Here is a 57,671-nt window from a genome sequence, read left to right as displayed (position 1 = left end):
TGGCGGCACTAATGGCGGACTGTTTTCCGCTCGGGGGCCTATGCGGCACGTTCTGACATTCCTGCTGATTGCCATGTTGGCCTGGCTCGGACCTGTTTCCGGGACGGAGGCGCATGCGCATGAAGTGGGGGCGGAACATCATCATGTGGAAGCGGCGGCCGACCATCATCATGAGGACGCGCACCATCATCGGGGCACGGATCGCGAGATTGATCTGGCCAAGATGCGCGAGGCGGCGGATGTCGATGCGGACGAGAGCGGCGATGTGATCCTGCATGCCCATGTCCACATGGATGGTGCGCCGATGGCTGCGTTAATGAGCCTGCAAACCGTAGAAACGGCTGGACCGGTGCGGTCCCTGAGTCATGTCGTGCCGGAGCCTGATCCTGGATTGGACGGGCTGAGACGGCCTCCCAAATCGATCCTGTAACGACCTGAACCGGCAGTCGGCCCGACCGGCTGCGTGTTGCTTTTCGTTTACAGGACAAGATTCCATGCGAACCTCATCATGTTTGCTCGCGTTGGCCGCGATGCAAATCCTCGTGGCCCCCGTCTGTGCGGTGGCCCAGAGCGCTCAGCCGTCCACGCTGAGCCTGAACGAGGCGTTGGCGCGAGCCCTCGCCGAAGCCCCCGAACTCACCGCTGCCGATGCCCGTATCGATGCCAGCGCCCAGCGTATTGACGGTGCGGCCCGGCGGCCCAATCCGACCCTCGACTTCACCTCCGAAAGTGTCGCGGGAACCGGCGACCGTAATCTCTTCAACGAGGCTGAGGCCGCCGTCGGGGTCATGCAGCCCTGGGAGCGCGGTGGCGACCGGGAAGCCCGCTCGACGCTGGCGGAGCGGGAACGCGACCTTCGGGTCGTGGAAGCCGAGATCGCCCGGCGCGATCTGATGCAACAGGTCGAGCTGGCCTATCTCGACGTCCAGGCGGAGCGGATGCGTCACGCCATCGCGGAAGACCGCATCGCCTCGCTGGAGGCCCTGGCGGCCATCGTCGACCGCCGGGTGCGGGCCGCGCGTGACCCTCGGATGGCACGCGACCGGATCGAGGCACGCCTGGCCGAAGCCCGGATCGAGGCCGGTCTGGCCCGGCGCCGTGTCGCGACGAGCGCCACCATCCTGGCTTCCTACTGGGGTGGTCTGCCGGATTTCACCGTGGACACGCAAAGCTTCCTAGCGCCGGGTGAGCTGGAGGCCAGTCCTGCCGACCGGGACACGCCCGAGATTGCCCTCCTACGCGCCCAGAGAGCCCGCAGCGATGCCGAGATCGGTCTGGAAACGGCCCGCGCCGTGCCGGATGCCAATGTCGGCCTGGAGCTGCGCCACTTCCAGTCCTCCAATGACGTGGCGCTGGGGGTTCGGTTCTCCATCCCGCTGCAGATCTGGAATGCCAATCAGGCCAATATCGCCTCGGCCCGGTCCGAAGCGGCAGCGATTGATGCCGATCTGGCTGCCCGTGAGCGGTTCGTCCAGCGGCAGGTCCAGGCCCTGATCCTGCGCCGTCAGGCAGCGGCTGGCGAACTGGCAGCCTTGGAAGAGACGGTGATCCCGCCCCTGCAGACCGCCCTGGAGCAGGCCCAGACCGGCTTTGCCCGTGGCAGTTTCTCCTTCCTGGAAATCTATGATGTGCAGCAGGCCCTGATCGATGCGCGGCTGCGCTCGGTCGATGCCTTGTTCGCCATCCATCAGTCCGACATCCAGCTGCGACGCCTGACCGGCGGCAGCCCGAACATGCCGCAGGGCATGGGAGACCAGTAATGACCATCCGAAACATGTTCACGGCCGCCCTGTGCGGCTCCACGGCACTTGTGCTGATCGCCTGTTCCCCCAGCGCCCCGGAAACCTCCGACGGGGGTGGCCATGGTGACGCCGCAGCCGAAGAGTATGAGCGTGGCCCGCATCGCGGCCGCATGCTGCGTCAGGGCGATTTCGCTCTGGAACTCACCATTTTCGAAGACGGGGTCGATCCCGAATTCCGACTCTTCCCCTATCTCAACGGCGAGCCGGTTGATCCGTCTCGGGTCGATGCGACCATCGAGCTGACGCGTCTGGGCGGCCAGGTCGACCGATTTGCCTTTGCCCCCCAGGAAGACTTCCTGAGCGGCGATGGCGTGGTGACCGAACCCCACTCTTTCGACGTGGCGGTCACGGCTTCCATGTCGGGCGTGAACGGGCGCTGGCAGTATGAGTCCTATGAGGGCCGCACCACGATCTCTCCCGAGCAGGCCGAGGCGGGCGGTATTGCCGTATCCGTCACCGGTCCGGCCACGCTGGACGAGACGGTCGAAGTCTATGGCGAGATCGAACTGATGCCTGAAGGTCGCGCCGAACTGCGCGGCTGGCTGCCGGGACGGGTCGTCGCCCTCAATGCCAGCATCGGGGATCGCGTCGAAGCCGGTCAGACGCTCGCCCGCATTACGGCTACCGAAAGCCTGCAGACCTATTCCGTCACCTCGCCGATCAGCGGTGTTGTGGTGGAACGCGGGGCGACGCTGAACGGCCCGACCGGCAGCGAACCGCTCTTCGTGGTCGTCGATCCCAGCCAGCTTCACGCTGAGCTGTTCATCTATCCCGGTGATCTTGGCAGCGTGGCGGGCGGTCAGCCGGTTCATGTCAGCAGCTTTGATGGCGGACGCAGCGTGGAGAGCGAGATCGAATTCCTCTCCCCGATGATCGATCCGGCCAGCCAGCGTGCCATCGCCCATGTGGAAATCCCCAATGAGGATGGCCAATGGCGTCCCGGCGAACGCATCCGCGCCCGCATTGAAGTGGGTGAGTTCGATGTGCCGCTGGCCGTGCGTACGGATGCCTTGCAGCGCTTCCGCGATTTCACCGTCGTTTATGCGCAGGTCGAGGACACTTACGAGGTCCGCATGCTGGACCTGGGCCGCCAGACGCCGGAATGGACGGAAATCCTGGGCGGTATTGATCCGGGCGTGACCTATGTCAGCGAGAACGCCTTCCTGATCACGGCAGACGTCATGAAGTCCGGCGCGAGCCACGATCACTAGGAGCGGATCATGCTGAAATCGATTATCTACCAGTCGATCCGCTATCGCTGGCTGGTTCTCTTCCTCGTGCTGGCCCTCGGGGCCCTCGGGGTGTGGAACTTCCAGCGACTGCCGATTGACGCCACGCCGGACATCACGAACGTCCAGGTGCAGATCAATTCGGAAGCCGAAGGGTTTTCGCCGCTCGAAGCCGAGCAACGGATCACCTTTCCCATCGAAACCGCCATCTCCGGCATTCCGGGGCTGGATTACACCCGCTCGGTCTCCCGCTACGGCCTGTCGCAGGTGACGGTCGTCTTCGAGGACGGGACCGACATCTATTTCGCAAGACAATTGGTGAATGAGCGGCTGCAGGCCGTCCGCGACCAGCTGCCCGAAGGTGTCACCCCGGAAATGGGTCCCATCGCCACGGGTCTGGGCGAGATCTTCATGTACACGCTGGAGATCGAGCCGGGGGCCACGCGCGATGACGGGTCGGACTGGACAGCCGAAGACTTGCGCACCCTGCAGGACTGGGTCATCCGTCCGCAGCTCCTGCGCACACCCGGCGTGGTCGAGGTGAACACGATTGGTGGCTATGTCCGCCAGTATCATGTCACCCCGCACCCGGATCAGCTGGCCGCCTACGGGCTGACGCTGGACGATGTGGTCGAGGCCCTGTCCCGCAACAATGCCAATACCGGCGCGGGTTATGTCGAGCACAACGGCGAACAGCTTCTGATCCGCTCGACAGGTCAGGCCGGCTCCATCGCCGATCTGGAAGCCGCCGTCATCACCAATCGCAACGGCCAGCCGATCCTGATCCGGGATGTGGCGGATGTGATTCTCGGTGAGGAGCTTCGCACAGGGGCCGCTACCGAGAATGGACGCGAGGTCGTGCTGGGTACGGTCTTCATGCTGATGGGCGAGAACAGCCGTCAGGTGGCACACGATGTAGCCATTCGTCTGGAAGAGGCCGCTGAAGCCCTCCCTGAGGGCATCCGAGCCGATGCGATCTACAACCGCACCGAGCTGGTCGACCGCACCATCGAGACCGTCGAGAAGAACCTCGTCGAGGGGGCCCTTCTGGTCATCGTCGTCCTCTTCATCCTGCTCGGCAATGTCCGGGCAGCCATCCTGACAGCGCTGGTCATTCCGCTCTCCATGCTGATGACCATCACCGGCATGGTGGAGAACCGGGTCTCCGGCAATCTGATGAGCCTGGGGGCGCTGGACTTCGGTCTGATCGTCGACGGGGCCGTGATCATCATCGAAAACTGCCTGCGAAGGCTCGGGTTGAGACAGCATGAGTATGGCCGCCTTCTGACCCGTGAGGAGCGTTTCAAGGAAACTGCCGAGGCCGCGGCCGAGGTGATCCGTCCCTCGCTCTTCGGCGTGCTGATCATCACCCTGGTCTATGTCCCGATCTTCGCTCTGACCGGCGTGGAAGGGAAAATGTTCCACCCGATGGCCTTCACCGTGGTCTTCGCCCTCACCTCGGCGATGATCCTCTCGCTGACTTTCGTCCCGGCTGCTGTCGCGATGATCGTCTCGGGCAAGGTGGAGGAGAAGCCGAACATCCTTATGCGCGGCGCCGCAAGGCTCTATGCCCCGGTTCTGGGCGTAGCGCTGAAACTGCGCTGGCTCGTGGTGGCCGGGGCCGTGGCCCTGGTCGTCATCGCCGGTATGGCCGCATCTCGTATGGGCTCGGAGTTCATTCCGCAGCTTGAGGAAGGCGACATCGCCCTGCACGCCTTGCGCATTCCCGGTACCAGTCTGAGCCAGGCGCTGGAGATGCAGACCAATCTGGAGGAACAGCTGCGGGGTTTCCCGCAGATCGAGCGGATCGTGTCAAAGATCGGCACCGCCGATGTGGCCACCGACCCGATGCCTCCCAGCGTGGCGGATACCTTCATCCTCCTGCATCCGCGCGAGGAATGGCCGAACCCCCGACTGCCCCGGGAAGACCTGGTCGCCCAGCTCAACGAGGCCGTCCAGCAGGTGCCGGGCAATCGCTACGAATTCACTCAGCCCATCGAGATGCGGTTCAACGAACTTCTCTCCGGTGTGCGGGCGGATGTCGCGGTGAAAGTGTTCGGCGATGATCTCGACGAGTTGCTAGCCATCGGTCAGCGGATCGAGGGTCTTATGGGACAGGTGGATGGTGCCCGGGATATTTCCCTGGAACAGGCCACCGGTCTTCCCATGATGCAGATCGAGCCCCGCCGCGAGGCGCTGGCCCGATACGGTCTGTCCGTCGACGATGTGCAGTCCGTGATCCGCACTTCCCTGGCCGGGACACGGGCCGGACAAATCTTCGAAGGCGACCGGCGGTTCGATGTCATCGTCCGCCTGCCGGAGGATTTGCGGACCAATGTGGCGCTTCTGGAACGGCTCAACGTGCCCCTTCCGGCGATGGAAGAGGGACGCGTGGAGACCATCCCGCTGCGCGAACTGGCCGACATCTCGCTGATCATTGGCCCCAACCAGATCAGCCGCGAGAATGGCAAGCGGCGCATCGTCGTGACCGCCAATGTTCGGGGCCGCGATCTGGGTTCCTTTGTGACGGAGGTCCAGGACCTGGTCCGCAATGAGGCCGAAGTGCCTGCTGGCTATTGGGTGGAGTATGGCGGCACGTTCGAGCAGCTGATCTCCGCCGCCAACCGGCTCAGCCTCGTCGTGCCGGTGGCTCTGGCCATGATCTTCCTGCTTTTGCTTGCCCTGTTCCGCTCGGTGGCCGATGCCGCTGTGGTCTTCTCCGGCGTGCCGCTGGCGCTGACCGGTGGGGTCGCAGCGCTGCTCCTGCGGGACTTGCCCCTGTCGATATCGGCCGGGGTGGGCTTTATCGCCCTGTCAGGGGTGGCGGTGCTCAACGGGGTGGTTCTGGTGACCTTCATCCGCTCGCTGATGGATGAAGGCAAACCGCTGGAGACCGCGATCCGGGAAGGGGCACTGACCCGTCTCCGCCCGGTCCTGATGACGGCACTGGTGGCCAGTCTCGGCTTCGTGCCGATGGCCTTCAATGTCGGTGCCGGTGCGGAGGTCCAGCGTCCGCTGGCCACCGTGGTCATCGGGGGGATCACCTCATCAACCTTGCTGACCCTGCTGGTGCTTCCGGCCCTGCTTCGTATCGTCCGGGGTTTCCTGGGCGGCGAGGCAGGCAATGAAGCCAATCCTGCACGCGAGGAACTCGCCTGATCCCGTGTGACCCGGTCCGACTTCATGTCCGGGCCGGGTCGCTCAGTCTGACTTCATTTCGGAGTATCACATGTTCTCATTCCTGCCCGTTTCGGGCTCCAACCGGTCGCTCTGGGCGATCTTTGCAGCCCTCGCTGCGTGTCTTCTCGTGGGCGGCGATGCGCTGGCCCACGGGGTCACGGAAGGCGACAAGGGCTATATCCAGGAGATCACGGGCATCAATCTGATCCCCTTCCTCTATCTGGGCGCCAAGCACATGGTGACGGGGTATGACCACCTCCTCTTCCTGTTCGGCGTGGTCTTCTTCCTCTACCGGCTCAAGCATGTCGGCATCTATGTCAGCCTGTTCGCCATCGGTCATTCCACCACGATGCTGGCCGGTGTGTTCTTCAATATCGGGCTGAATGCCTATCTGATCGACGCCATCATCGGTCTGTCGGTCGTCTACAAGGCGCTCGACAATCTGGGGGCATTCCAGCGCTGGTTCGGCGTGCAGCCCTCCACCAAGGCCGCCACGCTGGTCTTCGGCCTGTTCCACGGTTTCGGCCTGTCGACCAAGCTGATCGACTATGACATCGCGCCGGACGGGCTCCTGCCCAATCTCCTGGCCTTCAATGTCGGGGTCGAGATCGGCCAGCTCCTGGCCCTGGCGGCCATCCTGATCGCGATGGGCTTCTGGCGGCGCACGGCGAGCTTTGCCCGTCACGCCTACCTCGCCAACACAATTCTCATGTGCGCCGGCTTCATCCTGATGGGCTACCAGCTCACCGGCTATTTCGTCGCATAGACGCAGACTTTCGGAGACTTCCCATGTTCAATTCCCAACTCCCGTCCCGCGACGATCTTCCGTCCAGCGAGAGCCTTCTGAAATCCGCCCTGGTGGCGCTGGTGGCGGCCATCGTCATCCTGGTGACCATCGTCCTGCCCGCCGAATACGGCATCGACCCCACCCGGATCGGCCGTGTCCTGGGACTGACCCAGATGGGCGAGATCAAGGTGCAATTGGCCGAAGAGGCTGCCGCGGATCGCGAGGCCACGACTGCTCAGGCCGCGACACCGGCTCCGCGGGAGACAGCCGCCGCGGCCACCCCTCAGGACACGCCCGTCGAAGCGGCCGCGCCGGCAGAGGCTGTACCGGCGACTGAAGCCCCCGCGGAACCGGCTGCTCCCGAATGGAAAGACACGATCTCCATTACCCTTCAGCCGGGCGAAGCCACCGAAGTCAAACTGACCATGCTGGCCGGAGATGTCGCCGTCTACGAGTGGACCACGGATCAGGCCGGGCTCAATTCGGACCTGCATGGCGACAATCCGCAGGATGCCTTCATCTCCTACCGCCAGGGCCGCAACGAACCCGGTGACAGCGGTGAGTTTGCCGCCGAGTTCGATGGCGCTCATGGATGGTTCTGGCGCAACCGGTCCGAGGTCGCTGTGACGGTCACCCTGCGCACGCGGGGCGAGTACAGCGAATTCAACCGGCTGTTCTAAAAAGGGAAAGGGTGGTCCGGCTCGACACGGGCCACCCGCTTTTCCAGGAGGCCGATCATGCTCTGGCTGGTCATCAAATCCCTCATCTCCGGTGCCCTCGTGGGCATCGTCTCGGAAACCGCCAAGCGCAGCGCGGCCATGGGCGCACTCGTCGCCTCCCTGCCCATCGTCTCCGTGCTGGGCATGATCTGGCTCTGGCAGGAAACAAAGGACACCAATCGCCTCGCCGACCACGCCGAAGCCACTTTCTGGTTCGTCCTGCCCTCTCTGCCCATGTTCCTGCTGATCCCGGCCCTCCTGCGCCGAGGAGTCTGCTTCTGGCCGTCCCTTATGCTGGGCTGTGTAGTTACCGTGGGCCTGTATCTCGCGATGACCTGGCTGGGGCCACGAGTGGGGCTGCGGTTGCCGTTTTGAGACGACGTAAAGCGAGTGGAATGCCACGTTCGAAGCGCGTCAAAACGCGGAACAAAAATCTGAGAGGCTCAGATTCTTACCGACACTCGCCTTCTCCCCCCCTTACCCCCTGGAGAATTGCTCCAGGATAGAGGGGAGCGATTCTTTAGACCAAGGCCTAGTGAAGCTTTTGGCGACTGCCCCTAGAGAGCGTCACACACATGCACCTTGACTTTTGACGCTCATATGCCTCATAGGATTTAGATCCTAATGAAGCTGGAGTGTCATGATGCTGATCGGATATGCCCGAACCTCGACCGCTGACCAGGAAGCCGGTCTGGACGCACAGAGGCGTGAATTGCTGGCCGCTGGGGCGGAGAAGGTATTCAGTGAGCAAGTCTCCTCCGTGGGCAGCCGTTACACCCTTGATGAGGCCCTGAGCTTCATTCGCGAGGGTGATGTTCTGATGGTCACGAAACTCGACCGCCTTGCCCGCTCGATCCGCGACTTGATGGAGATCGTCGATACGCTCCAGGAGAAGGGCGCAGAGCTTCGTATTCTCACTATGGACCTGGACACCTCCTCCGCCACCGGGAAGCTGATGCTGGGTATCCTGGGGTCAGTCGCGGAGTTCGAACGCGAGATCATGCTGGAGAGGCAGCGTGAGGGGATCGCCAAGGCCAAGGCGGCAGGGAAGTACAAAGGCCGTGCGCCGACCGCTCGGAGGAAGGCGGATCAGGTTTTGGCCCTTCTGAACGATGGGATGGCCGAAACGGCGGTGGCCGAGAAGCTTGGAATAAGCCGGTCCAGCGTCCAACGGATCAAACGGTCCGCCCGGAGTGCTGCGTGACGCAAAACCCTGAGTACGAGGAGGAAGCCTAGGACCCAACCCTGCGCACCGAAAGTAGGTTGTTACTATAGATTTCCCCTAAGGGTTCTTCCAAAGCTTTCTGAAGGTCTTTCGGAGAGTGGTGATCACCACCCCGATCATCTCCTCCAGAGACCATGACCTCAAATCCCTATCCCGAATAACAAGCTTGAGCCCAAGCAAGAGGCTCTGGAAGTCCTGCGGCAAGCAATGCCGTGGGCAAAACCACCATGCTCATGAACACCGACATCAACGCAGAACTCGTTCCTCGCTCAGAGGACCGGGCGTTTAACCCTGCCCGAAGGTCAGCATCACCAAGGATGAGGGCGATTATCGACCAAGCCATCGATCACTTCGTGCAATACGAGCAAAGCCATGCCCCTCTTAGGCGCGCCAGAAGTGAGGCAGAAACTGAGAAACTTCATCTCTGCGTCGAAGCCCTGATCACAGACCTTGTCCATCGCGCGCTTACGATGGGCATTACGGCAAGAGTCCACATCAGCCTAGATGACCACGACCTGGGCGGACCTCGTCGATACCGGCAACGGGCCGTAGGCAAGATCACGAAGAAGGTGATCGAATACCTCTCCCAGGCTGAAACCGGTCCGTGGATCAACTTTTTCCGCCCCCGCGAGGGTGCACGTGAACGGTCCAGCTTGTCCGCCGCTCCCAAGCTTCTCGCACTTATCGATAGCGCGGGCATTACGACAAACGACCTTGGGGTCGATCAGGAGCCCCCCGAAGTTATCGCGTTGAAGCGCTGCAAAAAGGAGGACGCGCTTTGGTACGGACGGCCAAAGGGGACGTTGCTAGATTTCGAGGATACGAGCGAAACTCGGCGAATGCGCGAAGAGATGGAGATTATAAACGCCTATCTCGGAGACCTAGACCTTCGAATGGAACCGGGTGGCCCAACCGTCGATCTCAGTGCGAGGCGTCTCCGCCGCATTTTCACCAAAGGCTCGTTCCGCTTCGGAGGTCGCCTATGGGGGCTCCACGCTTACCCATTCTGGTATGGCCTCAAAGGCGGACACAATGGCGAGGTGAATGAACGCCAAGCCTACCTCTTGATCAACGAGGAGCCGGTGGAAGAAGTCGACATCAAAGCATGCTCACTGACCATCCTCTACGCGTTGAACGACCTTCCACTACCGCGTTCCGAAAATCCGTACGTACCACCGGAATACGCCGCCCGGATCCCAGGCGCGAAGGAACCTCCCAAGGCGGCGTTCAAGCCCCTCTTTCAGGCTGCGCTCTGTCGATCTCATCGATATCCGGCATGGGCCAAAGCCGAGCATGCAAACTACGTGTCGTGTTCCGCTAAAGAAGGCTTGGAAGCGCTGGAACGCCTTCATGCTCCGGTGGCTGCATACCTCCATCGTGATTTCGGACATGTAGTTCAACGGATCGAAAGCGACATCCTCGTCGATTGCCTGGCGCATCACGGGGCGGAGCTATCGGCCCTGCCCCTCCACGACTGCCTGATCGTGCCTGCAAGTAAGGCAGAAGAAGCGGAGAGAAGGTTTAAAGAGGCCTTCGTCCGACGCCTCGGGCAGGAACCGATCATCTCCTTCAACTAACGCCACCAATTCACCCATTGAGACGCCCTGAGAGCCCCTCTCGGGGCGCTTCTCTATGCCTGAACCTCAGAGACTATGACCCAATCCTATCACCATCTTGCCCATATCAACCGAGACCACGTCCTCAAGGCCGATGAGCTTCAGTGGGTCGTGATGAGAGTGCGCTCACCTCACCCCGACAAGCCTCTCATCTACACGCTGGGAGGTCGCGAACAGCTCCAGCGGCTTCTACGCCGAGAACGGATCGAACCGGACATCGTCGGCCTGGCCGAGATCGCAGCTTTGCCGACAGACGAAGAACGACGCCTGGAACAGAGACGTGAATTGCAGGAGCTGATAAGCAAAGCCACCGATGAGACGTAGCTAACTAGATAGCCGCGCAATTACAGGAGATATGGGGCGCTGACGGGCGAAATAATCCCTCAGTGCCCCTGCCTCTTGGCGTCTGTCTCGTTTCGCCCGTCAGGAGGCGTCCTTCACTTGCCGAAGCGCCATCGAGAACAGCAGGTCGAAAACCTTTGCCCTTGCCTCCGCATCGGTGAGGATGATGTTCGACATCTCCCTGTCCCTCTGGAAGGCCTGAATGATCTCCGGATAGACAGCCCTCTCGAAGGTCCCCCGCGAAACATCGGGAGGGTTATTCCTCAAGGTTGCCTGCATGCCTGGATCTTCCATGACCTTTTCCGAGGCCGCGAAGAACCGAAGATAGTCCGCTTCGGAAAAGCTCGTCCCATGCCGCTCGTTGAAAGCGTCGATGATCTCCTGGAGGGTCTTGGCTTCCTTCTCGGTGAAGGGCTTGGCGGCGAACTCGCTGATCGGTTTCAGCTCTGTGGTTTCGCCAGCCTGCAGCGACGCTGAACCGTCCTGCTTCTGCTCGACTTTGAAGGCCGCAAGCCGAAGCATGTCGTCGGTGATGTCCGGGTCGTCGGGCTGCTCCCGGTCGGGCAGCTTGCGGTCGAGCCAGGTGGCATAGACGTAGAGCTTCTCCAGCCAGGTGTCCCCCAGCGTCATGATCTGGGCCAGGAAGACGTAGAAACGCTGATAACTCTTGAGCAGCTGTCGGAATTCCTCGCGCCGCCCTTCCTCGTCCTCCGCTTGCCAACGATCCACGGCATTGCGGACGATGGCTTCCAGAGCTGGACGGTCTGCTGTCGTCACACCCTCAGGCTTGAAATAGATCTCCGAGAACCGGTCGATCTCGGGCCGGTCGATGATGCCATAACTGATGATCTTCTGTTCCAGCTCGTAGATCTGGTTGGGATCGGAACGCTCCTCCAGCGTGGTCGCTTCGAAGAAAGGCTTGAAGGCTTCCTGAATGTCCTCGATGGAGTTCTGGAAGTCGAGGATGAAGGTCTTCTTGTCATCCCCTTTCCGCCTGTTCAGGCGCGAAAGAGTCTGCACGGCCTGGAGACCCGCGAGCTTTCTGTCGACATACATCGCGCAGAGCTTGGGTTGGTCGAAACCGGTCTGATATTTCTCGGCCACGATGAGGAGGTGATAGTCGCCCTTGTCGAACTTTTCGGGCAGTTCCGTCTCGGCGAAGCCATTGAGTTCCGGCTCCGTGATCTCGCCACCTGCGCCGTCCGGAAGCGCTCCGGAGAACGCCACCAGCACACCCATTTCGCTGTAGCTCTTCGACGCCAGATAGCGCTCCACCCCCCGATAATACTTCAGAGCGGCTTCCCGGCTGGCTGTGACCACCATCGCCTTCGCTTCACCGCCCAGTTCATGCATCACATGGCGGCGGAAGTGCTCGACGATCACCTCGACTTTCTGATCGATGGCCTCATCGTGAAGATGGGCGAACTTGGCGACCTTGCGCTGAGCCTTGGAGCCTTCGAAGCGCGGGTCGTCCTCGATGGTCTTCTCCAGCTCATAATAGGCTTGGTAGGTCGAGTAGTTCTTCAGCACATCAACGATGAACTTTTCCTCGATGGCCTGACGCATCGAATACAGATGGAAGGGGTGAGGCTCCCCGTCCTCACCTGGATGACCGAAGCGCTCCAGGGTCACATTCCTCGGGGTCGCCGTGAAAGCGAAGTAAGAGATGTTGGGCTGTGGCCCTCGCTCGTTCTGATAGGCGAGGATGATGTCCTCGGCAGAACGGCCCTCCTCTTCCGCTTCCTGGGCTGTCAAAGCCTTGGAGACGGCCTCGGCTGCCTTGCCGGACTGCGAACTGTGCGCTTCGTCCATGATCACGGCGAAGCGTTTGTGAGACTGCGCGGAAATGGCGGTCAGGTGCTCGGTCCCGAATTTCTGGATGGTCGAGACGATGATCTTGGCTCCGGCCTCCAGAGCCTCCTTGAGCTGGCGTGAAGTGCCGTCAATGGCCCTGACCACGCCCGGCGTCTGTTCCAGGTCGGTGAGCGTCTTCTGGAGCTGCCTGTCGAGGACCCTCCGGTCGGTCAGGATGATCGCCGTGTCGAAGACCGACTCGTCGTCTTCCGTATGGAGCTTTATGGCCTGGTGCGCCGTCCATCCGATGGTGTTGGACTTTCCTGAGCCGGCCGAGTGCTGGATGAGATAGTTCTGCCCGCAGCCGTGTTCGCGAGCATCGGCCATGAGCTTGCGCACCGCGTCGAGCTGCTGGAAGCGCGGGAAGATCATCACACCGTCTTCATTGAGGTGGATGAAGCGCCCGATGATGTCGAGCAGGACCTCTCGCGAGAAGATCGCCTTGCCCTCCGGCAGGTCCCGATAGAGATAGGCGATGCGGAACTCCTCGGTCCCGTCCTCCAGCGTCACATCCGGATTGCCGCCCCCACCGTCCCGTCCTCTGTTGAAAGGCAGGAAGAAGGTGCTGCCATTGGCGAGGCGGGTCGCCATGGAAACGTAGTCCTGGTCCAGCGCGAAATGGACGAGAGCACCGCGTTTGAAAGTCAGCAAAGGCTCCCCGGCGGGCGAGCGGTCTTTACGGTACTGCTTCTCAGCCGTCTTGTAGTTCGAGCCGGTCAGCGTGTTCTTGAACTCGAAGGTCGCGACCGGAATGCCGTTCACGTAGAGAACCGTATCGATCCGGTTGCCGTTCTTGGTCGAGTATTCGACTTCCTGGATCACGGAAAGGATGTTGGCCTCGTAGAGCCGAACCAGGTCGGGGTTTATCGATGAGGCAGGCTTGAAGGCACACAGCTGGAACTTGATGTTCGGCACCAGCTTGATGCCCTTGCGAAGGACTTCCAGCGTCCCGAAGGTCTTCAAGTCCTTGGCGAGCTTGTCGATCACCGTGCGCTGCTCGGAACCGGGATAGTTCGTGGCGAGTGTCGCCCAGGCATCCGGCTGGGAGGTCTTCAGGAACTCGCAGACCAGTTCGGCGTCGAGCGCGAACGGCTTGTCGTGGTCGTCAGGCTGCCGTTCGCGATAGTCTTGGTGTGCGACCAGCTGTTGGACGAAATGTTCCTGGACAGCGATTTCGCGGTGGAGGGAGGAGGCTGTGAGGCTCATAGTCCTGCCACTATCTGCTGAAGCACCGCCAGCGGCGTCGTATTGTCGAACTGAAACCGGCTAGGCCCTCGCAGCGTTCGATCTCTCAGGTCGATTTTCTTCGCATCGTAATTGTAGGTAAAAACGTATCTGGCGCCGTTCAGCGTCACCCAGGTTGCGCGCGCGACCTGACCATTACGCTCGTAGACTTCAACGGTGTCACGAGCCAGGTTGAGGCGCTGCAGGACAGCTTTCTTTAGCGGCTCCAACACCTTCTCGACCTCGGATGCGTGATGAGCGGCTTGCTGCCTGACACCGATCACGAAGTCGTCGACCTCTTGCGTCGTAGTCAGTGGCTTGGCCATTACTCTTCCCCGTACAGTTCGTTCTGGTCGAAGCGGTCGTACTGATCGAGACGCTCCAGCATTTGCTCCTCCCAATCTGCGTACGTCATCCCTGTCGAAGTATGCCGCCACTCTGTGCGACCGTTAGCGGGGCGCCCATTGACTACAGCTGCCGCAGCGCTGGGGCTGCTGAAGGCGTAGTTCTCGGAAAACTCGGCCAACTCGCCTTTCGGTATGAGAACTCCTCGATCAACAAGGTCCCGGTACAGCGACTTGTAGCTCGCGTTCTTCGTGGCGGTGGACGCCCATGTGCCACGAGCGGCAGACCCCCGCTGCACGACAAATTCACCGTTCTCCAGTTTCGCGAAAGCCTTGATCTCGTGCTTCGGGGTCGTCAGCTCGAATCTGACCTCGTGACCAGATTTCGGTTGGTCCGCAGATGCCTTCGGACGGGTCTTTGAAAGGAAGCAGTCGACCCGGACAGCCGGGAGGACGACTAGCAGGTTCTCAAGAAAGACCTCCATGTCAGCAATCGCTGCTTCTGCGAGATACGGAATGGGAGGCTTCGTGCCGTTGTCCAGATCCACCCGTGTCTCCTGGATCAAACGAGCTTCGAGATAACGGATGTGAGCCTTGTTGAGCGTATTGGCGGCAGTCGTGATCAGCACCGCCGTATTCCACCAGTCCTTCGACGTGTCGTGAGATCGAATTCGATGGCTGATGTCGTCACCCTCGCCTACATAGATGATGGCTCGGCCATCCTTTTCGCCAACCAGAAGGTAGACGCCAGTGTACCGTGACACTTTTCGCTTCAACGCCTCCGCGATCTGAGTACGCGGCGCGACCAAAATGTGGCCGGTCCAATTGAGCATCTGCGCTGTGCGCATTCCATCGGGCCGTCCATCGATGAAGTAGAGTTCCAGTGAGCGTCCGCTCGGGGTCGAGCTTGTCATCCCGCCATCTCCTCCTGAATCTGATCGAGGCGCTTGTCGCCTTCGCCGGTCTGGCCCCAGCGGGTCAGGTCGATCTGGCCTGTAACAGCGGCTGTGATGAGGGCCGAGCGGTATTCCTTGAGGCGGTCGATGGAGGTCTGGGTGAGCGCTGCCATCCGGTCAACGTCGCCTGATGCCGCACGAATTTCCTCAAGCAACGCATCTTGCTTATCGAGCGGGGGCAACAGGCAGGGGAAATCGTAGACTTCGCCGACCCGCAGATGCCCCACTGTGCTGCCCTTAGATTTGCTTTGGATGTAGTCACGCCCGATGGAGCTGTAGATCGTTGCGATGATGAACTCTGGCTTCACTTTCGACCTATCTGGGCGATAGATCATCGTGCGCTGACCCAAGCAAAACTGGCGGTCTGTAGGCGCAAGGCAAGCTTCTCCTACCGGAGCCTCTCGGGTGAAAATTACATCACCCTCAATCGGCTTACCCCGCTGAGTCCACTCAAGGTAGGAGGCTCGGTCGGTCCAATAGCCACCCGAAGGATTGAACCCTCCATTTCGTACGCACGTTGTGCGAACGACGAAGTAGTCACTATGGTCGATGGTCGGCGGCGTCCGATTCTTACAGTCGATCACCCGAGAGCAAATGTCCTTCATTCTCACCCAGCGCCAATCGGCTGGAACTAAAGGCATCCACTCTGGACCAGCCTTTCGACGCTCGTCAGCAAAGGTCGTCAACCCTGTAAGGACCTGGGTTGTCTTGGCGGACCTCCGCTCCCCCAACAGCTCCACCAGGCGCTGCTTCTTCTCGACCAGCTGGTCGATCCGGGCGGTTTCCTTGTCGAGGAAGTCCGCGATGGCCTTCTGGGTGTCGAGGTCGAACAGGGGAACCGGCAGACGACCGAGCATGGACTGGTTGAGTCCATCGCGTGTCTCTTGGCTGGAGAGCGCCCGAATGTCACGGTACAGCCCTGAAAGCCACCACCGCAGGAACCGCTCATCCCCTGGATAGCCCGCAATACACGCGAGTGATTGATTCCCATATACAGCGATGGCGAGACGGGCGACCATTCCCTTGGTCTTGCCCTGACCGGCCAATGCCATAATCAGGCTCCCCTTGGGCATCAGCTTGGTGCTGCTGGATCGAACTGCCTCAGCTGTAATCAGAGCCGTGGGTTTCTCCACATCCCATTGGTTGACCTCGCCCGAGCCGATCCAAGGGACCGAGCCGCCTTCCCAGAAATCCAAGCGACTCTTGTCAGGGGTGCCTCCGCTGTAGATGCGAGCAACTCGACCGAGTCGAGCGGTCCTCACCGGCAACATCTCGACCAATCCGAAATGGTCCGCGAATTCACTCACGCCGCGACCTCCTTCAGAAGCCCGGCGATCTCCGCTTCCAGTGCCTTCAGTTCCGCATCGATCTCCTCCAGCGGTCTCGGGGGGACATACTCGTAGAAATACCGGTTGAAGTTGATCTCATAGCCGACCCGGCCTACCGCGCCGTCGCTGGCATCCTTGTGGCTCTCGTCCACCCAGGCATCCGGCACGAAGGGTTTCACCTCGCGCTCGACATAGGCTTCCCAGGTCTCGTCCAGGGGCACGAGTTCGGTGTCCCTCAGATCGCTGTCCGCTTCCAGCTGGCCTTTCCTGTCGCGGCAGACTTCCGCCTCTTCATCGCGTTCGCCGAAGACCGAGAGGATGGCCTTCTTCACAGGCGCTCCGATCTTCATGCCAGAGGCCTTGAGGGCCTTCTGCAAGTCGGCCTCGAAGCCATCCCGAGACACCCAGCGATGGTCCCTGGGCAGTCCTTCCAGAGCTGCCAACAACGCATCGGCCTCGTCATCCTTGAGTTTCTGGATAGCCTTCTCGGCTTTCAGCGCCTCGACCTTCTCGTCCGTCACCTCGAAGGCGAGCTTCAAGGGCCGCTCCACCCGGATTTCCCGATAGCCGAAAGCCTCACGCGGGAAGACCTTGGAGATCTTGTCGTCTGCGGCTTCATAGAGGGTGTAATTGCGCACGATCTCGGCGCGGGCCTCATCAGGGATCTCCCGACGCTTGGACCCCAGCGATTTACGCATGGATTTCCAGAAGGCTTCGCCTGAGGCGTCGATGAGTTGGACTTTGCCCCGACGCTCGACCGACTTGCGATTGGACAGCAGCCAGACATAGGTCTGGATGCCGGTGTTGTAGAAGAGATCGGTGGGCAGGGCGATGATCGCCTCGACCCAGTCATTCTCCAGCATCCAACGCCGGATCTCGCTCTCTCCGGAGCCAGCCCCGCCCGTGAAGAGTGGCGAGCCGTTCATGACGATCCCGATCCGCGACCCGGCTTCGTCCGCACGCATCTTGGAGATCATGTGCTGCAGGAAGAGAAGCTGGCCATCGGAGACACGCGGGGTCCCCGCACCGAAGCGGCCTTCCTTGCCCAGATTTTCCGCCTCGGAGACGATGGGCTCCTTGTACTTCTTCCAGTCCACGCCATAGGGCGGATTGGAGATCATGTAGTGGAACTTGCGGGAGGGATGGGCGTCCTGGGTGAGCGTGTTGCCATAGGCGATCTGCTCCGGGTCGTGCCCCGTCACCAGCATGTCCGACCGGCAGATGGCAAAGGACTCGCCATTGAGTTCCTGCCCGAAGAGTTCCACGCGCATGTCCGCGTTGATCTCCTTGAGGGCCTCCTCGGTGAGGGCCAGCATGCCACCCGTGCCACACGCCGGATCGTAGACCTGACGGATAACGCCGTCCTTCTGGAGACTGTCGCGGTCCGGCTCGACAAGAAGATCGACGATCAGGCGGACGACTTCGCGCGGGGTGAAGTGTTCACCGGCCGTCTCGTTGGAAATCTCCGAGAAGCGGCGAATGAGTTCCTCGAAGAGATAGCCCATCTCCAGGTTGGAGACCTTGGAGGGGTGAAGGTCGATCTCGGTGAAGCGTTCGAAGACCTTCCAGAGGAGCCCGGCATCCTTGAGACGCTTGAGCTGGTCGGTGATCAGGAACTTCTCCAGGAAGACATCCTGCACATCCGGCGGGAAGCCCTGCAGATAGTCGATCAGGTTCTCATGGAGCTGACCGGCATCCTGCTGCTTGAGCTTGGCGAAGGTGAAACGCGAGGTGTTGTAGACCTTGATGTCGCTACCCACCGCCCCGAGCAGGATCATGCGGCGGGTCTCGTCGTCGATGTCCTCGGGCAGGTTCGCGGCTGCCGAGAGGACAGCCTCCTTGGTGGGCTCCAGGATCGTATCGAGACGGCGCATCACCACGAAGGGCAGCACCACCTTGCCGTACTCGGACTGTCTGAAGTCCCCCCGAAGAAGCTCCGCGATGGACCAGGCAAAGTTCGCCAGGCCCTGCACGTTCGCAGGCGTTCCGCTCATATAACCCCTCCCTCTAGGTTGAGCAAAGCCCAAGCGCTCGCCGAAGGCAAGCATGAGCCCATGCAACCTGCTGAAATTTCATGAGATAGCCGAACAGCCGATCTCTGGGTGTGATCCTAGTCACGCTGGGGCGTCAGAAGGAGTCCTGGACTTCAGTTCACCCAGCCAGTCGACGCTGTTCATGATGGGCCGGAGCGTCTCCGGGGCGATCTTGTTGCCGTACAGGCCGTATGTGAGGTTCGGATGCTGGTGGCCCAGGATTGCAGCGACCTTTGCCTCGGGCACATCCATCTCGTTCAGACGGCTCGCAAGCGTGTGCCTGAAACTGTGGAAGACTTTCTCCGGCCCGTGACCGAGAGAGCGCTTGAGTTCGCCGAAGCGATTGGTGATGGAGTTGGCAGCCATCGGGTTGGAACACCAGGCTTTGACCACATCGCGAATGGCGTCTGGACAGGGGATCACTCGCGCACCCGCATCGGTCTTGGTCGCTTCTCGCGGGATCACCAACCAGTCTTTCTCGGCATCGTACTGGAGCCCCGCTATCTCGCTGACACGCGCACCTATGTGCAGCGCAATGAGGATCGCCGAATGCAATGGGGTTCCAGTAGAGGCCTCGAGGAGCGCCTTAACCTCCTCCAACGACCAGACCTCACGATTAACTTGAGGCGCAGCGACAGCCAACTCGTGTTGCTGCCAGACACTTCCATCCAGGTGGAAGAAACGCCAGAGCTTGGCCATCGCGATCTGGATGTTCTCGATGGTCTTCTTCTTGAGCGGCTTGCCCTCGTCACCCCTCGCCAGGGACTGCAGATAAAGCGCCACCTCCCTACGGTCGACACGCGTGACGAAGGGGAACCGTTGAGAACACCGCTTGTAAGCCCTGCGATACTCCCGCTTGGTCCCTTCGGAGAGCTGGGTGTTTTCGAACAGGCGCTCACCCGCTTCAACAAGAGGCAGCTCACCCCTCGTTGCCCGAAGAGCTGCTTCCAATCCCTGCCCGTCCAAAGTCTCAGCGATGAAGCGCCGACGCACGTCATCCAACTCCTCGGAAGAATTCGTGTCACCCAGCAGGCCTTCCTGTTGTCCCCAGGCGACAGCCTGGCTCTGCAGCCGGTCAATCAGGCTTTCTCGGAAGGTGTAGTCTTCGTCCGAAACAGATCGTCTCTCAGACTGCTGGTAGTCTTCGTAGGCAAGGTCGATGAGCGACTTGTCGATACCCCTGCGCAGGGCTTCCCACTCTTCTTCCAGCTGCTTGAGGCGAGCGTCACGCCTGCGGCGCGCTTCTTTCACATCACGGGTCCTGAGGGTCTCCTCCACGAAGTCACTGCCGAAGGCCTCTCTCACATCCAAAGGGACCCGCTTGCGGAGCCACCACACCTTCCCACGCTGTTTCAGATTTGTGTTCACGACGCGCACTCTCGGCATGACTTTCCCCTGTCTTGTGGGACAGTTTGTGGGACAATCTCAAGGCCGAAAATTCAGTTATTGCGTTAGTTCAGAGACTTAACGGGAAAGTGGTGGCGAGGGAGAGACTTGAACTCTCGACCTCACGATTATGAGTCGTGCGCTCTAACCAGCTGAGCTACCTCGCCACACGGGTTCCTCCGCAAGGAGGAGGGACGCCATATACGCGGAGCGCCCGCGGCTGGCAAGCCGCGGGCGCCCGCTGATTTCAGTTCTCTGACAGCTAGGCTGCGCGAACTTCCTGCAGGAATTGTTCGACGGCCGTTTTCAGCTCGTCGGACTGGCGCGAAACGGCCAGCGAGGCTTCGAGCACTTCGCCTGCGCTCTCGCCCGTTTCCGAGGTCGCCTGGTCGACTTCCTGGATGTTCGAGAACACGTCGCGCGTGCCGTCTGCGGCTTCCTGTGCCGAGCGGGTGATCTCGCCGGCGGCCGCGCGCTGCTCTTCCATGGCAGCCGCGATCGCGGTGGCGATCTCGCTCATCTCGTGGATGGTACCGCCGATCGAGGACATGGCATCGACAGCCTTGGCAGTCGCCCCCTGGATACCGGAAATGTGCTCGGAAATGTTCTGCGTCGCCGCACCGGTCTGGCTGGCCAGCGCCTTGACCTCGGAGGCCACGACCGCGAAGCCCTTGCCGGCTTCGCCGGCGCGGGCCGCCTCGATGGTGGCGTTCAGGGCCAGCAGATTGGTCTGCTCGGCGATGTCGTTGATGAGGCTGACGATATTGTCGATCGACTTGGCCGCATCGTCGAGACGCTGGACGTCGCCATTGGTCTGCTCGACCTGGTCGACGGCGCTGCCGGCGATCTCGGTGGAACGCGAGATCTGCTGGCTGATCTCGCCGATCGAGGAGACCATTTCCTCGGCGGCGGCGGCCACAGTCTGAACGTTCTGGGACGCGCCTTCGGAGGCCTGTGCCACAGCGGCGGATTTGCCGGTCGTGGCGGCGGCTGTCGAGCTCATGGCGCGAGCCGCGGTCTCCATGCGGGTCGCGGCCTCGCCGACCTGGCCCAGCGCATCGGTGGACGCAGCTTCGAAAGCCTGGATCAGGCTCTCGACGGCGGCCGAACGCTTTTCCTTCATGCGGCGTTCCGCTTCGGTCTCCTGCTCGAGGCGAGCGCGTTCGATCGCGTTCTGGCGGAAGACGTCGACCGAGCGCGCCATGTCGCCGATCTCGTCCTTGCCCGGAGAGAAGCCGAGATTGACGTCGCTATTGCCCTCGGCCAGCGCGCTCATGGTACGTGCCATGGCGCTCAGGCGCTTGAGCAGGATGTTGTTGACGTAGAGCCAGCCGATACCGGCCGCGACGACCATGCCGGCTGCGGCGATCACCATGAGCAGGATACGGCCCGTCATGACGGCGGAGTTGGCGGCGCTCGTGGCACCGTCGACGCGGTTGGCGACCTGGCCCTTGAAGTCATGGACCGCACTCAGCAGCGCCTCGGCGGAATAGCGGGCCTCTTCAGCCACGACCTCGGCTGCGGCAACGGCGGCGAGCTCTGACTTGCGCAGTTCGAAAATACCGGTATCGCCTTCGCCGAAATTGATCAGCGTGTCGGCCTGGGTACGCATCACATCGGTGACGATCGGGCCGAGAATGGCGAGATTGACGTCCAGCTCGCCGACCGCCTCGTCCCAGCGGTCGAAAATGGCGTCGACGTCCGGGCTCGTGCCGGCGATGTCGACCTCATTGTACTGGATCATGATCTGGTTGGCCGCCAGCAGCGCGCGCAGCAGGCTTTCGATGTCCGCTTCGTCACTGGCATCGAGCGCACCCTCAACGCTGCCGGCCAGTGCGGTGCGCGCGACCCGTGCCTCATTGGTCACGTCGCGGCGCGTGTCGCGGATCTGCAGGCGGCGATCCACCACCGCATTCATCTCCTCGACCATTTCGGAAAGCTCGCTGACCGCGGCCGCAAGTTCGGCCGTCTCGGCCGTGCCCGACAGCGACTGAAGGCGTTCCAGCTCGCTTTGCAGGCCGTCGCGGAATTCCACCACGCGCTCATAATTCATTTCCCGGGCGATTACGGTCTGGGATCCGCCGAAAGCGGCCAGCGACTCGCTGAGCGCGACGCTCTGCTCGCTGAGCGCGTCCACAGCCATCGTTTCCGGGATGGACTGCTCGGCGATCTGCTGAACGGCGTTATTGGCGGAGTTGAATCCAGTCACGCCCACGATGGTCGCAACGAGCGTCATGAAGGCCGTCAGCGCGAATGCAGACAGCAGGCGGACGCGAATGCTGGACGTCTTGTCGAGGACTTTGGCGAGCACAGAGTTCATTTTTTCGGCCCCTAGGGTTAATGGCCCGGTTCAAAAAAGTACGGCGACGCTAACGCGCCGCCGTAAATGAATTCTTATTGACGCCGCCCCGCTTCTTTTATTTGGGTGGGACGTATCATTTATTCGCGTCAGCCGCCGAGGTTGAAGTCGAAGCGCTGCTGCATACCCTCGGTCGCGGCCGAAGCCGGGGCATAGGCCCAACCTTCGATGGCGCGGATAACGGCGCGATCGAACACGCCTTCCGGATTGGCTTCGACCACAGTCGGGTTCTGGATAGTCCCGTCCGGCGCCACGGTATATTCAACGACCGCATAACCTTCGATGCCGCGACGCTCAGCACCGCGCGGATACTCCGGAGCCTCGACAGTCGTGCGCTCGCGATCCTGGGCCAGGGCCGGCGTGGCGGCGAAAGCCATAGCGGTCATCGCCGCCGCCATGATCATGGTTCCCGTCTTTTTCATCGACTTATTACCCTTCATCCAAAGTCCGGTAGCATCGCCCGGGATTTTCCCCGTGTTCGAACCACCTCGTTGATTTCGTGCAGGAGCAAAGCCTCCCGACGACGAGGACTATGACAAAAACCGGTTGCCAAACTTTTAAATGAAGCTCGAATCAGTGAGCGGGATGGAAAATTTTTTTGACTTAATTTTCAATAGATTGGATTGGGCGTTAGGCGGCTATTAAGACCCTGTGCCAAAACGCGACAGGTTTTCGCCGCGGTTTTGGTAAACATAACGCTAAAGTCGAACGAAGTATTTGCACGAACCCGTTCACCCTGCGGAGGAATTTGCCCGCCCCATGACGGACACAGAACGCCGCTTCGGCCCGGACCGGCTCGAAACCTTCGCCGCCCTTCTGCTCGAAACAGCCGGCGCCCGCCCGGCGGATGCCGCCGCCGTGGCTCACCACCTCGTGGACGCCAATCTGAAAGGGCATGACAGTCACGGCGTGGGCCTCCTGCCCGCCTATGCGCATCACATCGCCAAGGACCTCGTCAACACCGCTGCCGAAGCCTCGACGATCAAGGAGACCACGATCCTCCTTCAGGTCGATGCCGATGGCGGCTGGGGCGGACCGGCGGGCCTGCGCCTCATGGAGCAGGCGTCCGCAAAGGCGAAAGAACACGGGCTGGCGGCGGCCACGATCGGCAATGCCCATCATCTCGGCCGGATCGGCGCCTTCGCGGAACGGGCCGCAGAAGCCGGGCTCGTCTCCATGCATTTCGTCAACGTGACGGACCACGCCCCGCTGGTGGCGCCCTATCGCGGCTCGGACGCCCGCTTCGGAACCAATCCGGTCTGCATCGCCTTTCCGCCGACGCCACGCCGCGCCCTCTTCCTGCTCGACATGGCCACCAGCCGGATCGCGCTGGGCAAGATCCGCGTCGCTGCGAACAAGGGCAAGACGCTCGCCCCGGGCTGCCTTATCGACGAAAAGGGCATGCCGACCACCGATCCGAGCGGCATGGCCGGCTTCGAGGTCAAGGGCGCGCTCACGCCGATGAGCCGCCACAAGGGATACGGGCTCGCCTTCGCCTGCGAACTGCTGGCCGGCGTACTGTCCGGGTCCGGTACGATCCAGCCGGACAATCCGCGCCGTGGCGGCATCCAGAACCGCATGCTCTCCATCCTCATCGACCCCGACGCCTTCGGCGATCGAAGCTGGATGGACACGGAGATCGAAGCGATGGCCGATTACGCCCTCGCCTCGCCGCCCATGGACTGGGACAGCCCCGTTCTCTACCCCGGCGACCCGGAACGCGCCCTCTTCGGGAAGCGCTCGCGCGAAGGCATCCCGCTCGACCTGAAGACGCTCGAACAGCTGAACAAGACCGCCGAGGCGGTGGGACTGGAAGAGCGGCTCTAGCGCTCGCGCAAACTCTCCGGCAGACCGAACACGTCCAGCACGTCCTGGCTGATGCGCCTGGGGCGGCCGGTGGTCTGGTCGATCCGGCACCATTCGGTGGTGGCGCGGGCGGAGAAGCGTTTGGCGCCGGGCTTTCGGATATCGACATGGCGGTCGAAGCGCGGCCCCCGGATCGCGCCGAGCCAGGTACGGATTTCCGCGATCTCTCCGGGCAGGATGGGATCGCGGTATTCGATCGTGTGCTTGAGCGCGACCCAGACATCGGAGGTCGTCATGTCGGACGGGGCGACGCGATGCCAGTGCGTGACGGCGATATCCTGAACCCAGCGCAGATAGACGACATTGTTCACATGGCCGAGCTGGTCGAAATCCTCAGGCTGCGGCGTGATGCGGCGAACGAGCGCCGTCTCGAAGTCGAGACAGCCCATTCCCTCGCCCTCGACGGCCTGGTCGTGCCCGATCATGCCCGCCAGCGGGCCCGATGCCAGATTCATGTCCGCGTCCTTTGCTGCACTGCACGATATCTACGCACGCACGCGCGCACGAGAAAAGAGCGCGTCATGACATACGCGCCCTTCATCATCGCATAGGCGTCCGAGGTGCGGACAAGCCCTTCTTCCCCGCAAGCGGGGAAGTGGGCCGCAGCTCAGCTGCGGGCCGATGGGGCGGCCGCAGGCCGGGGATCAGACACCGGCTTCGCCGGCCCCTCCACCGCTTCGCGGTCCCCCTCCCCCGATGGGGGAGGAAAGTTATTTCTTCGGCGCCGAGATATGGATCGGGTGGCCCAGCGCGGTGAGCGCGGCTTCGGCGAAACCCTCGGTGAGAGTCGGGTGGACGTGGATCGTGCCGGCGATGTCTTCCAGGCGGGCGCCCATCTCGATCGCCAGGGCAAACTCGCCCGAGAGTTCGGAGACGTGCGTGCCGACGGCGTGGATGCCGAGCACGACGTGATCGTCCTTGCGGGCGGTGACGCGGACGAAACCGCCATCGCTGCCGGCTTCCATGGAGAGATAGCGGCCCGAGGCGGCCAGCGGGAACTTGCCCGTGATGACCTCCTCGCCCTTCTCCTTCGCCTCGTCCGGCGTCAGGCCGACGCCGACGATTTCCGGCTCGGTGAAGCAGACGGCGGCGATGGAGACCGGGTCGAAGACGCGGCGATGACCGGCAATCAGCTCGGCGACCATCTCGCCCTGGGCGGTCGCCTTGTGCGCCAGAAGCGGCTCGCCGACGACATCGCCGATGGCCCAGACGCCGCGCATGCCGGTGCGGCACTGGTCATCGACCTTGATGAAGCGGTTATCGACGAGGTCGAGGCCCATATTCTCGAGCCCCCAGCCGTCGAGACAGGCCTTGCGGCCGACGGCGACAAGGATCTTGTCGGCCTCGATCGTCTTCTCTTCGCCCTTGGCATTCTCGTATTCGAGCACGGCCTTGCCCTTTGTGCCCTTCACGCCCTTGGCCTTGCATGACAGCTGGACGTCCACCTTGTGCTTCTTCAGCCACATGGTGATCGGACGGGTCATTTCCTTGTCGTAGAGCGGCAGGATGACGTCGGTGGCCTCGATGAAGGTCACCTCCGTGCCCAGCTTGCGATAGGCGATGCCCAGTTCGAGGCCGATATAGCCCGCGCCGACGACGACCAGCTTTTCCGGACGTTCGTCGAGATCGAGCGCGTCGGTGGAACCGATGACATTGCCGCCGAAGGGCAGGAAGGGCAGTTCGACCTCGACCGAACCGGTCGCGAGGATGACGTTCTCGGCGGTGATCTCCACCTGCTCGCCGTCATCCATCGTCACGACGCAGGTCTTGGCGTCCTTGAACTCGGCCCAGCCGGCGATGTGCTCGGCGCCCGCAGCCTTGATCAGCTGGCCGACGCCGCCGGTGAGCTTGGAGACGATGCCGTCCTTCCAGCCGACCAGCTTGTCCATGTCGAGCTTCGGCGCCTCGGCGAGGGAGATGCCCAGCTCGTCCTTTTCGGCATGCCTGGCCATCTCCTCATACTTCGTCGCGGCGTGGATCATCGCCTTGGAGGGGATGCAGCCGCGATTGAGGCAGGTGCCGCCCAGGCCGTGCTTGTCGACGATGATGGTATCGAGGCCGAGCTGGCCGGCGCGGATCGCGGCCGGATAGCCGCCCGGGCCGCCGCCGATGACGAGGACTTGGCAAGACCGTGTCTGCATGGATCACTCCTTGGAAGGATGAAGCGCAAGAATGCCGATTTCGGCACCGGCTTTAGACGCTCGGGCGAAAAAGGGAAAGAGGCGGGCTGAAGAGGGCTAGCGCTTCAGGACCGCAAAGCCCAGCGAAGCGAGGACATTGCCCGCGAATACGAGCACGAAGGTCCCGAAGACGATCGCGGGCATCCATTCGGAATGGATGCCGATCCGCTCGTGATAGAACATCAGCACGAAGACCAGCGCGGCCCAGACGGCCACGGCCGAAATGAAACGGTTCCAGAAGGCTGTCAGGCCTGCGCGCATTTCGCTCTCCCATGCTTGCTCAAGGTGTGACGCCTCCGCCCGGGAGCGTCAAGGCGGCGTTACCCAAGTCCGGGAAGGTGGAAGGCAAGCCGGTTCTTTCATGCTACCGTCGCAGGACGCACAGGGAGACCGTCATGACGCATATCCTGAAAACCGCGATCATCGCCGCACTGGGTGCGAGCCTCGTCGCAGCAGCCGCCGATGCCCAGAACAATGGCAATCGCGGCCAGGGCCAGGGTCAGGGACGCGGTCAGGACCGGCAGGATGACCGGGACGACCGCCCCGATGACTGGCGAGACGAGCGGTATGACGACCGCCATGACACGCGCACCGGCAACCAGCCGGACAATCACGGCCGCAGAGTCAGCGAGGCCGCGCGCGAAATGAACGAAGTCCATCCCGGCGATGTGCCCGGGCCCGGCCGTTCGCAACAGGCGCATCAGTTGCACGACATCGCCCGCGATGACGACCCGCAACATTACGAGGCACGCCCCCTGCCCGGTATCGGCGACATTCTCGGCATTGACGACGACCAGGACGAACGCGAACGCCGCCGCCCGCGCGACACGCGCCCGGATGACGACGACGCCGAAAACCGGGGCATCCGTCTGGAAGACATCATCGATTTCGAACCGGATGATGACGACGAACCCGTCGATGACGGCCGCCGCGACCGCTCGAACCGGACCAGCCGCACGGACGAGGACCGGCGCGATCTTGAGCCTTATTGAGGCACGCACCGATAGCGCCACGGCGCTTCCGCCTGGCGGTATGAGGGGTGCAGGGCGTCCGGCGATGCCGGAACTGTTGAGTTTGTTTGTGTGGCATCGGGAACGACCCTGCACACGGAGATTTGTCGGGCCCCTCGCGGCGCCCCTCTCGAAACCGGTCTGGACAGACAGTCAGCGCTTTTGCTGCCCCTCCGAACCGATGGCCTCACCGGATCCGGTCGTGGTCAACCCGACCGGAGCGGGCAAGCTCCGTCCTCCCCACACCCCCGGATAACCAGTCCGGGCCTCGAGCGGTGCGAGAACAGGGAAGAGTCTAAGCCGGGTTTGGAGGGCGGGGATAAGTTGGTGTTTCAGGACACCCAAACTTGTCATCCCGGACGCATGCCCGGCCCTGAGCCGGGCGGAGATCCGGGACCCATACGCCCGGTGCTGGCCGGAAGAAGACGCGGCATGGATAGAGAGTCCGCTTTCGTCCAAATCCCGCGATTATGGGTCCCGGCTCTACAGCCCGCCTGCGCGGGCTATACGGCCGGGATGACAACTTGAAACGAAAAATCTCGATTCCCCCGGGCCTGTCCCGGGGAAACCGGAGCTGAACGGCGTGCCCCCGCCCACTTCTCCATTCATTTCTTGCCGGGATGTCGCCGCACGGGTTCAGCGCCCGCGCACGCCGCACCATAGATATCATGCCGGGAAAGGACCGCTCGAACCCCATACGGCGAACTGGCTGGCAAGAGATCAATGGACGGGTCTGCATAGACAGCCGCCCCGATCTCTCGCCGCCGTCTTTACATAAACAGCGTCGCCGGGTTCTCCAGATAGGCCTTGACCTTCTGGATCAGCATGGCGGCGTCGTAGCCGTCGACGATGCGGTGGTCGAAGCAGCTGGAGAGGTTCATCACCTTGCGCGGCACGACCTGACCTTCCGCATTGTAGCGCGGCAGGGTCTGCATCTTGTTGACGCCGATAATGGCCGTTTCCGGCGCATTGAGGATCGGCGTGGTGACGAGACCGCCAATGGCGCCCAGCGAGGTGATGGTGATGGTCGAACCGGTGAGTTCGTCCTTGGAAGCCTTGCCGTCCTTCGCCGCGCCCGCCAGCCGCTTCAGCTCGCCGGCGATCTGCCAGATATCGAGGCTCTCCGCGTGCTTGATGACCGGCACCATGAGGCCGTTCGGCGTCGCCGCCGCAACGCCGCAATGCACGGCGTCATACTTGGTCAGCACCATGCCCTCGCCGTCGAAATGGGCATTGGCCTGGGGCACGTCCGGCAGGGCCTTCGTGAGCGCCATGACAAGGAAGGGGATGAAGGTCAGCTTGGCCTGATCGTCCGACTTCGTGGCGTTGAGATGGCCGCGCAGTTCTTCCAGCGCCGTGACGTCGATCTCCTCGACATAGGCGATGTCCGGAATGGTGCGCTGGGCATGGGACATGTTCTCGGAGATGCGGCGGCGCAGGCCGATCACCTTCTCCTCGGTCACGCCCGTGCGCGGCACCCGCACGGTGCTGCCCGAACTGCCGGCCCTGGCCGCGAGGCGGCCGCCGGAGCGGATGAAATCGTCCAGGTCTTCATGCGTGATCCGTCCGGCGGGACCGGTCCCGGGCACGGCAGCGAGATCGATATCGGCTTCCAGCGCGCGCTTGCGCACGGCCGGGCTGGCAAGAGCCCGCTCGCCCGCAGGGCGCGCCGCGACGGAAGGAGCCTCGGCAGCCGGAGCCGGAGCGGACGGCCTGGCCGGTTCCCCGGCGGGCTCTTCCGGCTTTTCAGCCTCGGCCTTGTCTGCCTTGGCGGCTTTCTCGTCGTCCTTGCCGCCCTCGTCTTCCGCCGGCACGGCGCCGTCGGTGGCGATGAACATGATCTCGGTGCCCACCGCGATGACATCGCCCGGCGCGCCGACCAGCTTGGTCACGGTGCCGTTCACGGCGCAGGGAATTTCCACCGTCGCCTTGTCGGTCATCACGTCGAGGACGTGCTGGTCTTCGGTGACCGTATCGCCTTCCTTGACGTGCCATTCGACGATCTCGGCTTCGACAATACCCTCGCCGACATCGGGCATCTTGTAGCGGTATTCGCTCATGGTCAGGCCTCCAGAACGTCGTTCATGGCGTTGATGAAACGCTCCGGTCCCGGGAAATAGGACCATTCATGGGCGTGGGGATAGGGCGTATCCCAACCGGTCACCCGCTTGATCGGCGCTTCCAGAGCGAAGAAGCATTCTTCCTGGATCTGGGCCGCCAGCTCGGCGCCGAAACCGGAGGTCCGCGGCGCTTCCTGGGCGACGATGCAGCGGCCGGTCTTGTTGACCGAGCGGGAGATCGTCTCGATGTCGTAGGGCACCAGCGTCTTCAGGTCGATGATCTCGGCGTCCACGCCCGCCTTTTCGGCCGCCGCCTGGGCGACGAGAACCAGCGTTCCATAGGTGACGATGGTCACCGCCGAGCCTTCGCGGACGACTTCCGCCTTGCCGATCGGCAGGCTGTAATGATCCTCCGGCACCTCGCCCTTGGGATGCTGACCCCAGGAGGAGAGCGCGCCGCCGGAATGGCCGTCGAACGGACCGTTATAGAGGCGCTTGGGCTCGAAAAAGATGACCGGGTCCGGGCTTTCGATCGCGGCGATCAGCAGGCCCTTCGCGTCGTAGGGATTGGACGGCATCACGACCTGGACGCCCGGCACCTGGGTGAAGAAGGCTTCCGGGCTCATCGAGTGCGTCTGGCCGCCGCGAATGCCGCCGCCGCAGGGCGTGCGGATCGTGATCGGCATGGTGAACTGGCCGGCCGAGCGATAACGGATGCGCGACATTTCCGAGACGATCTGGTCGATCGCCGGGAAGATGTAGTCGGCGAACTGGATCTCGGCGACGGGCTTGAGGCCCTTGGCTGCCATACCGATCGACATGGCGGCGATGGCCGCCTCGTTGATCGGCGCATCGAAACAGCGGTCGAGACCGTATTTCTTCTGGAGATTGGCGGTGACGCGGAAGACGCCGCCGAAATAGCCCGCATCCTCGCCGAAGGCGAGCACGTCCGGGTCTTTCTCCATCATGTTGTCCATGGCCGAGTTGAGGGCCTGGATCATGTTCATCTTGGCCATGATTAAACCCCCAGATCCTGGCGCTGGCGCCGCAGGCGCCAGTCCGGCTCGGCATAGACATCCTCGAAGATCGAGCTGACCGGCGAGAGCGGGCCGTCGTGCAGCGTGCCGTACGTCTCGGCTTCCTTGTAGGAGGCGATGACCATCTCGTTGAGTTCCTTCTCGAGGGCGGCATGACGCTCGTCATCCCATTCGCCCATGCCGATCAGGTGCTGCTTGAGGCGCTCGACGGGATCGCCCAGCGGCCAGATCTCGGCCTCGCCCTTGGGACGGTAGCCGGACGGGTCGTCCGAGGTGGAGTGCGCATCGGCGCGATAGGTGTAGTACTCGATCACCGTGGCGCCATGGCCGGCGCGGGCGCGCTCGGCGGCCCACTGCATGGCCGCATACACGGCGAGGAAGTCGTTGCCGTCGACCCGCAGCGAGGCCAGGCCGTAGCCGAGGCCCTTCAGCGCGAAGGTCTCCGCTTCGCCGCCTGCAATGCCCTGGAAGGTCGAGATGGCCCACTGATTGTTGACCACATTGAGGATGACCGGCGCCTTGTAGGTCGAGGCCAGGACCAGCGCGCCGTGGAAATCGCCCTCGGCGGTGGAGCCTTCGCCGATCCAACTCGCCGCGATCTGGCTCTCGCCCTTGTAGCGGCAGCCCATCGCATAGCCCACGGCCTGCGGGAACTGGGTCGTCAGATTGCCCGAGATCGAGAAGAAATTGCCCTCCGCCCAGGTGTAGTGCACCGGCAGCTGGCGGCCCTTCAGATTGTCGCGGCTGTTGGAGATGCAGTGGCACATCATGTCGACGATGTCCCGGCCGCGCGCGAACAGCATGCCCTGCTGGCGGTAGGACGGGAAGAGCATGTCGCCCTTGTCCAGGCCCATGGCGCCGGCGACGGCAACCGCCTCCTCGCCCGTCGACTTCATGTAGAAGCTCATCTTGCCCTGGCGCTGCAGCTTCAGCATGCGGTCGTCATAGACGCGGGTGAGCACCATGTGGCGCAGACCCTCGCGCAGCGTCTCCGCATCGATCTTGGGGTCCCACTCGCCGACGGCCTGGTGATTGTGATCGAGGACGCGGATCAGGCCGGTGGCCAGATCGCGGGTCTCGGCGCCGGCCACGGTCGGATCGGGGCGCTTGGCCTCGCCGGCCGGCGGAATGTCCAGATGGGAAAAGTCGGGCGTGTCGCCGGGCCGGACGTGCGGTGCCGGGACATGAAAGCGGGGTTCAGAGTGTGCCATGAGCTCTCGCTGAAAACATCGGCGATACGTGCCTGAAACGCGATCCGGCCGGAGCCGGGTGCGCGAGGGCGTCTAGCGCGGAAGAGCTTGTCTTGTCCACCATTGGAATGCGGTGCCATTTTGGGGTTCGCAAACATCAAACCTTGGATTATTTTCGCTAAAATCCATGATTTGAGGCAATAATGACAGCTACACTAGACACGATCGACGTGCGCATCCTTGAGGCTCTGCAGGAGGATGCCGGCCGGTCGGTGGCCGATATTGCGGAAATCGTCGGGCTCACGCCCTCCCCCTGCTGGCGCCGGATACGCCGCCTGGAGACGGAAGGTATCATCAAGCGCCGCTCGGTCCAGCTGGATCGTCGCGCGCTCGGCCTGATGTTCACCGCCTATCTGGAAGTGAAGATCCAGCCGGCCCGCAAGGCAAATTACGAGAAGTTCGAATCGGCGATCCAGAAATTCCAGGAAATCACAGAGGCCTGCACCATGACGGGCCCCTACGACTATCTCCTGAAGGTCGTCACCCCGGACATCGACGCCTATAACGAGTTCATGTCCGAAAAGATGATCCCGCTTGACGTGGTCGGCGATTTCCGCACCTCCGTGCAGATCCGCAACGTCAAGGAAGGCCGCGGCCTCCCGCTGGGCCATATCGACGGGTAGGGCAGGCACCAAGGCGCAAAAGAAAAAGGGCGCAGCCACACCGGCCGCGCCCTTTCTTGTATTCAGCGTGGAGCCTCGCTTACGAGATCCGCTCGACCGCAACCGCCGTGGCTTCGCCGCCGCCGATGCAGAGCGAGGCGACGCCCTTGGTCTTGCCGGCTTTTTCAAGCGCCGCCAGCAGAGTAACCATGATGCGGGCACCGGAGGCGCCGATCGGGTGACCCAGGGCACAGGCGCCGCCATTGACGTTGATGATGTCGTGGGAAATGCCCAGCTCCTTCATCGCGATCATCGGCACCACGGCGAAGGCTTCGTTGATCTCCCAGAGATCGACATCCTCGATCTTCCAGCCGGCGCGCTCGACGGCCTTGCGCATGGCGGGAACCGGCGCGGTGGTGAAATAGGCCGGCTCGTGTGCGTGAGCCGCCGTGGAGACGATGCGGGCGATCGGCTTGAGACCGCGGCGCTCGGCTTCCGACTGGCGCATCATGATCAGCGCCGCCGCACCGTCCGAGATGGCCGAGGCGTTCGCCGCCGTCACCGTACCGTCCTTGCCGAAGGCAGGACGCAGGGACGGGATTTTCTCCGGCATAGCCTTGCGCGGCAGCTCGTCCGTGTCGACGACAACCTCGCCCTTGCGGGTCTTGATCGTGACCGGCGTGATCTCGCGCTTGAAGTCGCCGTCCTTGGTGGCACGCTGGGAGCGGGCCAGGGTTTCCAGGGCGTAGGCGTCCTGCTGCTCGCGGGTGAACTGGTGCTCTTCCGCGATCATGTCGGCATAGACACCCATCGGCTTCTTCTCGTAGGCGTCCTCGAGACCGTCCTGGGCCATGTGGTCCTTGATCACGTCATGGCCGTATTTGAAGCCGGCACGATGGCTCGGCATCATGTGCGGCGCATTGGTCATGCTTTCCATGCCGCCCGCGATGATGATGTCGGCATCGCCGGCCATGATCGCCGCGCGGCCCATGATGGCCGCCTGCATGCCGGAGCCGCACATCTTGTTCAGCGTGGTGGCCTCGACCGACTTGGGCAGGCCGGCCTTGATCGCGGCCTGACGGCCCGGGGCCTGGCCCTGGCCGGCCATGAGCACATTGCCCATCAGGATCTGGTCGACATCGTCGCCGGCGATGCCGGCTTCTTCCATGGCCGCCGTGACGGCAATGGCGCCGAGTTCGTTGGCCGACATCGGGGCGAGTTCGCCCAGCAGGCCACCCATCGGGGTGCGGGCCATGCCGACGATGACGACGGGATCGTCCGTAGCGCTCATTTCATGTCTCCTCTGGGATCGGTCTGTGGCGTAGTTTGGCGCGCATGATCAAAACATGGGCCCCAGCGTCAAGTTTTTTCGCAGATGCAACATCTGCCGCAAAGCAGTTGCCGACCTTGCGCAATTGGATGCAAACTCTTGCCTTGCTTGCACTTTTGGTCATCGCTGCAGGCATTATCGGCAAAACTGAATCAGCTATCAACTTTTCTGTGAGCAGCGATTGGCGCCGGCTTTTCGCGACTGCAATCATCGCAATCGTGATCCCGTCGCTCGGCGAGGAGCTGGTCTTCCGGGTCGGCTTGGCCGGCCGGAGGGGATGGCTGCGCGCGACCGGCGCCCTCGCGCTATTTATCCTCTGGCACCCGCTCCAGCTCTGGCTCGGCCTGCCCATGGCGCAGCCCGTCTTCGCCGAACCGGGCTTCCTCGCCATCGTCGCCCTGCTGGGCCTCGCCTGCACCCTGGCCTATCGCTGGTCCGGCTCGCTCTGGCCGCCGGTCTTCATCCACTGGACCGTGGTGGTGGGGTGGAAGGCTGTAGCGGGCGGGTGAGCCCTACCCGATCAGCCTGACCCCGCTCGCCGGCGCATCGGCCCCGCGCGTCGACGCGATCCAGCCGCCGCCGAGGACGCGGTCCTCGTCGTCGGGGGAGTAGAAGACGCAAGCCTGACCCGGCGCGACGCCTTCCTCGCCCTCGGCCAGCACCACGCCGACCGTGTCGTCCTCGACCGACAGCGCCGCCGGAACCGGCGGGCGGGTGGAGCGGACCTTCACGCGCACGGGCGCACCGTCTTCCATCGCGTCATCGCCCAGCCAGTTGATCTCCTTGAGGGAAATCGCCTCCACGGCGAGCGCTTCGCGCGGACCGACGACGACCTGGGCCTTTTCCGCGTCAAGCCGGACGACATAGAGCGGATCGCCCGCCGCGATACCGAGACCGCGGCGCTGGCCGACCGTATAGCGGATCACGCCTTCATGCGTTCCGAGCACGCGCCCGTCGACATGCACGATCTCACCCGGACGCGAGGCGCCGGGACGGATCTTCTCGACGATGTCGACATAGCGGCCCTGGGGCACGAAACAGATGTCCTGGCTGTCCGGCTTGTCCGCCACGATCAGGCCGAAGGCCTCGGCCAGCTCGCGCGTCTGGTCCTTGTTGAGATGGCCCAGCGGGAAGCGCAGGAAATCGAGCTGTTCCTGTGTCGTGGCGAACAGGAAATAGGACTGGTCCTTGCCCGGATCGGCGGCCCGGCGCAGTTCCGGCCCGTTCGGACCGGCTACGCGCTGGATGTAATGCCCCGTCGCCATGCAGACGGCGCCAAGCTGCTTCGCCGTGGTCAGAAGATCGGCGAATTTGACGGTCTGATTGCAGCGCACACAGGGAATGGGCGTGTATCCGGCGAGATAGGTATCGGCGAATTCCTCGATCACCGCTTCGCGGAACCGGCTTTCATAGTCGAGAACATAGTGCGGGAAGCCGCATTCCTCGGCGACGCGCTTGGCGTCGTAGATGTCCTGGCCGGCGCAGCAGGCGCCCTTCTTCTGGATCGCCGCTCCATGGTCGTAGAGCTGCAGCGTCACGCCGACCACGTCATAGCCGGCGCGGTGCAGGAGCGCCGCCGTCACGGAGCTGTCCACTCCGCCGGACATGGCCACCACCACGCGGTGATCGGCCGGGTTTCCACCCAGGCCAAGCGGGTCGTCCGCCAGATTGAATCGGGAAAGCAGTTCGTCGGCGCGCTTCATCGCGTCGCCGGTCGCAAGCGTCGTCATGTATTCGCCTCCAACGGGGTCAAGGCCCGGAGCAAACGGTTATCGATGGCGCGCTCTTACCTCAGATAGGGCAGAAGCGAAACACTCGAGAGCGAGGAAAAGGTCTTGGCGGAGACTTCCAGCGCGGTCTGGGCCTGCTGGAAGCGGGTAGCCGCCTCGGCCATGTCGACATCCTCATAGTCGGAGATCATCTGGGTCAGGAAGTCCTGGCGGTCGCCATGGGAATTCTTGATGTTCTCGACCTCGTTCTGCTTGGAACCGTTCTCGCCGACCTTGACGTAGAGATTGTCCAGCGCGCCAATCACGTTCTGGATCTCGCCGTTGAGATAGGCTTCCTGCTGCGGCGTCATGGGCGAGACGAAGGGACCGTCCGGTCCGGCATTGAACTCGGCGATGCGCTTGAAGGCATCGAAGACTTCCGTGCCGACATCGCTGGCCAGCATGCCGACGTCCATCGTGATGTTCTGGTCGAGCTGAACCTGGGGGCGGCGGTCATTGTTCTGGAAAGCGTCGCTCGCATTGGTCAGGGGAATGAGATCGTCGACATCGCTAATCGCAACGGGCGGCGTATCGCTGCGCGTACCGCCGAAGACATAGGTTCCGGCGTGCTGGGTATTCAGCGAGTTCGAGATCGTGCGGAAGGCTTCGCGCACTTCCAGCATGGTGTAGTCGCCATCCTTGGAGGTCACCGCAAGACGGAGATCGCTGATCGAGGCCGCCATCTCTTCCAGGGCGGCATCCTGAGCGTCGAGGCGGGAAGCGGTCCGCACGGCGGCTTCCTCGTAGGACTTGGCCCGGTCGAGCGCGGAACGCGCAGCGGACAGGGTTTCGGCCTGGTAGCCGACGCCCTTGAGGTCGCTGGCCTTCTTGCCGGTGGTCAGCTGCTGCTGGGCTTCAAACAGGGTGCGCTGGGCCTTCATCAGGTCCATGAGCGCGGACTGGTTGGCGGCGTGGGTGGAAATACGGGTCATCTCAATCGCCTCCTCAGATCACGCTCAACAGGGTGTCGGTCATTTCCTTGGCCGCCTGAAGCATGCGGGCCGAGGCATTGTAGGACTGCTGGAAGAGCGTCATGTTCGCCAGCTCCTCGTCGAGGTTCACGCCCTCGACATCGAGCCGTTTCTGCTGGGCAGTCTGCTGCAGGGCTGCGGCCGACTGGGCCTCGCTGTCCGCACGCGCCGCGCGCGAACCGATCGTCCCGGCCACGCGGGCCGCGAAATCCTGCAGGCTGGAATTGGTCGGCGAGAGCGAACCCGCCGCATTGAAGGTTCGCGGCTTGAACAGGGATTCCTGCAGCGCATTGCCGCCCCGGTTATCGCCGGAGGCAAGGACGATATCGCCGGCCACAGTTGTGGCCGAGATATCGAGCTGGCCGAGCGCCAGGAGGCTGGAGTCGGCTCGGATATTCGGGTCCACCTCGAACATTTCCGAACGTCCGGCGCGCGCTTCCAGGCCGACGCCGAAAATATTGGAGAAAGCCATGCCGGACGTACCGCGCGTGGTATTGTCGCCGATCAGGTCGACCTCGAAGCCTTCATATCCCGGATTGGTGGTCTGGACGAGCTGGCCATTGCCGTCGAGCGAGAAGGTGACGTAACGGCCGAGGCCGCTATTGGGATCATTCAGCGCGGTTACCACGTCGTTGAAGGTCTGACCGGCCACCATCGGAATATTCACGTCCTTGATGGTCGCGCCGTCATCGGTCGCGATCCGGAAGGACAGCTCCGATCCGCCTGCGAAACCGTGCAGCTCCGTACCGGTGAAGCCTGTCTCGAAGAAGGCGGGGCGGTCGGAGCGGATGAGGTCGTTCAGGCCGAAGAAGTGCGCGAACCCGCGGCCGCCGCGATCGCTCGGACTGGTCTCGTCCTGCAGCGTGGCGATGCCGTGATTGGCCGCATTGGCCGACAGGGTGAGCTGCCCGTTGGTGAAGCTGGCCGTTCCCAGACCACCCATGGCGGTGTTGATGGCCGCGGTCAGGGATCCGACCGTGGTGCCGATCGCAGCGGCCGCACCGCCGTCGACCGAGAGCGTGCCGGCGTCGAAATCGATATCGATCCGGCTGACCAGCTGTCCGCCGCTATCGGTGATGGCCAGGGTCGTCGCACCCGTGAAATTATGGGCGTCCGTCGCTTCCAGTCCCGTATTGCGGCCCGCCAGGACCTGCGGAGCGGGATAGGAGCTGGCATTGTTGTGGGCGGCATTGATCGCGTCCGCCGCGCCGGAGGTCAGCTCGGCCAGTTCCTCGGCGACGTCCGGGAGCACCTGGTCGCGCAGATCGATCAAGGCGCGCAGCTCGCCGCCGACCAGATGGCCGTCCAGGCGCTGCGCCGCACCGCCGTTCGGATTCTCGATCATGATGTCGCCATAGGCGAGACCATAGGCGCCCGACCCGGCCGCATTATAGGTCAGCCTGGCCGGATAATTGTCGAGCAGGAGGACGCCGTCCGTGGTCCGCACCACCACACGGCCATCGCCCTGATAGTCGGCGCGGACGTCCATATATTGCGACAGCTCGTCGAGCAGTTCGGACTGGCGGTTCGCCGCCCCCGACGTATCGCCGCCGGAGCTCGACAGGCTCTGCACATTGGCGTTCAGCTCGTAGAGCTCGTTGATGATCAGGTTGGCGCGCTCGAGCGTCGCATTGATCTTGGCATCGGATTCCTGGCGCTGGGCCCGGATGGATGTGGAGAGGCGCTCGGCTTCGTTGAAGAAGGAGGCCAGATCCGCGGCCGACGACAGGCGCGCCACCGACAGGGTCGGATCGACGCTGGCTTGCGACAGGCTGGAGAAGGCGTTGTTCAGGCGAGAAAAGAGCGAGCCCGCATCGTCGAGCGAGCCAAATTGCGATTGCAGCCGGTCGAGCGCAGCTGCGGACGCGGCTGCGACGGAGGCCTGGCTGATGGAGCGCAGCGACGCCGCCTGCAGATGGCGGTCGACGACCTGGGTGATACCCGTGACCTCGACGCCCATCGCGGTACCGCCGGCAGCGCGCGAGGCCAGATTGGCGATGGTGCGGGAATAGCCCGGCGTATTGACGTTCGCGACATTGTTCGACGTCGCCCGCAAGGCAGCCTGGCTGGCCTGGATACCGGACAGGGAATTCCCGAGAATGGCACTCAGCGACATGTTCCACTCCTTGCGATCGCGGGAAGCACGGGCATTTTCCGGCGGTTTTTGCCGGTGAGGCGGCAAGGCTTGCCGGGTGCAGCGTTAACGCCGCCCCGATGGGCCGAAGCCGTCTTCGATTGATAACCCGTTGCGTCCATTTGCGTTTCTTCGCATCTACAAGGTTACTGACGCGCCATCGCGCCAATTTTCCTGATCCATACGTCGCAAGGGGTGGGCCAGTTTCACGGTCCACGCCCCGGGCCTTGAACCCGCCGCTCGCGCGCGGGCGCAGGTACGTACGCGCGGTCCAAGAGGACCGGGGCGATACGCGGGCAGACCGAGCAGGGCCTCGCTCGTCGCCCGCCAGACCTCACCCGGCAGCATTGGCCCCATGCCCGGAAGAATTGTCCGGCCAGATGTGCAGGGCGAATTCCTTACTCAGTTTTTAACATTATTTTTCAGCTACTTATGCATCATTCGAACTGGCACGGGGCTTGCGGACGAGCAGGACGAACCGACACGACAAATGTGTCCAGACCGACGAGTAGATCGACCGATGCCCAACAGCCTGCCCAGCGCAAACCTGTTTCCCGGCGCCGCCCCGGCGTCCGGCCAGGCCGTCAAGCAAGCCGCACACGACGCCATCGATGGCCGCCGCGAGGCGCGCCGCGACTCGCCATCGCAGTTCGACAGCCTGGTCGAGGACAGCCGCCGCGATACGAGCGGCGCCGAAACCGCCTCGGCCGCCAAGGTCGTCAGCGATGCGGTGAAGTCCGAAACACCGGCGCCGACGCCGCGCGATGCCGAAGCTGCCAGCCCGGCTGCCCCGGCGACCGACACCACCTCGGGCACCACGCCCGGCGGCACTTCCGAAGATCCGGCCCAGGCCTCGACGCAACCGGACAACGGCGCTCAGACGATCACGGGCGGCGCTGCATCCGGCGACGAGACTGGCGTGGCGCAATCCACCAATTCCGGCGATGCGACCCCCGCCGGAACCACGCTCTCCGCCGGGACAGCGACCGAGGGCAGCGAAGAGACCGGGACGGCTTCCGCACCGCGCACAGGTCCCGCCACCCATGCCAATACCCGCGCCTTCGAAGCAGCCGCCAATGGTATCGAGACCTCGGCAGCCAATAGTCAGGCCGCCGTGCGGGCTGCCAGCACGGTAGCCGACGGCAAACCCGTTTCAGCCGGCAAGTCCGGCGCGACGAACGGCGCAGGCGTGAAAGCCGCTCCGGCCACGGGACCGGCCGCTGGCAACGCACCGCAATCCGTGCCGGCTAGCGGGACGACGACGGGGACACCTGCCGCGACGGCATCGCCCTCCCCGGAGACGGCCGCTCCCGCCAACACGACTGTCCAGCCCCTGACGGACGACGGCATCGTGGATACCCCGGCCTCCGGCAAGCCCCCTGCGACGGCCTCTGACAAGGCCGCCGGAACTGCACGTGCCGAAGGCGCGACCGGTCAGGCGGCACAGCCCGGCGCAACCGGCGCCGAAGGCGGCCAGACTGGCGCCCGGCCCGCGACGCCCACCACGCCGGCTGCCAATACTCCACCGGCGAACGCCCAGACACCGGGCGCAACGGCAACCGAGCCGCAATCCCCGGCCACGCCTGCGACACCGCCGGCCGGCAAAGCCGCAGCCCACGGTCAGGCCGTCTCGGATGCGGTGAAGTCCGCGACCGGATCCGACGCCGCTGCAGCTGCCACCGCACTCAATGCAGAGCGGGCAGACGCCCCGCGCGATCGCGCCATTCTGCAGACCAAGTCCGGCAAGACCTTTGCGAACGCTGCGTCCGCGGCCGATGCCGCCCGCAGCGCTGCGGGCGAGTTCAAGCCGGCGAGCGTCGCGCCGTCCGGCACCGATCTGACCACTGCCACGGCGTCCGCGTCCCGCGAGACCGTGCTTCCGGCACCGGCCGGTCAGCCCCTGCCCGCCGGTCCGGCGCTCGGGCTCGATCTGGCTCCCGGCCAGCAGGTCATGCTGGACGGGCAAAGCGACCCGTCCCTGCAGGGCGATCTCGACCTCTCACTCACCCGCACCGAAGTGCGAACGGTGGGCGGCGACCGCACGGGGGCCAACCTGCCGCGCTTCACGCCGCAGAGCGCCTCGCACCTGGCCGGCCAGATCACGCGTCACTTCAATAACGGCAATCGCGTCTTCGATATCCGCCTCGATCCCGCCGAGCTCGGCCGCGTCGATGTGCGCCTGGAGATGCGTGCCGACAATCGTGTCCACGCCGTGCTCTCGGTCGAGCGCAGCGACACGCTGATGGAATTGCAGCGCGGTTCGCGCGAGCTGGAACGCGCCCTCCAGGAGGCCGGTATCGACCTCTCCGAGGAAGGCCTTTCCTTCCAGCTCAGCGAGGGCGGCGACCAGCCGGGCCAGTCCGGCGAACATGAAGCGGGCGAGAGCCTGCCGGTCTTCGCCCAGGGGCATGGCTACGGCCTTGAAGCCGACGAAGAACTGCCGGCGGTCCCGGCGACCGCCTACGGATTTCAACTGTCCCGGCGCGAAGGCGTCGATGTACGGGTATAGGAGACACGGCTCATGACAGAAGTCAGCAGTATCGGCGCATCAAGCCCAGCCCTGACCGGTTCGCGGACCAGTCTCGCGGACAATTTCGAGATGTTCCTCACCTTGCTCACCGAGCAGATGAAGAACCAGGATCCGCTCGAGCCGCTGGATTCGACCCAGTTCGTGAACCAGCTGGTCGATTTCTCCAGCGTGGAACAGCAGATCGCGCAGAACCAGAACCTGGAAAGCCTGCTGCTGATCCAGTCGGCGGCCGCCCAGGGCTCGTCGGTCGGCTATATCGGCCGCCTTGCGACCGCAGAGACAACCCAGGCCCCGCTCAGCAACGGCAAGGCGAGCTGGGACTATATCCTTCCGAACGATGCGGAGAGCGTGGAACTGTCCATTCTCGATGCGGACGGACGCGTCGTGGCGCGCGCCACCGGCGATACCACGACCGGCTCCCACACCTTCGACTGGGACGGCACGGACAGTGTCGGCGCCCAGCTCGATGACGGCGTCTACTCGCTCGAAGTGACCGCGCTCGACGAGGAAGGCGAACCGGTCTTCGCCGATATCCGGGCCACTGCCGAGGTGACCGGTGTCGATCTGTCCGGTGCGGAAGTCATCGTCGAGATGGGTCCGATCCGGGCCCCGCTTTCATCCATCCTGTCGCTGCGGGCCAACGAGCCCGAGGCAGCGCCAGCCGTCTAATCCCCAGGCCGCCCGCCTGACCCGATGGCCAGAAAGGCCATCAGGCACACTGAACCAGCAGAACGCTCCGAAAACAGAAAAAAGCCAGGAGCATACAATGAGCATCAATTCAGCGCTGTTGGCCGGCGCATCCGGCCTGATTTCCAACTCCAACGCGCTCGCGTCGATCTCGGACAATATCGCGAACGTGAACACGGTGGGCTACAAGCGCGCCGAGGCCATCTTCACGCCGCTTTACGACAGCGACAGTTCGACCAAGGGCTATTCGGCTGCCGGCGTGCACTCGCGCTCGCGCCTCGCCATCAGCGAGACGGGCCTGCTGACCGCCGGCTCCTCGCCGACCGATCTCGCCATCTCAGGCCGTGGTTTCTTCGTCGTCCGCGACGATGCCAATGCGACCGCATCCGACCCGGTCGCCTTCACCCGTGCCGGCCGCTTCGCCGCCGACAGCCTGGGCTATCTGCGCAATGACGCCGGCAAGTATCTCGCCGGCTGGCCGGTCGCCTCCGACGGTTCCGTGGTCCAGAACCCGTCCGACCTCAACACGCTGGAGACCATCAACCTGGCCTCCATCGGCGGCGCGGCGGAAGCCACGACGATCATGGGCATCAATGCGAACCTCCAGGCCGGCCAGTCCGTCTCCGCTGACGAAGCCACCTACGACCCGACGGTGTCGGGCACCAACATGGCTTCGGGCAATGTGACGCCGGACTTCCAGCGCTCCGTTCCTTTCTATGACAGCCAGGGCGGCGTTCGCACCCTGACCATCTCGCTGCTGAAAAGCTCGACGCCGAACCAGTGGCATGCCGAAGTGCACATGGTCCCGGCGTCCGACGTCTCCACCGGTGCCGGCCTGGTCGACGGACAGCTGCTGACGGGCACGATCGCCTTCGATGCGCAGGGCCGGCTCGACACCGCGAACACGACCCTGCCGACGCAGCTGGACTTCCTGTCCTCGACGAACACCGGCGCCCTCGGTGCCAACCAGTTCCAGTGGGCTTCGGCCACCGGTATCGACGCGCAGTCGATCTCGCTGGAATTCGGCGACCCGAACTCGCCGGGCGGCTTCACGCAGTATGACAGCCCGTCCGCCCTGCTCTCGACCAATGTGAACGGTTCGGCCTTCGGCAACTTCGCCAGCGTCGATGTCGACGATGACGGCTTCGTCTTCGCCAAGTTCACCAACGGCATCGTGCGCAAGATCTACCAGATCCCGGTGGCGACCTTCGCCAATCCGGACGGCCTGGAAGCCCAGTCGGGCGGCACCTATACGGTGACCCCGGAATCCGGCGCCTACACGCTGAACGCACCGGGCCTGGGCACCGCCGGCTCCATCGCCGCCTCCACGCTGGAAAGTTCCAATGTCGATCTGGCGAACGAGTTCACCAGCCTGATCACCACCCAGCGGGCCTATTCGGCCTCGTCGAAGATCATCACGACCGCCGACGAGATGCTGGATGAAGCAATCCGGATGAAGCGCTAATTCACCCACGCAGCATCCTGTCTGAGGGTCCCGTCAGTTCATGACGGGGCCCTCTTTTTATGTGTGACCGCATGGCTAACGCGGGCCCTACAATTTGTCTCGGATTTCTGCGCAGTCCTTAAATCCAAATTTACCCAGCGGTTTAGGTGGATGTTAAAGGGCGGCGTGTAGGTTGACCCTACAAACGATAAACACGGGGACCGGACATGCAGCCGCGCCTTAAAAAAGAAAATTATGTCATTGGACCGGATGGTAGCCCTCTCACTCTGGCTGACCTGCCCAATCCGAGCACCCAGCGCTGGGTCGTTCGGCGCAAGGCGGAAGTCGTCGCCGCAGTGCGGGGTGGCTTGCTCTCGCTGGAAGAGGCCTGCTCGCGCTATTCCCTGACCGTGGAGGAATTCCTCGGCTGGCAGCGCTCGATCGACAAGCATGGCCTCGCCGGATTGCGAACAACGCGCCTTCAACAGTACCGCTAAGTCTTCCCGACTGGCGTCAATCGGACGACGGCCCGCCACCACGGCCGTCGTTCGCACAAATAATGTCGAGCGATTTCATGAGCCTGCCACGGTTTCCGGGGCAGGCTCATGACGTATGCATCATCGTTAAAGCCTCGTTTACGAGACCGGTAGGAAAATTCTGCCCAGTGCTTCGCTGATGAAGCGCGGATCCAGAGGGCAGGATATCTCGTGAACGCGTTAATCGAACAGTTCAGAGCTTTCGGGGCTGGTCGCCTGACCGCCATTTTCGGTCTCGCCGTGGGCGTTGCGGCCGCGCTCGTCTATTTCTCCGGTGCGATCGGTGGCGGCAGCCAGGCGTTGCTCTATTCCGGTCTCGAGCAGACGGAAGCGGCCTCCACCGCGCAATTGCTGGACCAGGCCAATATCAATTACGAGATCCGCGAAGGCGGCACCGCCATCTATGTCGACGGCAACCAGGTCGACGAAGCCCGCATACGCGTCGCATCCGGCGGCCCGCTCTCCGGCGCTTCGGTCGGCTACGAGATTTTCGACCGCCAGGACAATTTCGGCCAGACCAGCTTCGTCCAGAACATCAATGCCAAGCGCGCCCTGGAAGGCGAGCTGGCACGCACCATCCAGTCGCTCTCCTTCGTCAATTCCGCCCGTGTGCACCTGAACCTGCCCGAGCGCCGCATCTTTGCGCGCGAACAGCAGCCCTCGACCGCGGCCGTGACGATCTCCTCGACCTCGCGCCTGAACAGCGAACAGGTCCGCGTCATCCGCAATATCGTGGCCAGCGGCGCCGGACTGGAAACCACCAATATCTCCCTCGCCGACGATCGCGGACGCCAGCTGGCTTCCGCCATGGAAGGCGAAAGCGCGACCGGCGCCTTCATGGACGAGCGCCGCGCCGAGATCGAAGGCCAGCTGCGCCAGAACATTCTCGACATCGTCGAAGGCGTCGTCGGACCGGGCGCCGCCCGCGTCCAGGTGACCGCCGAGCTGAACCGCCGCAGCGTCACGCAGAGTTCCGAAACCTTCGACCCGGACGGCTCCGTTCTGCTCTCCCGCGACCGGTCCGAGGAAATCTCCAGCGACCGTGACGGCAATGCCAACCGCGTCTCGGCATCCGAGAACCTTCCCGGTGGCGAAGCGGAGGACCCTTCCCAGCCGGCCAGCGTCTCCACCCGCGAGACCTCCAACGAGACCGTCAACTACGAACTGTCCAGCACGACCCGGACGGAAGTCATCGAGGCCGGTTCGATCGAGCGCCTCTCCGTGGCCGTCGCGGTCGACGGCATCGTCGAAGTGCAAGAGGACGGCAGCACGGTCTGGCGCGAGCGTCCGCAGGCCCAGATCGAGCAGATCGAGGCCCTCGTCCGTTCTGCCATGGGCTATGTCGACGAGCCGGGCGTGCGCCAGGACGCGCTGACGGTTCGCCAGATGGAGTTTGCCCGGACCGATCCGCTGCTGGGTACGCCGGCTGCGAGCGGGATGAGCTTCACCAAGTCGGACATCATGCGCGCCGCCGAAATCTTCGTCCTCTTCGTCACCGCCCTGCTGATCATCTTCCTGGTGGCTCGCCCGCTGGTCAAAGGCGCAAGCGGCGTAGCCATGCCGAGCGGTCTGGCGCTCGCCGGCGCCGGCGCGGCTCCGCAGATCGAGACAGCGCCCGCACCCGCAGCCCTGCCCGCGGCGGAAAGCCCGGCAGCCCTGCCCGCCGGTGCTGGCGGCGGCGGTCTGAACGACAAGATCGACATCGAACGCATCGACGGACAGGTGAAGGCCTCCTCCGTCAAGAAAGTCGCCAACATCGTCGAATCCCACCCGGAGGAATCCATTTCCATCCTCCGTACCTGGCTGCATGAGGCGTAAGTACGAGCATGGCCGAACGCAAGACCATCGATGACCCGAACAAGCTGACCGGCCCGGAAAAGGCCGCGGTCATGCTGCTGGCTCTGGGCGAGGAAGAACACGGCCTGTGGGAACACCTCGACGAAGAGGAAATCCGCGAGGTTTCGCAGGCCATGTCGAATCTCGGCTCGGTCTCCTCGACTGCCGTCGAGCGACTGATCGTGGATTTCGTCGGACAAATGTCCTCCACCGGTTCGCTGATGGGCTCCTTCGAGGCCACCCAGCGCCTGCTCAACTCCTTCCTGCCCGGCGAGAAGGTCGAGTCCATCATGGAAGAGCTGCGCGGTCCGGCCGGGCGCACCATGTGGGACAAGCTGGGCAATGTGAACGAGGTCGTCCTCGCCAATTATCTCAAGAACGAATACCCCCAGACCGTGGCCGTTGTTCTGTCCAAGGTGAAGTCGGAGCATGCGAGCCGCGTGCTCGCAGCGCTGCCGGAAGACTTCGCCCTGGAAGTCGTCACCCGCATGCTCCGCATGGAGCCGGTGCAGCGCGAAATCCTCGACCGTATCGAGGAAACGCTGCGCACCGAATTCATGTCGAACCTGGCGCGCACCTCCAAGCATGACAGCCACGAGATGATGGCCTCGATCTTCAACAATTTCGACCGCCAGACCGAGAACCGCTTCCTCGCGGCGCTGGAAGAGCGCAATCGCGAGAGCGCCGAGAAGATCCGCTCGCTGATGTTCGTCTTCGAAGACCTCTCGAAGCTGGACCCGGGTGGTATCCAGACGCTGATGCGGGCGATCGACAAGGAACAGATGGCGCTGGCCATGAAAGGCGCGTCCGACAGCCTGCGCGATCTCTTCTTCTCCAACATGTCCGAACGCGCCGCCAAGATCATGCGCGAAGACATGGCGGCGATGGGCCCGGTCCGCCTCAAGGATGTCGACCAGGCGCAGCAAAGCATCGTCTCCATGGCCAAGGATCTCGCGGCCAAGGGCGAAATCATGCTCGCCGATGGCGGCGCCGACGACGAACTCATCTACTAGGGGCTGGCCGAACATGAATCCGATCAAATTCGATTTCGACACAGAGTTCGACGAAAACGGCCAGATCCTGCGCGAGGGGGAGAGCTACAAGCGCTTCTTCACGCAGGAGGACGTCGATGCCGCCCGCATGTGGGGCGTCGAGGAAGGCCGCGAGATGGAAGAAGGCCGCTGCGCGCAGTCGCTGCAGGCCATCGCCTCCCAGATGCAGCTCATCCTCGCCCGTCTCGCCCACGAATCAGACGCGCTGCGTCAGGAGGCGGCCGGCCTCGCCATCGCCGCCGCGCGCAAGATCGCGGGCAAGGCACTCGAAGCCTACCCCCTCGAAACCATCGAGGAAGTGGCCCGCGAAGCGGTCCAGGACCTGCGCTCGGAACCGCGTCTTTCGGTGCGCTGCGCGCCGGACCTGGTGGAAATGCTCGCCGAGCGCCTGGAAACGACTGCGCGCGATGCCGGTTTCGAAGGCGCCATCCGGGTGCGCGGCGAAGACGGGATGGCAGGCGCCGATGTCCGCCTGGAATGGGGGAGCGGCGCGATCCAGCGCAGCGCCGACGAAATCGATGCCCGTCTCAACGACGTGGTGGCGCGCTGGCTGGAAGCCACGCCCGACGAAGATGACAGCACCGACACCGCACCCGGCACATCCGCCGGCGTGTCGGCCGCGTAAAGGAGGCCTGAATGGCTGACGAGAACAATTTCGACCTGCCCGAGCTGGACGACGGCTCCCAGCTGCCGGTGGAAACCGAGCAGCATGGCAATGAGGCGATGATGGAAGAGGAAGAGAAGGCGGCGGCCGACCTGGCGCCGGTCTTCGAGGTTCCCGTCAACATCTCCGCCGTGCTCGGCAAGGCCCATATCGACGTGAATTCGCTGCTCAAACTCACTTCCGGCTCGGTCGTCGAGCTGGACCGCAAGATCGGCGAAGCCATCGACATCTATGTGAACAACCGGCTGGTGGCCCGCGGCGAAGTCGTCGTCGTGGAAGATCGTCTGGGCGTAACCATGACGGAAATCATCAAGGACGGGGACTCGGCCTAACGGGCCGTGGAGAGGACGGAGCTCACCATGCGTATTCTGATAGTCGGAAGCCTCGGCGGACAATTGCACACCGCCACCAAGATCGCCCTCGACCGGGGCGCGAAAGTATCCCAGGTCGACACGATCGAGCAGGCCACGGCCCATTTGCGGGCCGGCCGCGGTGCCGACCTGCTCATGGTCGACCTGTCGCTCGACGTGCAATCGCTGATCGAGGCGAACGAAGCCGAGCGCATCACGGTTCCGGTCGTCGCCTGCGGCGTCAATGTCCGTCCGGAAATGGCCGCGGCCGCGATCCGTGCCGGCGCCAAGGAATTCATCCCGCTGCCGCCGGATGCCGATCTGATCGCTGCGGTGCTGGAAGCCGTGGCCGACGACGAGCGCCCGATGATCGCCCGCGACCCGTCCATGCAGGCCGTCATCCATCTCGCCGACCGCATCGCCGGTTCGGATGCCTCCGTCCTGATCACCGGCGAAAGCGGTGCCGGTAAGGAAGTGATGGCGCGCTACGTCCACTCCAAGTCCAAGCGCGCTGCGGCTCCCTTCGTCTCCGTCAACTGCGCCGCGATCCCGGAAAACCTCCTGGAAAGCGAACTCTTCGGTCACGAGAAAGGCGCCTTCACCGGCGCTATCGCCCGCCGCGTGGGTAAATTCGAAGAGGCCGATGGCGGTACGCTGCTGCTGGACGAAATCTCCGAGATGGACGTCCGTCTGCAGGCCAAACTGCTGCGTGCCATCCAGGAACGCGAGATCGACCGCGTCGGCGGCACCAAGCCGGTCAAGGTCAATATCCGCATCCTCGCAACTTCCAACCGCGATCTGCGCAAGGCTGTCGCCGAAGGCCATTTCCGCGAAGACCTTCTCTTCCGCCTGAATGTCGTGAACCTGGCCCTGCCGCCGCTGCGCGAGCGTCCGGCCGATATTCTCGCCCTGGCCGAACACTTCACGCGCAAGTATTCCGCCGCCAATGCGATCGACGAGCGGCCGATCTCTGACGCCGCCAAGACGCAGCTGCTGGCGCGCGAGTGGACGGGCAATGTCCGCGAACTGGAAAACGCCATGCACCGTGCCGTGCTGCTGGCATCCGGCCGCGAGATCACGCCCGACGCCATCCGCATGCCGGACGGGTCCGCCTTCACGGGTTCGGGCAATAATATCGCCCGCCAGGCTGCGGACGCCGCCCAGTCGGTCCAGACCGACATGATCGGCCGCACCGTGGCCGAGGTGGAGCAGGACCTGATCCTGAACACGCTCGACCATTGCCTGGGCAACAGGACGCATGCCGCGAACATTCTCGGCATCTCCATCCGCACCCTGCGCAACAAGCTCAAGCTCTATTCGGAGCAGGGCGCCGACATCCCTGCGCCGAACCAGCCTGCATCCGGCGTTTCCGTAGCCTGATTGGATAGATAGTGGCCGACACCGCAGCCTCCGAAACCTCCGCCTCCCGGGCGAGTGGATTTGATGCCCGCGCCTTCCTGAACCGCGTCCTCAAGGGGGACGTGGCGCTGGCTGTCGGCATTCTCGGCATCCTCGTGATGCTGCTTCTGCCCATGCCGCGGATGCTGCTGGACATGTCGCTGGCCATCTCGATCTCGATCGCGGTTCTGGTGCTGATGACGGCCCTCTTCATCAAGAAGCCGCTGGAATTTTCGGCCTTCCCGGCCGTACTGCTGATCACCACCCTGCTCAGGCTGGGCCTGAACATCGCCTCCACCCGCCTCATCCTCTCGCGAGGTCACGAAGGCACGGACGCAGCCGGCGAGGTCATCGAGGCCTTCGGCGCCTTCGTCATGCAGGGCAATGTGGTCATCGGTGTCATCGTCTTCTCCATCCTGGTGATCGTGAACTTCGTGGTCATCACCAAGGGTTCCGGCCGTATCGCGGAAGTCGCGGCGCGCTTCACCCTGGACGCCATGCCCGGCAAGCAGATGGCGATCGATGCCGATCTGTCAGCCGGCCTGATCACCGAGGACGAGGCCCGCAAGCGCCGCGCGGAACTGGAAGGCGAAAGCAATTTCTTCGGCGCCATGGACGGTGCCTCGAAATTCGTCCGCGGCGACGCCATGGCCGGCCTCATGATCACCGGCATCAACCTGATCGGCGGTATCATCATCGGCGTGGTCCAGTCCGGCATGACCTTCCCGGACGCCGCCAGTGCCTATTCCACCCTGACTATCGGCGACGGCCTGGTCTCCCAGATCCCCGCCCTGATCATCTCCGTGGCCGCCGGCCTGCTCGTCTCCAAGGCGGGCGTCGACGGGGAAGCCGACAAGGCCGTGTTCGGCCAGCTGACCGCCAACCCGCAGGGTCTGGGCCTGGTCGCCGGCGTGGCCTTCATGGTCGGCATCCTGCCGGGCATGCCCTTCATCCCCTTCGCCCTGATGGCGGCGGGTGCCGGATCGCTGGCCTGGATGAACCGGGATATCGTCGAGCGAAAAGCCCAGGCGGAAGCCGAGGCCGCGGCGGAAAAGGTCGCCGAGGAAGCCGGCGAGACCTCGCCGGAAGACGCGCCGATCGAGGACAGCCTCGCCATGGACGAGCTGAAGATCGAGCTCGGCTACGGCCTGCTGCCGCTGATCAACGATGTCGACGGCCGCAAGCTGACCGACCAGATCCGCGCACTGCGCCGCTCGCTCGCCGAGGAGATGGGCTTCATCACGCCGGCCGTGCGCATCATCGACAACATGGCTCTGGGCAATCAGGAATACGCCATCCGCATCAAGGAACTCGAAGCGGGCCGCGGCGAGCTGCAGCTTCACAAGCTGCTGGTCATGGATCCCGTCGGCGCCCAGATCGACATGCCCGGCGATCACGTCAAGGAGCCGACCTTCGGCCTGCCCGCGACCTGGATCGAGGAAGGCCTGCGCGAGGAAGCCACCTTCCGCGGCTATACCATCGTCGAACCGGCCGCCGTTCTGGTCACGCACCTCACCGAGCTCCTGCGCGAGAACATGGCCGACCTGCTCTCCTATGCCGAGGTCGAGAAGCTGTTCGATAACCTCTCCAAGGAACACAAGAAACTGGTCGACGATATCGCGCCGGCGCAGATCAGCCGGGCCGGCATCCAGCGCATCCTGCAATCGCTCATCAAGGAGCGCATCTCGATCCGCGACCTGCCGACCATTCTGGAGGGCATCGCCGAGGCCAGCGCCACGACCACGCATCTCGACGCCATCGTCGAACATGTCCGCAGCCGTCTGGCGCGCCAGATCTGCTTCGCCAACCGTGCCCACGACGGCAATCTGCCGGTCCTGGCGATGGGCCCGCAATGGGAGCAGGCTTTCATGGAAGCGCTGATCGGCGAAGGCGAGCGCAAACAACTCGCCCTAGCCCCGACCAAGCTGCACGAATTTGTGGAAGCTATCAGAAACTCTTTTGAAACCGCATCAGCACAGGGTCATGTTCCTGTACTGCTGACGAGCCCGCTGATTCGTCCGTATGTGCGCTCGCTGGTGGAGCGTTTCCGCCCGCAGACCGTGGTGATGTCGCAGAACGAGATTCACCCGAGTGCACGTCTGAAAACACTGGGCCATGTCGGCTGAACCCTTTGACCCCGCAAGTGATCTGAGCCATGCGCCTTAAGACCTTCGCCGCCCAATCCCTGACTCAAGCCATGGCGGATGTGCGCCGTGAAATGGGTCCCGATGCGGTGATCATCGCAACATCCGACGGCCCCGAGGGCGGCGTCCAGGTACGTGCGGCCGCGGAAACGACTTATATGCCCGAACCGGCCGAGCCCGTTCGCGAGCGCTCCGAACGCCTCAATGAGGAACAGGAGATCGAGCGGGGCCTGCGCGAGGACAGCGATCTGGACCGCGTGATCCGCGCGCTCGGCTTCCACCGGGCACCCGGCGCGGCGGCCCAGGCCCTGATCCGCTCGGCTCACGATCTGACGGACGGTCACGCGGTGTCGCGCCTCGCCCACGCCATCGAGTCCCGCTACACGTTCCAGCCCATGCCGGCCATTCCGGAACATCCTGTCCTGTTCGCGGGAACGCCGGGCGTCGGCAAGACCTCGGCCCTGGCCAAGACGGCGGCGCGTGCCATCACCGCCGGCGCCAAGCCGACCCTGATCTCGTGCGACGGCGAACGCGCCGGCGCCGACGACCGCCTCGAATCCCTCGCCCGCCGCATGGGCGCCGGCTTCAAGACGGTCGACGACCCGCGCGAAATGGTCGATGCCGTGGCGGAGCTGACCGGTCCGGTGCTGATCGACAGTCCGGCCGTCAATCCGTTCGAGCTCGACGATCTGGACATGACCCTCGCCTTCGCCGACAGCGCCAGCGCGGAGATCGTCTACGTCTTCGATGCCGGCCTGACCCCGGAAGACGCCGAGGACGCCGCCTCGCTGTTCGCCTCGATCGGCGCCAGCCGGGCCATTCCGGTCAAGCTGGACTGCGCCCGCCGTCTCGGTGCCATCCTGGGCGTCGGCGAAACGGGACTGGCCTTCGCACAGATCTCGTCCACCCCCTTTATCGGCGGCGGTCTGGCACCGGCCACCCCGCTGCGACTTGCCCGCGTCCTGATCGAGGACCGCGACACGCCCTTCGAAGAGGATGAGCTATGAAAATCGCTTCCGCGCCGCAGGATCATTCGGCAGGCCGCATCCTCGCCATCGCATCCGGCAAGGGCGGGGTCGGCAAGACCATGCTCTCCATCGGCATGGCCCGCGCCTTCTCGCAGATGGGCGAGCGCACCCTGCTCATGGACGGCGATCTGGGCATGGCGAATATCGACGTGCAGCTCGGCCTGCAGCCGCGTGCAGACATCACCACCGTGCTCAACGGCAAGATCTCGCTGGCCGATGCCGTCTGTCCGGCCATGGGCGGCGCCACTGAAAACGGCGGCTTCGACGTGATTTCCGGCCGTTCCGGATCCGGCGCGCTGGCCAATCTCTCCGGACCGGGCCTGACCAAGCTGGCGACCGGCGTGGCGGCGCTGTCGCTCTCCTACGACCGGTCCCTGCTCGATCTCGCCGCCGGCGCGGACCGGGCGACCATTCGCCTCGCCCTGACGGCGGACGACGTCATCATCGTCATCAATGACGAGCCGACCTCGCTGACCGACGCCTATGCCTTCGTGAAGACGCTGCGCCTGCACGATGACGGCGCCAGCCCGCTCGTGGTGATCAACAACGCACCCAGCCAGGCCGCGGCCCACGAGGCTTTCAACGCCTTCAAGAAGACTTGCGAAAGCTTCCTCAGCTTCACGCCGAAACTGGCGGGCATCATCCGCAAGGACCCGGCCGTGCCGGCCGCCATTCGCGCCCAGACCTGCGTCTCGCTGCGCTCGCCCAATTGCGAGGCCTCCAAGGACCTGCAGGCCCTCACGGGCACTCTGGCGCGCGGACGGGAAGCCGCCTAAACTCCCCGCAGGGGGAAATAGTTCATGTTGTACGATACGTTCGGGGAGCGTCTCGCCGCCGGCTTCACGCCGTTCGACTGGTGGCTGATCATCGTTCTGTCTCTGGTGGCCGCGCTGATCATGCGCAAATGGGCGCAATGGCCCGGCGCCGCAGCCATCGCCTTCATGGCCGATGCGGCCGCACCTTTCTTCTACGAGTTCATCGACCGCTGGGCGACTGGTGTGCCGCTCGATTTCGCATTTGATATCGGATTTGAGATCGCCTACTCGAGGCTCGACGACAGGGGCGGAATAGTCATCCTGATGCGGCTGGCCATCTACATGATCTCGATCGGCGCCATCTACTGGGCCAAACGCCGCTACGGGCGCTGATGGACGGGGCCGCAGCCCCCGAGTGATGGAGCAGACTGCATGACCGCCAATCACCAGGGCGCCTGCCTCTGCGGCGCTGTCCGGTTCGAGATAGTGGGCGAGTTCGAGAGCTTCTATCTGTGCCATTGTTCGCGATGCCGGAAGGATACCGGCTCGGCTCATGCGGCGAACCTCTTTTCGACTTCGGCCAAGTTGGAATGGCTGGCGGGGCGCGATCATGTAAAGACGTTCCGGCTCGACGGCACACGGCATCAGAAAAGCTTTTGCGAGGCGTGTGGGTCTGCGCTGCCCGGCGCGCAGATGAACGGCGCCCTGCTCGTCGTCCCCGCCGGGTGCCTGGACACGACGGTATCGATCTCACCGACAGCCCATATCTGCTGCAGCGATCAGGCTGACTGGGAAGCCCGGCTTGCCGGTGCGGAACGTTTCGACGGCCTGCCCGGCTGACATGGCGTCGCGGGTTCGACGGTTCGATCTGCTCGATCTGGCTATTCAGAAAAACCTGGCGTCGGGAAAGGCCGGCATCGCGGCTTTGCAGTGGTGGATATCTATGCCCGCTGGCGGCCGTTAGCTGCGTCGGGGCTCAGTCTCAAAGCCGGTATCGAGAATGTGCGCGATGAAGACTTCGAACGTCGTTTCGCAGGCGTGAGCGTGCCGGGACGTGCAAATCTCTTCGATATCAGCTGAACGCAGGAATCCTAGCGCCTACCCCTCCACCTTAGCCGGTCAGTGCGACCGGCGGTGGTGGCGGATGGTGGCGATCTCGTCGAGCTCTTCCTGTTCGGCAGCCCGCATGGCCTGCTGGGCATGAGCCAGCCGGCGCTCTTCGAGAAGCTCGTACTTCTTGAGCTCCTGATAGGCCTCGGAGAGGCGGTCGCGCAGGGCATCGGCCTGAACCTCGACCTCGTCGAGCGACAGCCGGATGTTTTCCTTCCGCTTGATCACGGCCTGGGCATAGGAACCGTAGGCGATGAAGCCTTCCTTCGATTCCGTCGCGGCAGCCTGTTCTTCCGGCACCGACGCTTCGAGGCGCTCGATCTGACCGATCAGGGCGCTGCGCGAGCGATCGAGCTCGGCCATCTGTTTCTGCAATTCCTCGACCTTGAACCGGGCCAGCCGGATCAAGGGTTCATGCGATCGGCTCATGTCCGCACTCCTTCACCACCACCACTCAGGATCTGCGACAGCGTGGCGAAGGTCGTCGGAATATCCGCCGCCTCGTCTTTTCCCTGCCCCAGAAATGCTTCCAACGGATCGTTGAGAGCAATCGCCCGGTCCACGGCCGGGTTGGATCCCTGGGAATAGGCTCCCAGACGAATCAATTCTTCCATGTCGGCATAGGCCGACAACAGCTTGCGCGCCTCCGCGACCAGCGGCCGCTCGTGTTCTTCATAGACTTCCGGCGCGGTCCGGCTGACGGATTTGAGCACGTCGATCGCCGGATAGCGGCCGCGTTCGGCGATCGCCCGGCTCATCACGACGTGACCGTCCAGGATGCCGCGCACGGCGTCGGCGATCGGTTCGTTATGGTCGTCGCCATCCACCAGCACGGTGAACAGGCCCGTGATCGAGCCCTGCTTGCCGCCATCGGTCCGCTCGGGACCGGGACCGGCCCGCTCCAGCAGACGCGGCAGCTCGGCAAAGACGGACGGCGTATAGCCGCGCGTGGTCGGCGGCTCGCCCGCGGCAAGGCCGATCTCGCGCTGTGCAAGGGCAAAGCGGGTCACACTGTCCATCAGGCAGAGGACGTCCAGGCCCTGATCGCGGAAATACTCGGCCGCGGTCAGGGTCAGGTTCGCAGCCTGCCGGCGCGCCAGGGCCGGCGCGTCGGAGGTTTCGGTAATGACGACGGACCGGGCGCGGCCCTGCGGACCAAGCACGTCGTCGACGAATTCGCGGGCCTCGCGGCCCCGCTCGCCGATCAGGCCGATAACGATGACGTCGGCATCGCAGGCTTGGGCCAGCATGGACATGAGCACGGACTTGCCGACGCCGGAGCCGGCGAAAATGCCGAGCCGCTGGCCGCGGCGCATCGGAACGAATGAATTGAGCACCCGCACACCCAGGTCCAGCCTTTCGCCCAGACGGGCCCGACCATGGGCACTGGGCGGGTTGCCCTTCAGCGGATAGGGCACATTGCCTTCATGGAGGGCGGGGCCGCTATCGAGCGGACGGCCGAAACCGTCGAGCACGCGCCCGAGCCAGTCTTTGGACGGGCGGACACGCGCGGCTTCCGGCTGCAGCAGAGCCTTGGCACCGGGGCGGACGCCCTCGAGCGGACCGAACGGCATCATCAGCGCGGTCTCGCCGCGGAACCCGACGACTTCGCATTCCGCCGGACCATGAGACGTGTCGATCGTGACGCGTGCGCCAAGAGAAAGGCCGGCTTTCGGCCCCTCGGCTTCGACGAGCAGACCATTCAGCGCCGTCACGCGTCCTTCCAGGACACGCTCGTCGAGACGCTCAATGCGATCGATCAGGGTCTGCATCATGCGGCTTTTCCGCCTTTCGGGATGTGGCGTTTGCGCCACGTTCACGATGACAATACCGGACTGCGGTTGCTCCGACGTAAACGGGCGGCAGAATTTGCAGCGTAAATTGGTGACGATTCCCTGGCACCCGGACTCCGATTCCTAAAGTGAGTCTCGATACGATCGAAAAGAGATGTGGAAAAAAATGCCGATCCGGAACGCCGCCATTTCGTCTTGAATCTCGCGCGCCAGCAGGGATTTCCGGGCCATTTTCCGGAATACTTTATGCGCGGCATATTTGATAATTGCGAGGATTCACGCCCTTTCTCATGCCGGAACCCGCGCGTTAACCCCTGATTGGTTAACGTGATTTGCGAATCAACATCGCGAGCAAGAATTCGCTATCCTGACGATTCCGGACTGCGGTCAAGGCGCAGTTAACTTTCGTTAAGGGTTTCCGCCTAGCGTCCAAATAAGGTTAATCACGAGGTGAGGCCGGGCGGGACTGATTCGCCCGGGTAGCGAAAACCGGAGGCGAACCATGCGGGTTCTTCTTATCGAGGACGATCGGGCAACCGCACAGTCCATCGAACTCATGCTGAAGTCCGACGGCTTCAACATCTATACGACCGACCTGGGCGAAGAAGGCGTCGATCTGGGCAAGCTGTATGATTACGACATCATCCTGCTCGATCTGAACCTTCCGGACATGCCGGGCTTTGATGTGCTGAAGACGCTTCGCATGTCGAAGATCGACACGCCGATCCTGATCCTTACCGGCAATGCCGATATCGATAACAAGGTGCGCGGCCTCGGTTGCGGTGCGGACGACTATATGACCAAGCCGTTCCACAAGGACGAGATGATCGCGCGGATCCACGCCATCGTGCGCCGTTCGAAGGGTCACTCCCAGTCGATCATCCGCACGGGTTCCATCGCTGTGAACCTCGACGCCAAGACGGTCGAAGTGGAAGGCCAGCGCGTCCACCTCACCGGCAAGGAATACCAGATGCTCGAGCTGCTCTCCCTGCGCAAGGGAACGACGCTCACCAAGGAGATGTTCCTGAACCATCTCTATGGCGGCATGGACGAGCCGGAACTGAAGATCATCGACGTCTTCATCTGCAAGCTCCGCAAGAAGCTCGCCGCTGCCACCAATGGCGAACACTATATCGAGACGGTCTGGGGCCGCGGCTATGTGCTGCGCGACCCGGTTGAGGAAAAGGCATCCGCCTGACCGGCCTCACTCTCGACCAGATCAAGCCCGGGCTTCACGGCCCGGGCTTTTTCATGCGCCTTTTCACGGCACGAGCGGATACGAAGTAGCCCCGCCGGATCCGGCGGGGCTTTTCCTTGATGATGAATACCGGGCTTATGCCGCTGCGGACTTTGCGGTCTCGATACGGCCGTACAGGCCGCGGCGGCCTTCGACCGGCTTGAACTCGGACGACAGGCCGACGACGGTTTCGGCGGCCCCCATGACGAGATAGCCGTCGGCGGCCGTCTGCGACGCGAGGCGCCCGAGCACCTTCTTCTTCGTATCCGCATCGAAATAGATCAGCACATTGCGGCAGAAGATGACGTCGAACGTGCCGAGCGAGGAGAAGCTCTCGAGCAGGTTCTGTTTCTCGAACCGGACCATGGACCGGATATTCGGCTTGATCCGCCACTGGTCGCCATTCTGTTCGAAATGCGTGACCAGTCGCTGGATGGCGAGGCCGCGCTGGACCTCGAACTGGGAATAGACGCCGGCCTTGGCCTTCTCCAGCACGCGCGGCGCCATGTCGGTC

Annotated in this window: 50 protein-coding genes and 1 tRNA gene (1 of these 51 cut by a window edge); 29 read left to right on the top strand and 22 right to left on the bottom strand. The window is 63.4% G+C overall.

Translation table 11 applies throughout. The features are described from left to right. The first annotated feature begins 40 nt into the window (after positions 1 to 40). The 10 genes from AC13HB_RS11130 (at position 41) to AC13HB_RS11085 (ending at position 10,882) form a co-directional block, all read left to right on the top strand. Entirely contained in the window at positions 41 to 430 is a 390-nt protein-coding gene (locus AC13HB_RS11130) for a hypothetical protein (RefSeq protein WP_482949826.1), read from the top strand. Positions 431 to 530: 100 nt separating this feature from the next. Beyond that, the gene (locus tag AC13HB_RS11125; protein ID WP_482949825.1) at positions 531 to 1,760 is read left to right on the top strand and encodes a TolC family protein; all 1,230 of its coding nucleotides are present in this window, start codon (positions 531 to 533) and stop codon (positions 1,758 to 1,760) included. Then, positions 1,760 to 3,013 carry an efflux RND transporter periplasmic adaptor subunit gene (locus AC13HB_RS11120; protein ID WP_482949824.1) on the top strand — a complete coding sequence of 418 codons (1,254 nt, stop codon included), beginning with the start codon at positions 1,760 to 1,762 and terminating at the stop codon, positions 3,011 to 3,013. The genes AC13HB_RS11125 and AC13HB_RS11120 overlap by 1 nt, the downstream gene beginning before the upstream one ends. A gap of 9 nt (positions 3,014 to 3,022) precedes the next feature. Then, complete coding sequence (locus AC13HB_RS11115; RefSeq protein ID WP_482949823.1) at positions 3,023 to 6,190, top strand: efflux RND transporter permease subunit; 3,168 nt, start codon at positions 3,023 to 3,025, stop codon at positions 6,188 to 6,190. Between the two features lie 70 nt (positions 6,191 to 6,260). Then, positions 6,261 to 6,977, top strand: a complete 717-nt coding sequence (locus tag AC13HB_RS11110; RefSeq protein ID WP_482949822.1) for a HupE/UreJ family protein — start codon at positions 6,261 to 6,263, stop codon at positions 6,975 to 6,977. A 23-nt stretch (positions 6,978 to 7,000) separates the two neighbouring features. Next, positions 7,001 to 7,678, top strand: a complete 678-nt coding sequence (locus AC13HB_RS11105; protein ID WP_482949821.1) for a transmembrane anchor protein — start codon at positions 7,001 to 7,003, stop codon at positions 7,676 to 7,678. A 57-nt stretch (positions 7,679 to 7,735) separates the two neighbouring features. Next, entirely contained in the window at positions 7,736 to 8,092 is a 357-nt protein-coding gene (locus AC13HB_RS11100; RefSeq protein WP_482949820.1) for a DUF3147 family protein, read from the top strand. A 268-nt stretch (positions 8,093 to 8,360) separates the two neighbouring features. Then, positions 8,361 to 8,921, top strand: coding sequence for a recombinase family protein (locus AC13HB_RS11095; protein ID WP_482949819.1), 561 nt, complete (start codon positions 8,361 to 8,363; stop codon positions 8,919 to 8,921). Positions 8,922 to 9,169: 248 nt separating this feature from the next. Then, the gene (locus AC13HB_RS11090) at positions 9,170 to 10,519 is read left to right on the top strand and encodes a hypothetical protein (protein ID WP_482949818.1); all 1,350 of its coding nucleotides are present in this window, start codon (positions 9,170 to 9,172) and stop codon (positions 10,517 to 10,519) included. Positions 10,520 to 10,594: 75 nt separating this feature from the next. After that, a complete protein-coding gene (locus AC13HB_RS11085) occupies positions 10,595 to 10,882 on the top strand; it encodes a hypothetical protein (RefSeq protein ID WP_482949817.1) in 288 nt (95 codons plus the stop codon). 99 nt (positions 10,883 to 10,981) lie between these two features. Here the strand turns inward: AC13HB_RS11085 and AC13HB_RS11080 are convergent, their stop codons facing one another. The 9 genes from AC13HB_RS11080 to AC13HB_RS11040 all read right to left on the bottom strand — a co-directional run bounded on the left by AC13HB_RS11080 (position 10,982) and on the right by AC13HB_RS11040 (position 22,806). Beyond that, positions 10,982 to 13,960, bottom strand: coding sequence for a type I restriction endonuclease subunit R (locus AC13HB_RS11080; RefSeq protein ID WP_482949816.1), 2,979 nt, complete (start codon positions 13,958 to 13,960; stop codon positions 10,982 to 10,984). Then, positions 13,957 to 14,304 carry a hypothetical protein gene (locus tag AC13HB_RS11075; RefSeq protein ID WP_482949815.1) on the bottom strand — a complete coding sequence of 116 codons (348 nt, stop codon included), beginning with the start codon at positions 14,302 to 14,304 and terminating at the stop codon, positions 13,957 to 13,959. The genes AC13HB_RS11080 and AC13HB_RS11075 overlap by 4 nt, the downstream gene beginning before the upstream one ends. Next, positions 14,304 to 15,236, bottom strand: coding sequence for a GIY-YIG nuclease family protein (locus AC13HB_RS11070; RefSeq protein ID WP_482949814.1), 933 nt, complete (start codon positions 15,234 to 15,236; stop codon positions 14,304 to 14,306). Before AC13HB_RS11070 ends, AC13HB_RS11075 begins: the two co-directional genes overlap by 1 nt. Continuing rightward, complete coding sequence (locus AC13HB_RS11065) at positions 15,233 to 16,585, bottom strand: restriction endonuclease subunit S (protein WP_482949813.1); 1,353 nt, start codon at positions 16,583 to 16,585, stop codon at positions 15,233 to 15,235. The genes AC13HB_RS11070 and AC13HB_RS11065 overlap by 4 nt, the downstream gene beginning before the upstream one ends. After that, a complete protein-coding gene (locus AC13HB_RS11060) occupies positions 16,582 to 18,600 on the bottom strand; it encodes a type I restriction-modification system subunit M (RefSeq protein WP_482949812.1) in 2,019 nt (672 codons plus the stop codon). Before AC13HB_RS11060 ends, AC13HB_RS11065 begins: the two co-directional genes overlap by 4 nt. Before the next feature lie 120 nt (positions 18,601 to 18,720). Beyond that, positions 18,721 to 20,007 (bottom strand): DUF6538 domain-containing protein, encoded by a 1,287-nt coding sequence (locus AC13HB_RS11055; RefSeq protein WP_482949811.1) that lies wholly within the window; start codon positions 20,005 to 20,007, stop codon positions 18,721 to 18,723. 108 nt (positions 20,008 to 20,115) lie between these two features. Then, positions 20,116 to 20,192, bottom strand: a tRNA-Met gene (locus tag AC13HB_RS11050). A gap of 95 nt (positions 20,193 to 20,287) precedes the next feature. Then, a complete protein-coding gene (locus AC13HB_RS11045; RefSeq protein WP_482949810.1) occupies positions 20,288 to 22,345 on the bottom strand; it encodes a methyl-accepting chemotaxis protein in 2,058 nt (685 codons plus the stop codon). A 128-nt stretch (positions 22,346 to 22,473) separates the two neighbouring features. Next, complete coding sequence (locus tag AC13HB_RS11040) at positions 22,474 to 22,806, bottom strand: energy transducer TonB (protein WP_482949809.1); 333 nt, start codon at positions 22,804 to 22,806, stop codon at positions 22,474 to 22,476. A gap of 337 nt (positions 22,807 to 23,143) precedes the next feature. Here AC13HB_RS11040 and AC13HB_RS11035 point away from each other — a divergent pair, with 337 nt between their 5' ends. Beyond that, complete coding sequence (locus AC13HB_RS11035; protein ID WP_482949808.1) at positions 23,144 to 24,211, top strand: malate/lactate/ureidoglycolate dehydrogenase; 1,068 nt, start codon at positions 23,144 to 23,146, stop codon at positions 24,209 to 24,211. On the opposite strand, the gene AC13HB_RS11030 is transcribed toward AC13HB_RS11035, so the two are convergent. The 3 genes from AC13HB_RS11030 to AC13HB_RS11020 form a co-directional block, all read right to left on the bottom strand. Then, a complete protein-coding gene (locus tag AC13HB_RS11030; RefSeq protein WP_482949807.1) occupies positions 24,208 to 24,705 on the bottom strand; it encodes an acyl-CoA thioesterase in 498 nt (165 codons plus the stop codon). The two genes, AC13HB_RS11035 and AC13HB_RS11030, sit on opposite strands and share 4 nt — an antisense overlap. Positions 24,706 to 24,960: 255 nt before the next feature. Next, positions 24,961 to 26,391 (bottom strand): dihydrolipoyl dehydrogenase, encoded by a 1,431-nt coding sequence (gene lpdA, locus AC13HB_RS11025; RefSeq protein WP_482949806.1) that lies wholly within the window; start codon positions 26,389 to 26,391, stop codon positions 24,961 to 24,963. Between the two features lie 96 nt (positions 26,392 to 26,487). Then, positions 26,488 to 26,691 carry a hypothetical protein gene (locus AC13HB_RS11020; protein WP_482949805.1) on the bottom strand — a complete coding sequence of 68 codons (204 nt, stop codon included), beginning with the start codon at positions 26,689 to 26,691 and terminating at the stop codon, positions 26,488 to 26,490. Between the two features lie 134 nt (positions 26,692 to 26,825). On the opposite strand from AC13HB_RS11020, the gene AC13HB_RS11015 reads away from it, so the two are divergent. Next, entirely contained in the window at positions 26,826 to 27,422 is a 597-nt protein-coding gene (locus tag AC13HB_RS11015) for a hypothetical protein (RefSeq protein WP_482949804.1), read from the top strand. Between the two features lie 788 nt (positions 27,423 to 28,210). On the opposite strand, the gene AC13HB_RS11010 is transcribed toward AC13HB_RS11015, so the two are convergent. Genes AC13HB_RS11010 through AC13HB_RS11000 form a run of 3 tightly spaced genes read right to left on the bottom strand, consistent with a single transcriptional unit; the run spans position 28,211 to position 31,748 of the window. Further along, complete coding sequence (locus AC13HB_RS11010; protein WP_482949803.1) at positions 28,211 to 29,500, bottom strand: dihydrolipoamide acetyltransferase family protein; 1,290 nt, start codon at positions 29,498 to 29,500, stop codon at positions 28,211 to 28,213. A 2-nt stretch (positions 29,501 to 29,502) separates the two neighbouring features. Beyond that, positions 29,503 to 30,516 (bottom strand): alpha-ketoacid dehydrogenase subunit beta, encoded by a 1,014-nt coding sequence (locus AC13HB_RS11005; RefSeq protein ID WP_482949802.1) that lies wholly within the window; start codon positions 30,514 to 30,516, stop codon positions 29,503 to 29,505. Between the two features lie 2 nt (positions 30,517 to 30,518). Next, on the bottom strand, positions 30,519 to 31,748 hold the full coding sequence (locus AC13HB_RS11000) for a thiamine pyrophosphate-dependent enzyme (RefSeq protein WP_482949801.1): 1,230 nt from the start codon (positions 31,746 to 31,748) through the stop codon (positions 30,519 to 30,521). 182 nt (positions 31,749 to 31,930) lie between these two features. On the opposite strand from AC13HB_RS11000, the gene AC13HB_RS10995 reads away from it, so the two are divergent. Then, positions 31,931 to 32,410: an Lrp/AsnC family transcriptional regulator gene (locus tag AC13HB_RS10995; RefSeq protein ID WP_482949800.1), complete on the top strand. Its 480-nt coding sequence runs from the start codon at positions 31,931 to 31,933 to the stop codon at positions 32,408 to 32,410. A gap of 79 nt (positions 32,411 to 32,489) precedes the next feature. Here the strand turns inward: AC13HB_RS10995 and AC13HB_RS10990 are convergent, their stop codons facing one another. Further along, complete coding sequence (locus AC13HB_RS10990; protein ID WP_482949799.1) at positions 32,490 to 33,680, bottom strand: thiolase family protein; 1,191 nt, start codon at positions 33,678 to 33,680, stop codon at positions 32,490 to 32,492. Positions 33,681 to 33,889: 209 nt separating this feature from the next. Here AC13HB_RS10990 and AC13HB_RS10985 point away from each other — a divergent pair, with 209 nt between their 5' ends. Next, complete coding sequence (locus tag AC13HB_RS10985) at positions 33,890 to 34,228, top strand: CPBP family glutamic-type intramembrane protease (RefSeq protein WP_482949798.1); 339 nt, start codon at positions 33,890 to 33,892, stop codon at positions 34,226 to 34,228. Between the two features lie 3 nt (positions 34,229 to 34,231). Here AC13HB_RS10985 and mnmA read toward each other — a convergent pair whose 3' ends face one another. The 3 genes from mnmA to flgK are packed head-to-tail and all read right to left on the bottom strand — an operon-like array spanning position 34,232 to position 38,575. Continuing rightward, the gene (gene mnmA, locus AC13HB_RS10980; RefSeq protein WP_482949797.1) at positions 34,232 to 35,449 is read right to left on the bottom strand and encodes a tRNA 2-thiouridine(34) synthase MnmA; all 1,218 of its coding nucleotides are present in this window, start codon (positions 35,447 to 35,449) and stop codon (positions 34,232 to 34,234) included. A 56-nt stretch (positions 35,450 to 35,505) separates the two neighbouring features. Further along, the gene (locus AC13HB_RS10975; RefSeq protein ID WP_482949796.1) at positions 35,506 to 36,420 is read right to left on the bottom strand and encodes a flagellin; all 915 of its coding nucleotides are present in this window, start codon (positions 36,418 to 36,420) and stop codon (positions 35,506 to 35,508) included. A gap of 13 nt (positions 36,421 to 36,433) precedes the next feature. Next, entirely contained in the window at positions 36,434 to 38,575 is a 2,142-nt protein-coding gene (flgK, locus tag AC13HB_RS10970) for a flagellar hook-associated protein FlgK (RefSeq protein ID WP_482949795.1), read from the bottom strand. A 538-nt stretch (positions 38,576 to 39,113) separates the two neighbouring features. Between flgK and AC13HB_RS10965 the strand changes: the two genes are divergently transcribed. The 14 genes from AC13HB_RS10965 to AC13HB_RS10900 all read left to right on the top strand — a co-directional run bounded on the left by AC13HB_RS10965 (position 39,114) and on the right by AC13HB_RS10900 (position 53,857). Continuing rightward, positions 39,114 to 41,102, top strand: a complete 1,989-nt coding sequence (locus AC13HB_RS10965; RefSeq protein ID WP_482949794.1) for a flagellar hook-length control protein FliK — start codon at positions 39,114 to 39,116, stop codon at positions 41,100 to 41,102. 12 nt (positions 41,103 to 41,114) lie between these two features. After that, a complete protein-coding gene (locus AC13HB_RS10960; protein WP_482949793.1) occupies positions 41,115 to 41,792 on the top strand; it encodes a flagellar hook assembly protein FlgD in 678 nt (225 codons plus the stop codon). A 97-nt stretch (positions 41,793 to 41,889) separates the two neighbouring features. Further along, the gene (locus AC13HB_RS10955; RefSeq protein WP_482949792.1) at positions 41,890 to 43,275 is read left to right on the top strand and encodes a flagellar hook-basal body complex protein; all 1,386 of its coding nucleotides are present in this window, start codon (positions 41,890 to 41,892) and stop codon (positions 43,273 to 43,275) included. Positions 43,276 to 43,481: 206 nt separating this feature from the next. Then, the gene (gene sciP, locus AC13HB_RS10950; RefSeq protein WP_482949791.1) at positions 43,482 to 43,751 is read left to right on the top strand and encodes a CtrA inhibitor SciP; all 270 of its coding nucleotides are present in this window, start codon (positions 43,482 to 43,484) and stop codon (positions 43,749 to 43,751) included. A gap of 210 nt (positions 43,752 to 43,961) precedes the next feature. Next, the gene (fliF, locus tag AC13HB_RS10945; protein WP_482949790.1) at positions 43,962 to 45,608 is read left to right on the top strand and encodes a flagellar basal-body MS-ring/collar protein FliF; all 1,647 of its coding nucleotides are present in this window, start codon (positions 43,962 to 43,964) and stop codon (positions 45,606 to 45,608) included. An 8-nt stretch (positions 45,609 to 45,616) separates the two neighbouring features. Further along, positions 45,617 to 46,639 (top strand): flagellar motor switch protein FliG, encoded by a 1,023-nt coding sequence (gene fliG / locus AC13HB_RS10940; protein WP_482949789.1) that lies wholly within the window; start codon positions 45,617 to 45,619, stop codon positions 46,637 to 46,639. A 13-nt stretch (positions 46,640 to 46,652) separates the two neighbouring features. After that, positions 46,653 to 47,303, top strand: coding sequence for a FliH/SctL family protein (locus AC13HB_RS10935; RefSeq protein WP_482949788.1), 651 nt, complete (start codon positions 46,653 to 46,655; stop codon positions 47,301 to 47,303). 98 nt (positions 47,304 to 47,401) lie between these two features. Further along, positions 47,402 to 47,674, top strand: a complete 273-nt coding sequence (fliN, locus tag AC13HB_RS10930; protein ID WP_482949878.1) for a flagellar motor switch protein FliN — start codon at positions 47,402 to 47,404, stop codon at positions 47,672 to 47,674. A gap of 27 nt (positions 47,675 to 47,701) precedes the next feature. After that, positions 47,702 to 49,072: a sigma-54-dependent transcriptional regulator FlbD gene (flbD, locus tag AC13HB_RS10925; RefSeq protein WP_482949787.1), complete on the top strand. Its 1,371-nt coding sequence runs from the start codon at positions 47,702 to 47,704 to the stop codon at positions 49,070 to 49,072. An 11-nt stretch (positions 49,073 to 49,083) separates the two neighbouring features. Next, entirely contained in the window at positions 49,084 to 51,216 is a 2,133-nt protein-coding gene (gene flhA / locus AC13HB_RS10920; protein WP_482949786.1) for a flagellar biosynthesis protein FlhA, read from the top strand. 29 nt (positions 51,217 to 51,245) lie between these two features. Then, a complete protein-coding gene (locus tag AC13HB_RS10915) occupies positions 51,246 to 52,241 on the top strand; it encodes a flagellar biosynthesis protein FlhF (RefSeq protein WP_482949785.1) in 996 nt (331 codons plus the stop codon). After that, positions 52,238 to 53,038, top strand: a complete 801-nt coding sequence (locus tag AC13HB_RS10910) for a nucleotide-binding protein (RefSeq protein WP_482949784.1) — start codon at positions 52,238 to 52,240, stop codon at positions 53,036 to 53,038. Before AC13HB_RS10915 ends, AC13HB_RS10910 begins: the two co-directional genes overlap by 4 nt. A 24-nt stretch (positions 53,039 to 53,062) precedes the next feature. Beyond that, positions 53,063 to 53,410, top strand: coding sequence for a hypothetical protein (locus AC13HB_RS10905; protein WP_482949783.1), 348 nt, complete (start codon positions 53,063 to 53,065; stop codon positions 53,408 to 53,410). A 39-nt stretch (positions 53,411 to 53,449) separates the two neighbouring features. After that, positions 53,450 to 53,857, top strand: coding sequence for a GFA family protein (locus AC13HB_RS10900; protein ID WP_482949782.1), 408 nt, complete (start codon positions 53,450 to 53,452; stop codon positions 53,855 to 53,857). Between the two features lie 279 nt (positions 53,858 to 54,136). Here AC13HB_RS10900 and AC13HB_RS10895 read toward each other — a convergent pair whose 3' ends face one another. Further along, a complete protein-coding gene (locus AC13HB_RS10895) occupies positions 54,137 to 54,556 on the bottom strand; it encodes a flagellar FliJ family protein (protein WP_482949781.1) in 420 nt (139 codons plus the stop codon). Then, positions 54,553 to 55,899: a flagellar protein export ATPase FliI gene (gene fliI, locus AC13HB_RS10890; protein ID WP_482949877.1), complete on the bottom strand. Its 1,347-nt coding sequence runs from the start codon at positions 55,897 to 55,899 to the stop codon at positions 54,553 to 54,555. Before fliI ends, AC13HB_RS10895 begins: the two co-directional genes overlap by 4 nt. Before the next feature lie 523 nt (positions 55,900 to 56,422). Here fliI and ctrA point away from each other — a divergent pair. Beyond that, on the top strand, positions 56,423 to 57,118 hold the full coding sequence (gene ctrA / locus AC13HB_RS10885) for a response regulator transcription factor CtrA (protein ID WP_482949780.1): 696 nt from the start codon (positions 56,423 to 56,425) through the stop codon (positions 57,116 to 57,118). Positions 57,119 to 57,253: 135 nt separating this feature from the next. Here the strand turns inward: ctrA and AC13HB_RS10880 are convergent, their stop codons facing one another. Further along, on the bottom strand, positions 57,254 to 57,671 hold the 3' portion of the coding sequence (locus AC13HB_RS10880; protein ID WP_482949779.1) for a CheR family methyltransferase. 419 nt of this gene lie beyond the right edge of the window; only the last 418 of its 837 coding nucleotides appear in the window; its start codon lies off the right edge, out of view — the gene reads right to left on this strand; the stop codon is at positions 57,254 to 57,256.

This window comes from Maricaulis sp. B-26, assembly GCF_056857855.1.
Note: the sequence above shows the minus strand (reverse complement) of the source record. Positions and strands in the feature narration are given on the sequence as shown.

Bases quoted from the DNA above. Each gene is read 5' to 3' on its own strand.
- AC13HB_RS11120 (WP_482949824.1), top strand. From the start codon at position 1,760: ATGACCATCCGAAACATGTTCACGGCCGCCCTGTGCGGCTCCACGGCA.
- AC13HB_RS10915 (WP_482949785.1), top strand. From the start codon at position 51,246: ATGCGCCTTAAGACCTTCGCCGCCCAATCCCTGACTCAAGCCATGGCG.
- AC13HB_RS10960 (WP_482949793.1), top strand. From the start codon at position 41,115: ATGACAGAAGTCAGCAGTATCGGCGCATCAAGCCCAGCCCTGACCGGT.
- AC13HB_RS11115 (WP_482949823.1), top strand. From the start codon at position 3,023: ATGCTGAAATCGATTATCTACCAGTCGATCCGCTATCGCTGGCTGGTT.
- fliN (WP_482949878.1), top strand. From the start codon at position 47,402: ATGATGGAAGAGGAAGAGAAGGCGGCGGCCGACCTGGCGCCGGTCTTC.
- AC13HB_RS10955 (WP_482949792.1), top strand. From the start codon at position 41,890: ATGAGCATCAATTCAGCGCTGTTGGCCGGCGCATCCGGCCTGATTTCC.
- AC13HB_RS10900 (WP_482949782.1), top strand. From the start codon at position 53,450: ATGACCGCCAATCACCAGGGCGCCTGCCTCTGCGGCGCTGTCCGGTTC.
- AC13HB_RS11130 (WP_482949826.1), top strand. From the start codon at position 41: ATGCGGCACGTTCTGACATTCCTGCTGATTGCCATGTTGGCCTGGCTC.
- mnmA (WP_482949797.1), bottom strand. From the start codon at position 35,449: ATGACGACGCTTGCGACCGGCGACGCGATGAAGCGCGCCGACGAACTG.
- AC13HB_RS10965 (WP_482949794.1), top strand. From the start codon at position 39,114: ATGCCCAACAGCCTGCCCAGCGCAAACCTGTTTCCCGGCGCCGCCCCG.
- AC13HB_RS11125 (WP_482949825.1), top strand. From the start codon at position 531: ATGCAAATCCTCGTGGCCCCCGTCTGTGCGGTGGCCCAGAGCGCTCAG.
- AC13HB_RS11010 (WP_482949803.1), bottom strand. From the start codon at position 29,500: ATGAGCGAATACCGCTACAAGATGCCCGATGTCGGCGAGGGTATTGTC.
- AC13HB_RS11015 (WP_482949804.1), top strand. From the start codon at position 26,826: ATGACGCATATCCTGAAAACCGCGATCATCGCCGCACTGGGTGCGAGC.
- flbD (WP_482949787.1), top strand. From the start codon at position 47,702: ATGCGTATTCTGATAGTCGGAAGCCTCGGCGGACAATTGCACACCGCC.
- AC13HB_RS11075 (WP_482949815.1), bottom strand. From the start codon at position 14,304: ATGGCCAAGCCACTGACTACGACGCAAGAGGTCGACGACTTCGTGATC.
- AC13HB_RS10910 (WP_482949784.1), top strand. From the start codon at position 52,238: ATGAAAATCGCTTCCGCGCCGCAGGATCATTCGGCAGGCCGCATCCTC.
- AC13HB_RS11100 (WP_482949820.1), top strand. From the start codon at position 7,736: ATGCTCTGGCTGGTCATCAAATCCCTCATCTCCGGTGCCCTCGTGGGC.
- AC13HB_RS11095 (WP_482949819.1), top strand. From the start codon at position 8,361: ATGCTGATCGGATATGCCCGAACCTCGACCGCTGACCAGGAAGCCGGT.
- ctrA (WP_482949780.1), top strand. From the start codon at position 56,423: ATGCGGGTTCTTCTTATCGAGGACGATCGGGCAACCGCACAGTCCATC.
- AC13HB_RS11060 (WP_482949812.1), bottom strand. From the start codon at position 18,600: ATGAGCGGAACGCCTGCGAACGTGCAGGGCCTGGCGAACTTTGCCTGG.
- AC13HB_RS10905 (WP_482949783.1), top strand. From the start codon at position 53,063: ATGTTGTACGATACGTTCGGGGAGCGTCTCGCCGCCGGCTTCACGCCG.
- AC13HB_RS10990 (WP_482949799.1), bottom strand. From the start codon at position 33,680: ATGAGCGCTACGGACGATCCCGTCGTCATCGTCGGCATGGCCCGCACC.
- AC13HB_RS11105 (WP_482949821.1), top strand. From the start codon at position 7,001: ATGTTCAATTCCCAACTCCCGTCCCGCGACGATCTTCCGTCCAGCGAG.
- AC13HB_RS10895 (WP_482949781.1), bottom strand. From the start codon at position 54,556: ATGAGCCGATCGCATGAACCCTTGATCCGGCTGGCCCGGTTCAAGGTC.
- AC13HB_RS11085 (WP_482949817.1), top strand. From the start codon at position 10,595: ATGACCCAATCCTATCACCATCTTGCCCATATCAACCGAGACCACGTC.
- AC13HB_RS10995 (WP_482949800.1), top strand. From the start codon at position 31,931: ATGACAGCTACACTAGACACGATCGACGTGCGCATCCTTGAGGCTCTG.
- AC13HB_RS11110 (WP_482949822.1), top strand. From the start codon at position 6,261: ATGTTCTCATTCCTGCCCGTTTCGGGCTCCAACCGGTCGCTCTGGGCG.
- AC13HB_RS11090 (WP_482949818.1), top strand. From the start codon at position 9,170: ATGCTCATGAACACCGACATCAACGCAGAACTCGTTCCTCGCTCAGAG.
- AC13HB_RS11000 (WP_482949801.1), bottom strand. From the start codon at position 31,748: ATGGCACACTCTGAACCCCGCTTTCATGTCCCGGCACCGCACGTCCGG.
- AC13HB_RS11040 (WP_482949809.1), bottom strand. From the start codon at position 22,806: ATGAAAAAGACGGGAACCATGATCATGGCGGCGGCGATGACCGCTATG.
- flgK (WP_482949795.1), bottom strand. From the start codon at position 38,575: ATGTCGCTGAGTGCCATTCTCGGGAATTCCCTGTCCGGTATCCAGGCC.
- AC13HB_RS11030 (WP_482949807.1), bottom strand. From the start codon at position 24,705: ATGAATCTGGCATCGGGCCCGCTGGCGGGCATGATCGGGCACGACCAG.
- AC13HB_RS11045 (WP_482949810.1), bottom strand. From the start codon at position 22,345: ATGAACTCTGTGCTCGCCAAAGTCCTCGACAAGACGTCCAGCATTCGC.
- AC13HB_RS10975 (WP_482949796.1), bottom strand. From the start codon at position 36,420: ATGACCCGTATTTCCACCCACGCCGCCAACCAGTCCGCGCTCATGGAC.
- AC13HB_RS11080 (WP_482949816.1), bottom strand. From the start codon at position 13,960: ATGAGCCTCACAGCCTCCTCCCTCCACCGCGAAATCGCTGTCCAGGAA.
- lpdA (WP_482949806.1), bottom strand. From the start codon at position 26,391: ATGCAGACACGGTCTTGCCAAGTCCTCGTCATCGGCGGCGGCCCGGGC.
- sciP (WP_482949791.1), top strand. From the start codon at position 43,482: ATGCAGCCGCGCCTTAAAAAAGAAAATTATGTCATTGGACCGGATGGT.
- AC13HB_RS11005 (WP_482949802.1), bottom strand. From the start codon at position 30,516: ATGGCCAAGATGAACATGATCCAGGCCCTCAACTCGGCCATGGACAAC.
- fliI (WP_482949877.1), bottom strand. From the start codon at position 55,899: ATGCAGACCCTGATCGATCGCATTGAGCGTCTCGACGAGCGTGTCCTG.
- AC13HB_RS11035 (WP_482949808.1), top strand. From the start codon at position 23,144: ATGACGGACACAGAACGCCGCTTCGGCCCGGACCGGCTCGAAACCTTC.
- AC13HB_RS11020 (WP_482949805.1), bottom strand. From the start codon at position 26,691: ATGCGCGCAGGCCTGACAGCCTTCTGGAACCGTTTCATTTCGGCCGTG.
- AC13HB_RS10935 (WP_482949788.1), top strand. From the start codon at position 46,653: ATGAATCCGATCAAATTCGATTTCGACACAGAGTTCGACGAAAACGGC.
- fliG (WP_482949789.1), top strand. From the start codon at position 45,617: ATGGCCGAACGCAAGACCATCGATGACCCGAACAAGCTGACCGGCCCG.
- AC13HB_RS11070 (WP_482949814.1), bottom strand. From the start codon at position 15,236: ATGACAAGCTCGACCCCGAGCGGACGCTCACTGGAACTCTACTTCATC.